General features: G+C 73.8%; 50 protein-coding genes and 2 pseudogenes (2 of these 52 only partly in view). 37 read left to right on the top strand and 15 right to left on the bottom strand.

Annotated features, from left to right (window positions below):
- Nucleotides 1-866, bottom strand: the 5' portion of a protein-coding gene (locus tag ACYVDO_RS04480; protein ID WP_460933138.1) for a GAF domain-containing sensor histidine kinase. It extends 784 nt beyond the left edge of the window; the window shows 866 of its 1,650 coding nt (coding positions 1-866); the start codon lies at nt 864-866; its stop codon lies beyond the left edge, outside the window.
- 31 nt (nt 867-897) lie between these two features.
- On the bottom strand, nt 898-1,527 hold the full coding sequence (locus ACYVDO_RS04475; RefSeq protein ID WP_460933136.1) for a CBS domain-containing protein: 630 nt from the start codon (nt 1,525-1,527) through the stop codon (nt 898-900).
- Nucleotides 1,528-1,706: 179 nt separating this feature from the next.
- Here ACYVDO_RS04475 and ACYVDO_RS04470 point away from each other — a divergent pair, with 179 nt between their 5' ends.
- The 9 genes and pseudogenes from ACYVDO_RS04470 (at nt 1,707) to ACYVDO_RS04430 (ending at nt 10,339) form a co-directional block, all read left to right on the top strand.
- Complete coding sequence (locus tag ACYVDO_RS04470; protein WP_460933134.1) at nt 1,707-2,135, top strand: OsmC family protein; 429 nt, start codon at nt 1,707-1,709, stop codon at nt 2,133-2,135.
- 426 nt (nt 2,136-2,561) lie between these two features.
- Complete coding sequence (locus ACYVDO_RS04465; protein ID WP_460933132.1) at nt 2,562-3,011, top strand: helix-turn-helix transcriptional regulator; 450 nt, start codon at nt 2,562-2,564, stop codon at nt 3,009-3,011.
- A gap of 63 nt (nt 3,012-3,074) precedes the next feature.
- Nucleotides 3,075-5,459 (top strand): ATP-binding cassette domain-containing protein, encoded by a 2,385-nt coding sequence (locus tag ACYVDO_RS04460; RefSeq protein WP_460933130.1) that lies wholly within the window; start codon nt 3,075-3,077, stop codon nt 5,457-5,459.
- A 114-nt stretch (nt 5,460-5,573) separates the two neighbouring features.
- A complete protein-coding gene (locus ACYVDO_RS04455; protein WP_460933128.1) occupies nt 5,574-6,335 on the top strand; it encodes an SDR family NAD(P)-dependent oxidoreductase in 762 nt (253 codons plus the stop codon).
- Nucleotides 6,336-6,482: 147 nt separating this feature from the next.
- Nucleotides 6,483-7,442, top strand: a pseudogene (locus ACYVDO_RS04450) (formylglycine-generating enzyme family protein); the annotation flags it as partial.
- Between the two features lie 124 nt (nt 7,443-7,566).
- Nucleotides 7,567-8,448, top strand: a complete 882-nt coding sequence (locus ACYVDO_RS04445; protein WP_460933126.1) for a universal stress protein — start codon at nt 7,567-7,569, stop codon at nt 8,446-8,448.
- Nucleotides 8,445-8,861 (top strand): universal stress protein, encoded by a 417-nt coding sequence (locus tag ACYVDO_RS04440; protein WP_460933421.1) that lies wholly within the window; start codon nt 8,445-8,447, stop codon nt 8,859-8,861. Before ACYVDO_RS04445 ends, ACYVDO_RS04440 begins: the two co-directional genes overlap by 4 nt.
- Nucleotides 8,858-9,817 (top strand): universal stress protein, encoded by a 960-nt coding sequence (locus ACYVDO_RS04435; RefSeq protein WP_460933124.1) that lies wholly within the window; start codon nt 8,858-8,860, stop codon nt 9,815-9,817. The genes ACYVDO_RS04440 and ACYVDO_RS04435 overlap by 4 nt, the downstream gene beginning before the upstream one ends.
- A 195-nt stretch (nt 9,818-10,012) precedes the next feature.
- Nucleotides 10,013-10,339, top strand: a complete 327-nt coding sequence (locus tag ACYVDO_RS04430; protein WP_460933122.1) for a hypothetical protein — start codon at nt 10,013-10,015, stop codon at nt 10,337-10,339.
- A gap of 235 nt (nt 10,340-10,574) precedes the next feature.
- Here ACYVDO_RS04430 and ACYVDO_RS04425 read toward each other — a convergent pair whose 3' ends face one another.
- Nucleotides 10,575-11,462, bottom strand: a complete 888-nt coding sequence (locus ACYVDO_RS04425) for a universal stress protein (RefSeq protein ID WP_460933120.1) — start codon at nt 11,460-11,462, stop codon at nt 10,575-10,577.
- Nucleotides 11,463-11,579: 117 nt separating this feature from the next.
- Between ACYVDO_RS04425 and ppdK the strand changes: the two genes are divergently transcribed.
- Nucleotides 11,580-14,297, top strand: coding sequence for a pyruvate, phosphate dikinase (gene ppdK, locus ACYVDO_RS04420; protein ID WP_460933118.1), 2,718 nt, complete (start codon nt 11,580-11,582; stop codon nt 14,295-14,297).
- Between the two features lie 113 nt (nt 14,298-14,410).
- Here ppdK and ACYVDO_RS04415 read toward each other — a convergent pair whose 3' ends face one another.
- Nucleotides 14,411-15,940, bottom strand: a complete 1,530-nt coding sequence (locus ACYVDO_RS04415) for a bifunctional aminoglycoside phosphotransferase/ATP-binding protein (protein WP_460933116.1) — start codon at nt 15,938-15,940, stop codon at nt 14,411-14,413.
- Between the two features lie 201 nt (nt 15,941-16,141).
- On the opposite strand from ACYVDO_RS04415, the gene ACYVDO_RS04410 reads away from it, so the two are divergent.
- From ACYVDO_RS04410 to ACYVDO_RS04360, 11 genes are all read left to right on the top strand, one after another.
- Nucleotides 16,142-17,407, top strand: a complete 1,266-nt coding sequence (locus ACYVDO_RS04410) for an MFS transporter (RefSeq protein WP_460933114.1) — start codon at nt 16,142-16,144, stop codon at nt 17,405-17,407.
- Nucleotides 17,400-17,957: a hemerythrin domain-containing protein gene (locus tag ACYVDO_RS04405; RefSeq protein ID WP_460933112.1), complete on the top strand. Its 558-nt coding sequence runs from the start codon at nt 17,400-17,402 to the stop codon at nt 17,955-17,957. Before ACYVDO_RS04410 ends, ACYVDO_RS04405 begins: the two co-directional genes overlap by 8 nt.
- A gap of 23 nt (nt 17,958-17,980) precedes the next feature.
- A complete protein-coding gene (locus tag ACYVDO_RS04400) occupies nt 17,981-21,709 on the top strand; it encodes a nitrate reductase subunit alpha (RefSeq protein ID WP_460933110.1) in 3,729 nt (1,242 codons plus the stop codon).
- A gap of 58 nt (nt 21,710-21,767) precedes the next feature.
- The gene (gene narH / locus ACYVDO_RS04395; protein ID WP_460933108.1) at nt 21,768-23,453 is read left to right on the top strand and encodes a nitrate reductase subunit beta; all 1,686 of its coding nucleotides are present in this window, start codon (nt 21,768-21,770) and stop codon (nt 23,451-23,453) included.
- Nucleotides 23,453-24,169 carry a nitrate reductase molybdenum cofactor assembly chaperone gene (narJ, locus tag ACYVDO_RS04390; RefSeq protein WP_460933106.1) on the top strand — a complete coding sequence of 239 codons (717 nt, stop codon included), beginning with the start codon at nt 23,453-23,455 and terminating at the stop codon, nt 24,167-24,169. Before narH ends, narJ begins: the two co-directional genes overlap by 1 nt.
- Complete coding sequence (gene narI / locus ACYVDO_RS04385; protein WP_460933104.1) at nt 24,169-24,894, top strand: respiratory nitrate reductase subunit gamma; 726 nt, start codon at nt 24,169-24,171, stop codon at nt 24,892-24,894. Before narJ ends, narI begins: the two co-directional genes overlap by 1 nt.
- Nucleotides 24,891-25,244, top strand: a complete 354-nt coding sequence (locus ACYVDO_RS04380; RefSeq protein WP_460933102.1) for a cupin domain-containing protein — start codon at nt 24,891-24,893, stop codon at nt 25,242-25,244. The genes narI and ACYVDO_RS04380 overlap by 4 nt, the downstream gene beginning before the upstream one ends.
- A 141-nt stretch (nt 25,245-25,385) precedes the next feature.
- On the top strand, nt 25,386-26,432 hold the full coding sequence (locus tag ACYVDO_RS04375) for a zinc-dependent alcohol dehydrogenase family protein (RefSeq protein WP_460933100.1): 1,047 nt from the start codon (nt 25,386-25,388) through the stop codon (nt 26,430-26,432).
- A gap of 11 nt (nt 26,433-26,443) precedes the next feature.
- Nucleotides 26,444-27,736 carry a type III sulfide quinone reductase, selenoprotein subtype gene (sqr, locus tag ACYVDO_RS04370; protein ID WP_460933098.1) on the top strand — a complete coding sequence of 431 codons (1,293 nt, stop codon included), beginning with the start codon at nt 26,444-26,446 and terminating at the stop codon, nt 27,734-27,736.
- Between the two features lie 5 nt (nt 27,737-27,741).
- Entirely contained in the window at nt 27,742-28,056 is a 315-nt protein-coding gene (locus tag ACYVDO_RS04365; protein ID WP_460933096.1) for a TusE/DsrC/DsvC family sulfur relay protein, read from the top strand.
- Between the two features lie 48 nt (nt 28,057-28,104).
- A complete protein-coding gene (locus ACYVDO_RS04360) occupies nt 28,105-28,617 on the top strand; it encodes a DsrE/DsrF/DrsH-like family protein (RefSeq protein ID WP_460933094.1) in 513 nt (170 codons plus the stop codon).
- A gap of 75 nt (nt 28,618-28,692) precedes the next feature.
- Here ACYVDO_RS04360 and ACYVDO_RS04355 read toward each other — a convergent pair whose 3' ends face one another.
- Nucleotides 28,693-30,540 carry a GNAT family N-acetyltransferase gene (locus tag ACYVDO_RS04355; RefSeq protein WP_460933092.1) on the bottom strand — a complete coding sequence of 616 codons (1,848 nt, stop codon included), beginning with the start codon at nt 30,538-30,540 and terminating at the stop codon, nt 28,693-28,695.
- Nucleotides 30,541-30,632: 92 nt separating this feature from the next.
- On the opposite strand from ACYVDO_RS04355, the pseudogene ACYVDO_RS04350 reads away from it, so the two are divergent.
- The 7 genes and pseudogenes from ACYVDO_RS04350 to ACYVDO_RS04320 form a co-directional block, all read left to right on the top strand.
- A pseudogene (locus tag ACYVDO_RS04350) lies at nt 30,633-31,745 on the top strand (MBL fold metallo-hydrolase); the annotation flags it as partial.
- A complete protein-coding gene (locus ACYVDO_RS04345; RefSeq protein ID WP_460933419.1) occupies nt 31,700-32,092 on the top strand; it encodes an MBL fold metallo-hydrolase RNA specificity domain-containing protein in 393 nt (130 codons plus the stop codon). The pseudogene ACYVDO_RS04350 and the gene ACYVDO_RS04345, both read left to right, overlap by 46 nt.
- 61 nt (nt 32,093-32,153) lie before the next feature.
- Nucleotides 32,154-32,450 (top strand): DUF1876 domain-containing protein, encoded by a 297-nt coding sequence (locus ACYVDO_RS04340; protein ID WP_460933417.1) that lies wholly within the window; start codon nt 32,154-32,156, stop codon nt 32,448-32,450.
- Between the two features lie 15 nt (nt 32,451-32,465).
- The gene (locus tag ACYVDO_RS04335) at nt 32,466-35,213 is read left to right on the top strand and encodes a cation-translocating P-type ATPase (protein WP_460933090.1); all 2,748 of its coding nucleotides are present in this window, start codon (nt 32,466-32,468) and stop codon (nt 35,211-35,213) included.
- Nucleotides 35,214-35,258: 45 nt separating this feature from the next.
- A complete protein-coding gene (locus ACYVDO_RS04330; protein ID WP_460933088.1) occupies nt 35,259-35,570 on the top strand; it encodes a 2TM domain-containing protein in 312 nt (103 codons plus the stop codon).
- A 78-nt stretch (nt 35,571-35,648) separates the two neighbouring features.
- Nucleotides 35,649-36,530 (top strand): universal stress protein, encoded by an 882-nt coding sequence (locus ACYVDO_RS04325; RefSeq protein ID WP_460933086.1) that lies wholly within the window; start codon nt 35,649-35,651, stop codon nt 36,528-36,530.
- Nucleotides 36,527-36,838, top strand: coding sequence for a dsRBD fold-containing protein (locus ACYVDO_RS04320; protein ID WP_460933084.1), 312 nt, complete (start codon nt 36,527-36,529; stop codon nt 36,836-36,838). Before ACYVDO_RS04325 ends, ACYVDO_RS04320 begins: the two co-directional genes overlap by 4 nt.
- 79 nt (nt 36,839-36,917) lie before the next feature.
- Here ACYVDO_RS04320 and ACYVDO_RS04315 read toward each other — a convergent pair whose 3' ends face one another.
- Together ACYVDO_RS04315 and ACYVDO_RS04310 are read right to left on the bottom strand one after the other, a co-directional pair.
- A complete protein-coding gene (locus ACYVDO_RS04315) occupies nt 36,918-37,919 on the bottom strand; it encodes a zinc-dependent alcohol dehydrogenase family protein (protein WP_460933082.1) in 1,002 nt (333 codons plus the stop codon).
- A 94-nt stretch (nt 37,920-38,013) separates the two neighbouring features.
- Nucleotides 38,014-38,151 (bottom strand): hypothetical protein, encoded by a 138-nt coding sequence (locus ACYVDO_RS04310; protein ID WP_460933080.1) that lies wholly within the window; start codon nt 38,149-38,151, stop codon nt 38,014-38,016.
- A gap of 241 nt (nt 38,152-38,392) precedes the next feature.
- Here ACYVDO_RS04310 and ACYVDO_RS04305 point away from each other — a divergent pair, with 241 nt between their 5' ends.
- Both ACYVDO_RS04305 and ACYVDO_RS04300 read left to right on the top strand, forming a co-directional pair.
- Nucleotides 38,393-38,782, top strand: a complete 390-nt coding sequence (locus ACYVDO_RS04305; RefSeq protein WP_460933078.1) for a hypothetical protein — start codon at nt 38,393-38,395, stop codon at nt 38,780-38,782.
- Between the two features lie 13 nt (nt 38,783-38,795).
- On the top strand, nt 38,796-39,302 hold the full coding sequence (locus ACYVDO_RS04300) for a GyrI-like domain-containing protein (protein ID WP_460933076.1): 507 nt from the start codon (nt 38,796-38,798) through the stop codon (nt 39,300-39,302).
- Nucleotides 39,303-39,374: 72 nt separating this feature from the next.
- On the opposite strand, the gene ACYVDO_RS04295 is transcribed toward ACYVDO_RS04300, so the two are convergent.
- From ACYVDO_RS04295 to ACYVDO_RS04285, 3 genes are all read right to left on the bottom strand, one after another.
- Nucleotides 39,375-41,915: a cation-translocating P-type ATPase gene (locus ACYVDO_RS04295; RefSeq protein ID WP_460933074.1), complete on the bottom strand. Its 2,541-nt coding sequence runs from the start codon at nt 41,913-41,915 to the stop codon at nt 39,375-39,377.
- A gap of 8 nt (nt 41,916-41,923) precedes the next feature.
- A complete protein-coding gene (locus ACYVDO_RS04290; RefSeq protein ID WP_460933072.1) occupies nt 41,924-42,361 on the bottom strand; it encodes an Hsp20/alpha crystallin family protein in 438 nt (145 codons plus the stop codon).
- A gap of 140 nt (nt 42,362-42,501) precedes the next feature.
- The gene (locus ACYVDO_RS04285) at nt 42,502-43,644 is read right to left on the bottom strand and encodes a class I fructose-bisphosphate aldolase (RefSeq protein ID WP_460933070.1); all 1,143 of its coding nucleotides are present in this window, start codon (nt 43,642-43,644) and stop codon (nt 42,502-42,504) included.
- 457 nt (nt 43,645-44,101) lie between these two features.
- Here ACYVDO_RS04285 and ACYVDO_RS04280 point away from each other — a divergent pair, with 457 nt between their 5' ends.
- Both ACYVDO_RS04280 and ACYVDO_RS04275 read left to right on the top strand, forming a co-directional pair.
- Nucleotides 44,102-44,410, top strand: a complete 309-nt coding sequence (locus tag ACYVDO_RS04280) for a hypothetical protein (RefSeq protein WP_460933068.1) — start codon at nt 44,102-44,104, stop codon at nt 44,408-44,410.
- A gap of 157 nt (nt 44,411-44,567) precedes the next feature.
- Nucleotides 44,568-45,464, top strand: coding sequence for a universal stress protein (locus ACYVDO_RS04275; protein WP_460933066.1), 897 nt, complete (start codon nt 44,568-44,570; stop codon nt 45,462-45,464).
- Nucleotides 45,465-45,499: 35 nt separating this feature from the next.
- On the opposite strand, the gene ACYVDO_RS04270 is transcribed toward ACYVDO_RS04275, so the two are convergent.
- Both ACYVDO_RS04270 and ACYVDO_RS04265 read right to left on the bottom strand, forming a co-directional pair.
- Nucleotides 45,500-46,330, bottom strand: coding sequence for a slipin family protein (locus tag ACYVDO_RS04270; protein WP_460933064.1), 831 nt, complete (start codon nt 46,328-46,330; stop codon nt 45,500-45,502).
- Nucleotides 46,331-46,512: 182 nt separating this feature from the next.
- Nucleotides 46,513-47,019 carry a pyridoxamine 5'-phosphate oxidase family protein gene (locus tag ACYVDO_RS04265; protein ID WP_460933062.1) on the bottom strand — a complete coding sequence of 169 codons (507 nt, stop codon included), beginning with the start codon at nt 47,017-47,019 and terminating at the stop codon, nt 46,513-46,515.
- 170 nt (nt 47,020-47,189) lie between these two features.
- Here ACYVDO_RS04265 and helR point away from each other — a divergent pair, with 170 nt between their 5' ends.
- The 5 genes from helR to ACYVDO_RS04240 all read left to right on the top strand — a co-directional run bounded on the left by helR (nt 47,190) and on the right by ACYVDO_RS04240 (nt 54,707).
- A complete protein-coding gene (gene helR, locus ACYVDO_RS04260; RefSeq protein ID WP_460933060.1) occupies nt 47,190-49,409 on the top strand; it encodes an RNA polymerase recycling motor ATPase HelR in 2,220 nt (739 codons plus the stop codon).
- A 228-nt stretch (nt 49,410-49,637) separates the two neighbouring features.
- Nucleotides 49,638-52,382 (top strand): magnesium-translocating P-type ATPase, encoded by a 2,745-nt coding sequence (gene mgtA, locus ACYVDO_RS04255; RefSeq protein ID WP_460933058.1) that lies wholly within the window; start codon nt 49,638-49,640, stop codon nt 52,380-52,382.
- A 95-nt stretch (nt 52,383-52,477) separates the two neighbouring features.
- Nucleotides 52,478-53,560, top strand: a complete 1,083-nt coding sequence (locus tag ACYVDO_RS04250; protein WP_460933056.1) for a DUF3800 domain-containing protein — start codon at nt 52,478-52,480, stop codon at nt 53,558-53,560.
- A 178-nt stretch (nt 53,561-53,738) separates the two neighbouring features.
- Nucleotides 53,739-54,368, top strand: coding sequence for a flavodoxin family protein (locus ACYVDO_RS04245; RefSeq protein WP_460933054.1), 630 nt, complete (start codon nt 53,739-53,741; stop codon nt 54,366-54,368).
- A gap of 21 nt (nt 54,369-54,389) precedes the next feature.
- Nucleotides 54,390-54,707 (top strand): WhiB family transcriptional regulator, encoded by a 318-nt coding sequence (locus ACYVDO_RS04240; protein ID WP_460933052.1) that lies wholly within the window; start codon nt 54,390-54,392, stop codon nt 54,705-54,707.
- A 105-nt stretch (nt 54,708-54,812) separates the two neighbouring features.
- Here the strand turns inward: ACYVDO_RS04240 and ACYVDO_RS04235 are convergent, their stop codons facing one another.
- The 3 genes in view from ACYVDO_RS04235 to ACYVDO_RS04225 are tightly spaced (each overlapping or abutting the next) and all read right to left on the bottom strand, a layout consistent with a single transcriptional unit that may run on beyond the window.
- Nucleotides 54,813-55,652: a carbohydrate ABC transporter permease gene (locus tag ACYVDO_RS04235; RefSeq protein ID WP_460933050.1), complete on the bottom strand. Its 840-nt coding sequence runs from the start codon at nt 55,650-55,652 to the stop codon at nt 54,813-54,815.
- Complete coding sequence (locus ACYVDO_RS04230; RefSeq protein ID WP_460933048.1) at nt 55,649-56,653, bottom strand: carbohydrate ABC transporter permease; 1,005 nt, start codon at nt 56,651-56,653, stop codon at nt 55,649-55,651. Before ACYVDO_RS04230 ends, ACYVDO_RS04235 begins: the two co-directional genes overlap by 4 nt.
- A protein-coding gene (locus ACYVDO_RS04225; RefSeq protein WP_460933046.1) for an ABC transporter substrate-binding protein crosses the window boundary here: on the bottom strand, nt 56,646-56,991 show its end. 1,025 nt of this gene lie beyond the right edge of the window; the window shows 346 of its 1,371 coding nt (coding positions 1,026-1,371); its start codon lies beyond the right edge, outside the window; it ends in the stop codon at nt 56,646-56,648. The genes ACYVDO_RS04230 and ACYVDO_RS04225 overlap by 8 nt, the downstream gene beginning before the upstream one ends.

Here is a 56,991-nt window from a genome sequence, read left to right as displayed (position 1 = left end):
GACGGGGAGGCCAGCTCGGCGAGCCAGTCCTGGTCGTGGACGACCGTCCCGACCTGGGGCGCGCCCTCACCCGCGGCTGCTGCGACCACGAGGTCGCTGCCCCGGGGAACGGCGATCGCGCAGCTCGTGGCGTCGGTGAGCTCGAGGACGTGGTGGACCGCGTTGGCGAGCACGTCGCCCTGCGCCCGCCCCTGGAGCAGCGCCGAGACGAGGTCACGGGTCGCCTCACCCCACCGTTGCTGGGTGACGCTGCGGTTGTAGAGCCGGGCGTTGTCGATGGCGACGCCGGCCGCGGCCGCGAGGGCGGTGAGGATCACCTCGTCGTCGGCGGTGAACTCGGTGCCCGAGAGCTTGTCGGTCATGTACAGGTTGCCGAACACCTCGTTGCGGATCCGGATCGGCGTGCCGAGGAAGCTCGTCATGAGCGGGTGGTTCTCCGGGAAGCCGTAGGACTCCGGGTGCTCGTGGATGTCGGCGACCCGCTGCGGGTGCGGGCTGTGGATGAGCAGCCCGAGCAGCCCCCGCCCGTGCGGCAGCGGGCCGATGCGCTCCCGCTCCTCCTCGCTCACCCCGTAGGTCACGAACTCCACGAGCTGGTCGCCCTCCGGCCCGAGCACGCCCAGGGCCCCGTAGCGCGCCCCCACCAGGTGGCAGGCGGACTCCACGATCCTGCGCAGGACCGTCGGCAGCTCGAGGTCGGAACTCACCGCCACCACGGCGTCGAGCAGGGCGGAGAGCCGTTCCTGGGCGGCGCGGGCACTGCCCGCCCGGTCGCGGAGCTCGTCCAGCAGGTCGTCCAGCTCCAGCGCCGAGAGCCGGAGCATGCTGCCCGGTCCCGTCGCGTCAGGCGTCTCGTCGGCTGCCACGGGCCCCATCGTAGGAGGCCAGCGGGGCGGGTCAGGCCTCACTCCGCGCATCGCGTGGCGTGGAGTCGACGACCACGGAGCGCACCCCTGGAGCCGTGGAGGCGATCGCCGACGCCACCCGCGCCGCGCTGTCGGAAGCAAGGCCCGAGAGCGTGACCACCCCTCGCCGCACCTCGACGGTGCAGCCCTCCCCCGCGACGGCCGCGATGTCGTGGACCACCTGGGTCCAGATCTCTGCGTCCGCACGCCCGAGCACCCGGATCACGTCGCTGCGGCTGACGATCCCGCACAGCGCCCCGTGGTCGTCGACCACGGGGATGCTCTTCCACCCGGTGTCGGCCATGCAGGCCGCGACCTCCGAGACGTCGGCGCCGCGGTGCACCGTCACCGGGTCGGGGGTCATGACGGCGTCCACGTAGCGCGGCCAGGCGGCGTCCTGCGCGGTCGTGGCGGCCAGCGGCCGCAGGTGCGCGCGTGAGTCGGCGCCCAGGTGCAGGCGCAGCACGTCGGCCTCGCTGAGGATGCCCACGACGAGGCCACTGCGGTCGACGACGGGCAACGCCGAGACGCGCCGGTCGGCGAGCAGCCGCACCGCCGCGTCCAGCGGGCACTCGGTGTCGACGGCGACGACGTCGCTGGTCATCAGTTCGCTGACGAGCACAACCCCTCCTCGGGCCACCGGACGGGCGTCCGGACGGCACGACCATGGTCCTCCCGGAGGTGTCCGGGGCGCAGGGCCCAAGGTCCCCTGCCCGTTGCGGGGGGCCATGGACCGCCTAGATTGGACGCTGGCCGCGGGACCGCCCGCGTCCGCTCGACGTACCAGCGAAGGAGCAGAGCATGGCCACCACCCGCACCGCCGCCGCCCACTGGGAGGGTTCCCTCATGGAGGGCTCCGGCGAGGTCACCCTCCAGTCCTCCGGCGTCGGGACGTATGCCGTGTCCTGGCCCTCCCGCGCGGAGGAGGCGAACGGCAAGACCAGCCCGGAGGAGCTCATCGCCGCCGCACACTCGACCTGCTACTCGATGGCGTTGTCGCACGCCCTCGCCCAGGCCGGCACCCCGCCGACCACCATCGACACGACCGCCGCGGTGACGTTCCAGCCCGGCACCGGGATCACGGGCATCGCGCTGTCCGTCGTGGGCGCCGTCCCCGGCATCAGCGCCGAGGACTTCGAGAAGGCGGCCCAGGACGCCAAGGAGAACTGCCCCGTCAGTGCCGCCCTCAAAGCGGTGCCGATCACGCTGGAGACCTCCTTCTCCGCCTGACCGCACCGTCCTCCGCCTGACCCGCGGCGTCCCGGCCGGTCACGGCCGCTCGAGGGGCCGCCCGACGCCATGTCGGCGGCCCCTCTCGCGCACCGTCACGCAGCCTGCGTGCGGTACGTCCGTACGACGCGGCCATGCGCCGCGTGGTCCGTCTCGCCCCGCGGCGCTGCTGGCGGCCGCCGTCTCGCTCACGGCCTGCACCGGCGCCCACGCCTCGTCCAGCGGGGGCGCACCTGCGCCGGGCACCACGGCATACCCACGCCTGTCCCCACTCTGCCCGCCACCCGCCGCGCCACCGGCGGTGACGGTCGCCCAGCTCACCGGGCCGTGTCCGGGACTGGACCTGCCGCTGCGGCAGGCCGGACGCCTCGGAGCGGAAGCGGACATCTCCACTGTCACGGTCGCGGGTCGTGCGACGATGCCGGGGTGACGCTCGCACCGTCCGCGGCCCAGCGCCTGCGCGACCTGGCACGCCTGCGCAGGGTCCGGGTCCGCATCGACCGCGACTTCGCCCAGCCGCTCAGCGTGGGTGCCCTGGCACGGGAGGCGCACCTGTCGACGGGGCACCTGGGCCGGCAGTTCAAGGCCGTCTACGGCGAGTCGCCCCATGCCTACCTGATGACGCGCCGCGTCGAGCGTGCCATGACGCTGCTGCGCGGGGGCGACCTCACCGTCACCGAGGTCTGCGCGGCAGTCGGGTGCTCCTCGCTGGGCACCTTCAGCACGCGGTTCTCCGAGCTGGTGGGTATGCCGCCGAGCACCTACCGCGCTCTGGCGGCCCGCGGCCGGGACGAAGTGCCTTCGTGCATCGCCAAGCAGGCCACCCGACCGGTCAGGAAACGAGAGGCGCGCAGGCCCCTTCCCGACCTAGCGTGACCTCCATGGACCGCCGCAGCTCCCACGCCCCCGCCCCGACCGACCCCGCCGGACGGCGCTGACGTGGCCGCCCGCACCAGCGACCCTGTCGCCCGCCCCACCGACCCGGCCGACCGCCACGACCTGATCCGGGTGCACGGAGCCCGGGAGAACAACCTCAAGGACGTCGACGTCGAGCTGCCCAAGCGGCGGCTGACGGTGTTCACGGGGGTGTCGGGGTCGGGGAAGAGCTCCCTCGTCTTCGGCACGATCGCGGCCGAGTCCCAGCGCCTCATCAACGAGACCTACAGCGCCTTCGTGCAGGGATTCATGCCCACCCTGTCCCGCCCCGACGTCGACCGCCTCGAGGGGCTGACGACGGCGATCATCGTGGACCAGGAGCGGATGGGGGCCAACCCGCGGTCCACCGTCGGCACGGCGACCGACGCCAACGCCATGCTGCGGATCCTCTTCTCCCGCCTCGCGGAGCCGCACATCGGCCCGCCCACGGCCTTCGCGTTCAACGTCCCGACCCGGACGGCCAGCGGGGTGATGCGGACCGACAGGGGCCACGGCGAGAAGACCGTCGTCCGGGATGTCGTCTACCAGGGCGGCATGTGCCCGCGGTGCGAGGGCATGGGCTCGGTCAGCGACTTCGACCTCACCGCGATCTACGACGCGGACAAGTCCCTCTCGGAGGGCGCCCTGCTGGTGCCCGGCTACAGCATGGACGGCTGGTACGGGCGGGTCTTCTCGGGGGCCGGGCTGCCGATGGACAAGCCGATCGGGAAGTACACCGACAGGCAGCTGCACAAGCTGCTGTACGGCCAGCCCGAGAAGATCCGGGTCGAGGGCGTCAACCTGACCTACGAGGGCGTCCTGACCAAGGTGCAGAAGTCGATGCTGTCGAAGGACGTCGAGGCCATGCAGCCGCACGTCCGCAGGTTCGTCGAGCGTGCCGTGACCTTCACGACCTGTCCCGACTGCGAGGGCACCAGGCTGTCGCGGGAGGCGCGCTCCGCGCGGATCAGGGGTAGGAACATCGCCGAGCTGTGCTCGATGCAGATCACCGACCTCGCAGACTGGCTGCGCGACCTGCACGAGCCGACGGTCGCACCGCTGCTCGCCGGGCTGCAGGACCTGCTCGACGCCTTCGCCGAGATCGGCCTCGGATACCTCTCGCTCGACCGCCCGGCCGGCACCCTGTCCGGCGGTGAGGCGCAGCGCACCAAGATGATCCGGCACCTCGGCTCCTCCCTGACGGACGTCACCTACGTCTTCGACGAGCCCACGATCGGCCTGCACCCGCACGACATCGAGCGGATGAACACGCTGCTGCTCCAGCTGCGCGACAAGGGCAACACCGTGCTGGTCGTCGAGCACAAGCCGGAGACCATCGCCATCGCCGACCACGCGGTCGACCTCGGTCCGGGGGCGGGGACCGCCGGCGGGAGCGTCTGCTTCGAGGGCACGGTGGAGGGGCTGCGCGCCTCCGACACCGTCACCGGCCGGCACCTCGACGACCGCGCCTCGCTCAAGGCGTCCGTCCGCACGGCGACCGGCGCGCTCGAGGTCCGGGGGGCCTCGACGCACAACCTGCAGGACGTGTCGGTCGACATCCCGCTCGGGGTCCTCTGCGTCCTGACGGGGGTCGCCGGCTCGGGCAAGAGCTCGCTCGTCCAGGGGTCGGTGGGCGGCCGGGAGGGCGTGGTCGTGGTCGACCAGGGCGCCATCAAGGGCTCGCGGCGCAGCAACCCGGCCACCTACACCGGGCTGCTGGAGCCGGTCCGCAAGGCGTTCGCCAAGGCCAACGGGGTCAAGCCGGCCCTGTTCAGCTCGAACTCCGAGGGCGCCTGCCCGGCCTGCAACGGAGCGGGCGTCATCTTCACCGACCTCGGCGTCATGGCGACGGTCGAGTCGGTGTGCGAGGAGTGCGAGGGCCGCCGCTTCCAGGCAGCCGTGCTCGAGTACACGCTCGGCGGCCGCAGCATCGCCGAGGTGCTGGCCATGTCGGTCACCGAGGCCGAGGCCTTCTTCGCCGAAGGTGCCGCCCGCACCCCGGCCGCCCACGCGGTGCTCGACCGGCTCACCGACGTCGGGCTGGGCTACCTCACGCTGGGCCAGCCCCTCACCACCTTGTCCGGGGGCGAGCGCCAGCGCCTCAAGCTGGCCACCCAGATGGGCGAGAAGGGCGAGGTCTACGTCCTCGACGAGCCGACCACCGGCCTGCACCTCGCGGACGTCGAGCAGTTGCTCGGCCTGCTGGACCGGCTGGTCGACTCCGGGCGGTCCGTCATCGTCATCGAGCACCACCAGGCCGTCATGGCCCACGCCGACTGGATCATCGACCTGGGCCCCGGAGCCGGGCACGACGGCGGCCGCGTGGTCTTCGAGGGGACTCCGGCCGAGCTCGTCGCCTCCGGCGGCACCCTCACCGGCAAGCACCTCGCGGCCTACGTCGGCGCCTGACCACACCACCTCGTCACCGGCCGGCGGGACCTCCGTCCCTGTCCGCGGCGGAGACGGGGCGCGCAGGCTGGAGCCCTCGACGAGGAAGGCCCTCGACGTGGAAGGGCAACGGACATGAACAGCTATGGCCTGGGCGGCAGGGTCGCCGTCGTCACCGGGGGCGCGTCGGGCATCGGCCGGGCCTGCGCCCACGTCCTCGCGCGGTCGGGGGCCGACGTCTCGGTCTGGGACCGCGACCGGGCCGCCGTCGACGTGGTGCTCAAGGAGCTCGACGCCTACGACTACCGCAGCCACGGCGCCGTCGTCGACGTGGGGGACGCTGCAGCGGTGGACGCGGCGATGGACGAGGTGCGCGACACCCTCGGCCACGTGGACATCGCGGTGTGCAACGCCGGGATCGGCGGAGCGGCCCTCAGCAGCGGCGACTACACCGACGAGGCCTGGCACGAGGTGATCCGGGTCAACCTCGATGGCGTGTTCTACACCCAGCGGGCCGCGATCCGGGCGATGAAGGCCTCGGGCCGCGGCGGCTCGATCATCAACATGGCCTCGATCCTGGGGGCCGTCGGCTTCCCGACGGCCAGCGCGTACACGGCCGCGAAGCACGGTGTCGTGGGCCTGACCCAGGCCGCGGCGTGGGAGCACGCGGCCGACCACATCCGAGTCAACGCCGTGGGTCCCGGGTTCATCCGGACCCCGCTCGTCGAGACCCACCTCGACGAGGCCGCGCTCGAGGCCCTGGCCGCCCAGCACGCGCTGCAGCGGATCGGCGAGCCCGAGGAGGTCGCCGAGCTGGTGGCCTGGCTCGCCAGCGACGGTGCCTCCTTCGCGACGGGTACCTACTACCCGATCGACGGCGGGTTCCTCGCCCGCTGAGTCGCCGGGCCGGTGTCACGCACTGGCGCCGGTCCCCGGCGGTGCCCGGGCCACGCGTGCGGCTCCTCGACTGGACGACCGGACCCGGCCACCGGGATCGGGCCACCGCGCCTCGGCGACCGGGACCCGGCCGGGTACGGTTCGGTCGTGAGCACCGAACCCTCGTGCTGTGCACCGCGCCGAGAGGGCCACGACCGCCCCTCGGCGGCTCCCGCGGCGGTGCCGGGCGCCCTTGGGGCACACCAGGTCCCGCAGGTCCGCGTGCCGGGCGGGCGCCTCCTCATGGGCGACGCCCAGGGCGACGGCAAGCCGGGCGACGGCGAGACCCCGGTCCACCCGGTGCTGCTGTCGGCGTTCGAGATCGACGCCACGACCGTGACGAACGCCGACTTCGCGCGCTTCGTCGACTCGACGGGGTACCGCACGGAGGCCGAGACGTTCGGCCTGTCGGCGGTCTTCCACCTCGCCGTGCGGGCTCGCACCGAGGACGTCACGGGTCCCGCCACCGGCGCCCCCTGGTGGCTCGGGGTGCGCGGTGCGGACTGGCGTCACCCCGGCGGCCCCCTCTCGGACCTCGACGGCCTGGACGACCACCCGGTGGTGCACGTGAGCTGGAACGACGCGCAGGCGTATGCCGCGTGGGCCGGCCGCCGGCTCCCCACCGAGGCACAGTGGGAGCACGCCTCGCGCGGCGGTCTCGAGAGCAGGCGCTACCCCTGGGGCGACGAGGTGCCGGCCGAGGACGAGGACGGCTGGCCGTGCAACATCTGGCAGGGCGCCTTCCCCCTGACCAACACCCTGCGCGACGGCTACCTCACGACCGCGCCGGCGAAGTCGTTCCGCCCCAACCGGTTCGGGCTGTGGCAGACCGTCGGGAACGTCTGGGAGTGGTGCGCGGACTGGTTCAACCCGCGGACCTACGAGCTGGCCCTGCGCCGGGGCGAGGAGACCGACCCGGCCGGCCCGGCATACGGCATGGCCCGGGTGATGCGCGGCGGGTCCTACCTGTGCCACGACTCCTACTGCAACCGCTACCGCAACGCGGCCCGCACCTCGAACACGGCCGACTCCTCCAGCGGCAACATCGGCTTCCGGACCGTCGCCGCTGCCGGCGCCGCCTGGCCGCCCGCGGCGGTCCCGAACCGGGCGGAAACGGCGGACGTGCCAGGGACCTTCGCCCCTCCCCCTCGACCTCCCGGTCCCGGAGGCTGGGGGCAGGAAGGGAGCCCCCATGACCACCCAGGCCAGGCACCAGCGCACCCCCGTCGTCGTCGGCGTCGACGCCGACGACCCCATCCAGGCCGTCCTCGACACCGCCGCCGACCTCGCCACCGCGCTCGGCCACCCGCTGCACGTCGTCAACGCGACCGGCGTGGGCATCGTCCCGTGGACCCCGGAGATGGTCGGCCGGCAGGAGGCGCGCACCGAGTCGGTGCGCGCCGGGCTCGAGACCCGCTGCCGCACCGCCGTCACCGCCGAGACGGTCTACGCCAGCCCGGCGAAGGCACTCGTCGACGCGAGCCACGGGGCGGCCCTCGTGGTGCTCGGCGCCGGACGCCTCGGCGCCGTGCCCGCGGCCGTGCTCGGCGCGACGACGCACCAGGTCGCGGCCCACGCGGCGTGCCCCGTGCTCGTCGTCCCCCACGACGTCCTCCTGAGGCACGACGGTCCGGTCGTCGTCGGCGTGGACGCGGACCCGCACAGCGAGCCCGCCGTGGAGTACGCCTTCGCCGAGGCGTCGCGCCGTGGGGTCGACCTGGTGGCCGTGCACTCGTGGTGGTGGGAGGCCCCCGACGCGATGATGTCGGGCCGCGAGTGGGAGGACGACTTCGGCGCGGTCGCCGACACGCAGCACCGGCAGCTGGCCGAGATGCTGGCCGGCTGGCAGGAGAAGTACCCGGACGTGCAGCTCCGCACCGAGGTCGTCCGGGGGCAGGCCGTCCCGACCCTGCGCGACGAGGCGCGGGACGCGCAGCTCCTGGTGGTGGGCAGCCGCGGCCGAGGCGGCTTCCGCGGGCTGCTGCTCGGCTCGGTGAGCACCCGCCTGCTCCACCAGAGCCCGTGCCCCGTGGTCGTCGTGCCCTCCTTCCCACGGCGAAGGGAGCTGTCATGACGTCGACGGCGCAGGCCCACGGGGCCCCGCCCGCTGCTGCCCACGGTGCGGAGGTCGTGGTCGCCCTGGCCAACGACGAGTCCGCACGGCGGGTGGCGCAGGCGGGGGTACGCCTCGCCCACCAGCTGGGCGCGCCGGTCCGGTTCGTGCACGTCCTCCCGGAGCGGCTGGACCCCGACGAGCGGTCCGACGCCGAGCAGCCGACGTTCTCCGCCGCCATGGCCGCCTTGCGCCGTTCGGGCCGGGACGCGCGAGCCACCTTCGAGTCGACCACCGGGGACCCGGTGGACCTGTTGGTTGCCCGGTGCGCCGGGGCCCGGCTGCTCGTCATCGGGAAAGACGCCGAGGAGGGCGTGGTGGGCGCGAGCTGCCGCAGGCGCGTGCGCTGCCCGGTCCACGAGGTGACGTCGTGAACGGCGGCGTGCACGACCCGGCTGCCGTCGTGGTCGGGCTGGACCTGTCGGCCACCAGCGAGCTCGCGGTCGACTGGGGCGCGACGGAGGCCGCGCTGCGCGGCTGCCCGCTCGAGCTGGTCCACGTCGTGCCGCCGACGCCCCTGCCCGCCGTGGTGGTGTCCGACACCGACGACCACCACCCCGTCTACGGCGACACCCCGCCGCTGACCCTGCCGCACTCCCGGTGCGAGGCAGTGGGCGCACGGGTGCGCAGCACCCACCCCGGCCTCGACGTGCGGGTGCGCGTGGTGCCCGGTGCGGACCCCGCCACCACCCTCCTGGAGGAGTCGCGCAGCTGCGCCGTGCTCGCCCTGGGCGCCAGAGGGCTGGGGACGCTGCGCGGGATGCTCCTCGGCTCGGTCTCCCGGGCCGTGACCGAGCGTGCCCACGGGCCGGTCGTGGTCGTGCGGCACGCTGCGTCGACGACGCTCCCCGACCAGCGCATCGTCGTGGGGGTCGACGGCAGCCAGGTGTCGTCCCCGGCCCTGCGCTTCGCCTTCGAGGAGGCCCGCCGCCGCGGCACGGGGCTCACGGCGGTGCACGCCTGGCAGCCGGACGTCCGAACCCCGTCGGCGGAGTGGTGGCCCGAGGACCCGATCCGCAGCGAGGTCGACGAGCGCGTCGTGGCGTCGGAGTCGCTGGCCGGCTTCCGCGAGGAGTTCCCCGAGGTCGACGTGCGCGTGCACGTGGCCCAGCAGGACGCCGCTGCGGAGCTGGTGCGGCTCAGCACCGGCGCAGGGCTGCTCGTCGTCGGCTCCCGCGGCCGCGGTGCCGTGGCGACCGCCGTGCTCGGCTCGGTGTCGGCCACCGTGCTGCGCAAGGCGCACTGCCCCGTGGCCGTCGTCCACCCTGACAGGGAGAACGCGCCGTCAGCCGGCCCCCAGAACACCCGGGCGAGCAGCGGTCAGGGCTGACATCCGACGCGCGCGATTCCCCGAGTCAGCCAGTGTCACGGTCCCCCCGACAGTGCCGGAGGCTCGGCCGGGTGAACCGGCCGCACTCGCCTGACTTCTGCCGCGTCCTGAGTGTGGGAGTCTTCCGTCCCCGGGCGGCATCACACGAAGGTGGCGATGGTGAGGACGCGGACACTGCACACGTTGACTGGCCTCGTGCTTGGCTCAGCCGCGCTCTCAGGATGCGCGCCCTCACCACCCCGAAGCGTCGAGGTGCTCCACGCAGCGGTCCAGGTCGCCAACCCCAAGGCCCTGAAGCTCTCTCTCGACGCCTGCCACAACGAACCCTACGACGTTCACGTGTCGGAGTCCGTCAACGAGGTCGTCATCACCGTCACGACCACGACGCCAACCGAAGGCCCGGCGTCCCCATCGTGCAGTGACCTCACTGCGGTCGAGCTCCAGGCACCGCTGGCTGCACGCCGGCTCATCGACGCCAGCACCAGGCGATCAGTGCCCGTCGACGCCCCGCCGGCCCTCTGAGGGCTCGACGAGGGCTCGACCTCACCCGCTGACCCACGCCGATCCGACCTCGCGTCCGGCAGCGGCAAGGGCAGCACTGTTGACCCCTGTGGCGTCGAGTACCGAGGTCTGGCCGGCCTGTCGAGTGGAGACGAGGTGCCCCCGTTCCACCCACGTACGAATGGTGGCTGGCACAACGCCACAGGGCCCCCCGCTCGTGCCGCACGCCCGTCAGCCGGCTGAGGCCCAGGTTCCGTCAGCCGGCTGAGGCGTGTGTGGTCCGCGGGGCCGCCGCGACGGAGGGCGGCACCACGAGGACGTCGCAAGGTGGGTCGTCGAGGACGCTGCGCGCCACCGAACCGCGCACCAGCCCGGCCAGGGTGCCGCCGCCGCGCGTGCCCACGACGAGCAGGTCGCACTCGCGCGGCTCGCCGTGCAGCAGCTCCTCAGGCGGCTCGCGGACGACCTCGACCTCGCAGGCGACCTCGGCGCACGCGGAGTCGGTCCGGATCGCGTCCCAGACCGCGTGCTGGACCTCCGCGACGTCGCCCCGGCCCGGGACGCTGGTCAGCACGCGCAGCACCACGCCACGCACGGCCGCCTCCTCGGCGGCCAGCGTCAGCTGGTGCGGCGGGTCCACCGACGGCCGGTAGCCCACGAGCACCCGTGGCGCGGGGGTGCCACCGGCGGAGGCCCGCAACGACCGCGGCGACCGGCTGCCGGCCGTCACGAGGACCGGTCGCGGGATCAGCCGGGTCAGGGCCTCGCTGACCGTGCCCAGCGAGAAGGCCGACTGTCCGCCAGCGCCGTGACCGCCCACCACGAGTCGGGACGCCCTGGCCCCCACCGAGCGCAGCACCGGGTCCTCGAGGTCGGTCAGGACGACCACCTCGACGGGCACCATGGCGTCGGTCTCGTGGGCCAGCTCCACGGCCCGGGTCGCGGTGGCGACACCGCGGCTGCGGGCGGCGTCCTGCGCCGACCGGTGGTCGAGCAACCGGGCGTCCACCGGCAGCGACACGGCCAGGACGACGAGCGGCTCGCCGTGCAGGGCCGCGAGCCGGGTCGCCGCGCGGACGGCGGCGTGGGACTCCCACGACCCGTCGGTCCCGACGACCACCGCCGGCTGCTGCATGCCTGTCATGTCCCACCGCTGTCGTTCGTAGGAATGCCTTCAGCGCCAAGGCTGCTCGCGGGCGGCCGCGGGCGTCAGGGCCCAAGGTCCCTGTCGGGACGAGATGGACGCCGGGACGATCGCGGCATGACCACACCCCTGCTCGTCCCCTTCACCCACGGCGAACGCGGCATGGCCGACCTGCTCGGCGGCAAGGGCGCCAACCTGGCCGAGATGACCAGGCTGGGACTGCCCGTCCCGCACGGCTTCACCATCACCACCGAGGCGTGCCGGGCCTACCTGCGCGACGGTCGCAGTCCGGAGGAGCTGGACGGGCTGGTGCGGGCCGCGGTCGTGGCCCTGGAGCGCTCGACCGGCCGTGTCTTCGGCGAGGGCGACCAGGCACTGCTGGTCTCGGTGCGCTCCGGCGCCCGCTTCTCGATGCCGGGCATGATGGAGACGGTCCTCGACGTCGGACTCACCGACGCGCTCGCGGAGCGGCTGGCCCAGCGCCAGGACCCGCGCTTCGTCTGGGACTGCTACCGGCGCCTCGTGGAGATGTACGGCCGCACGGTGCTGGGGGCGCCGGCGGGTGCGTTCGACGAGACGCGCGCGGAGGTTCTCGCGGCCCACGGGGTCTCGTCCGCGGCCGAGCTCGACGCGAGCGGCCTGCGAGCGCTGGTCCGCCGCCACCGCCGGGCGCTAGTGGCGCACACGGGTCAGGACCTCCCGCAGGACCCGTGGCTGCAGCTGACGAGCTCGATCGACGCGGTCTTCAGCTCGTGGAACAGCCCCCGCGCGCGCCTCTACCGCAGCCATGAGGGCATCCCCGACGACCTGGGGACGGCGGTCACGGTGATGCAGATGGTCTACGGCAACACCGGCCCGCACTCCGGCTCCGGCGTCTGCTTCAGCCGCAATCCCGCCACCGGCGACCCCGCGCCCTACGGCGACTACCTCTCCGACGCCCAAGGCGAGGACGTCGTCAACGGCAGCCGGGCGACGGTACCCCTGGCCCGGCTCGCCGACCTCGAGCCGACCGCGCACCGCGAGCTGCTGTCGCACCTGTCGACGCTGGAGAAGCACTACCGCGACCTGTGCGACGTCGAGTTCACCGTCGAGGACAGCCGGCTCTGGATGCTGCAGACGCGCGTCGGCAAGCGCAGCCCAGCTGCCGCGTTCGTCATGGCGGCGGACATGGCCGAGGAGGGCCTGATCACCGAGGACGAGGCGCTGGTCCGGGTCGACGGCCACCAGCTCGAGTCGCTGCTGCACGCCCGTTTCGACGTGCCCGAGGGCACCGCGCCGCTGGTCTCCGGCCTCCCGGCGAGCCCGGGTGCGGGCGCGGGCGCGGCCGTCTTCGACTCCGCCACCGCCGTCGCGCGCCGCGCCGCCGGCGAGGACGTCGTGCTCTTCCGCACCGAGACCAGCGCGGAGGACCTGCCCGGCATCCTGGCCGCCGTCGCGATCGTCACCGCCCGGGGTGGCCTGGCCTCGCACGCGGCCGTCGTCGCGCGCGGCTTCGGGCGCACCTGCGTCACCGGCGTCTCCGGGCTGGTCGTCGACGAGGCGGCACGCGAGGGCCGGACCTCCGACGGCCACGTGGTCCGGGAGGGCGACCTCGTCTCCGTCGACGGCACGGCCGGGGCGGTGTATGCCGGCGCGCTGGCCGTGCGCCCCAGCCCGGTGGCGGGCGGGCTGGCGTCCGGTCAGGCCGAGGAGGTTGGCCCGGCCACCACCTCCCACGACGGGCGGGTGCTCGAGGCCGTGCGTCGCCTGCTCGCGCAGGCGGACCGCCGAGGCGGGGTGGCCGTACGCGTCAACGCCGAGACGGCACCGGAGGCGGCCCAGGCCCGGTCCGCCGGTGCGACCGGGATCGGCCTGTGCCGCACCGAGCACATGCTCCTCGGGGAACGGCGCGCCCTCGTCGAGCGAGTGGTGCTCGGCACCCAGGTCGAGGAGGCCCTCGCCGAGATCGAGGCCGTGGCGCTCGCCGACTTCACCGACCTCCTGCGTGCCATGGACGGCCTGCCCGTCGTGGTGCGCCTGCTCGACCCGCCGCTGCACGAGTTCCTCCCGGACCCGGAGGACCTGGCCGTCGAGGTCGCCCGGTCGGAGGCCGCCGGCCGGCCCGTCCCCGAGGCCCTGCGCACCAGGCTGGAGGCGACCCGCCGCTGGAGCGAGGCGAACCCCATGCTCGGCCTGCGCGGCGTCCGGCTGCTCACGGTCCACCCGGAGCTGGTCGACGCCCACGTCCGCGCCCTCGTGACGGCGGCCGTCCGGCTCGCCGACGAGGGCCTCGACCCCAGGCCCGAGGTGATGGTTCCGCTCGTGAGCGACGTCGCCGAGCTGGCGGCGGCGCGCGAGCACATCCTCGAGGTGGCCGAGCGGACGGCGCACGACCTCGGCTCGTCGCGGCCGGCCCCACGGGTGGGCGTCATGATCGAGCTCCCCCGTGCCGCCCTGACTGCGGGCGACCTCGCCGGCCTGGCGGAGTTCTTCTCCCTCGGCACCAACGACCTCACCCAGACGACCTGGGGGATGTCGCGCGACGACGCGCAGGCGAGCTTCCTGACCAGCTACGCGACGAGCGGCCTGCTGCCCGAGGACCCGTTCGTCCACCTCGACGAGCTTGGCGTCGGCGAGCTGGTCCGCACCGCCGCGCAGCGGGGCAGGGCAGCGCGCCCGGGCCTCGAGCTGGGTGTCTGCGGCGAGCACGCCGGCGACCCGGCCTCGATCGCCTTCCTCGCGTCCTGTGGCGTCGACTACGTGTCCTGCTCGCCGCCCCGGGTCCCCGTCGCCCGGCTGGAGGTGGGACGCGCGGCCGTCCTCCAGCAGGGCGTCACGGCCAGCGACAGCCGCTGACCGATCCTTGCGCCCGAATCTTCGCCCAACATTCGCATCGCTGGTGAACCTTCACCCGCACAGCGAATGTTGGGCGAAGATTCGGCGGGGGGCCGGGGGGCCGGGGGCCGGGGTCAGGGGAGCAGGTCCTGCATCGCGCGCTCCAGGGTCTCGGCCTTGGAGGTCTCCCCTGTCGGCACGACCAGCGCCTCGGGCCACGGGTCGGCCCGGGCGGCGACGAGGCGCCCGATCGCGAGGTCGGCGTCGCTGTGCAGGTCCGGCACGTCCGCGCGCCGGCGCAGCCGCGCCTCGACGACCTCACGCGGCGCCGTGCACACGAGCTCGACGACGGGCGTCGAGGTGGCGGCGCCCACCCGGCGGAACAGCTCGCGGTGGGCCGCAGCGGAGAAGGAGGCGTCGACGACCACGGTCTCCCCGAGCCCGAGCAGCACGCCGGCGCGGTCCACCAGCGAGGCGTACGTCCGGGTGGTCGCCTCGCGCGTGTAGATGCCCTCCTCGAACGCCGCCGGGACGTGCGCCGTGGTCTCCAGCCCCATGAGCGCCTTGCGCTCGGGGTCGGTCGCCAGCAGCACGCCGCCGAGCCGGTCGGCCAGCCCCGACGACAGGGTCGACTTCCCCGAGCCCGGCCCGCCCCCGACGAGGACGAGCCGCACGCGCCCGGCCTCGAGGTGGCGCAGGCCGAGGTCGCACAGCTGTCGCGCCTCCTCGGCGTCCGGCCCGGTGGGCTGCCCGTGCGCGGCGGCGCGGATCGCCGCGACCTTGGCGCGCATCACCGCTCGGTATGCCGTGTAGTGGTGCCGCAGGGCCGGCGGCTGGCGCGTGCCCGAGAACTCCTCGTAGTCGTGCAGGAGCTGATCGGCCGCGCCGGGGTCACCCAGCCGCTCGAGGTCGGCGGCCAGGCAGGCCACGTCGTCCAGGACGTCCATCCACCGCAGCTCGTCGGCGAAGTCGAGGCAGTCCAGCGCGCGTGGCCCGTCGTCGAGGCAGAAGACGTCGTCGGCCAGCAGGTCGCCGTGCCCGTCACGCACCAGGCCGGCCTCCATCCGGCTCCGCAGCAGCGGTTCCCGACCGGCGACGAGCTCCAGCGCCAGCTCCTCGACCCGGTCGAGCAGGTCCGCAGGCACCGTCGCGACGGGGTGCTCGCGCAGCCCGCGGACGTTGTCCTGCCACCGCCGCCGCAGGGCCGCCGCCGAGCCGCACGCCGCGATGGCGGCCCCCGTCCGGGCGGTGGCGTGGAAGGCCGCGAGGTCCCTGGCCAGCTGCCGCAGCGGCCCCCTGACGTCGATCCCGGCGCGCACCAGGGTGGCCAGCCGCCGGTCCTCCGGCATGCGCCGCATCACCAGGAGGTGGTCGCACACGGTGCCGTCGGGGTCTCGGACCTCGAGGGTGCCGAGGTAGACGTCGGGGGCCGTGCGACGGTTGAGGAGCAGCTCCCGGTGCACCGCGGCGGCCCGCGACGCGAGCGTCGTGAAGTCGAGGAACCCGAGGTCGACCGGCTTCTTGACCTTGTACGCCCGGTCGCCCAGGAGCACCACGACGGCCGAGTGCGTCTCGCGCAGGTCCTCACCCCAGCTCCCCGCGCCCTGTCCGGACCGGGATCCCCGGGCCGGCCCCGCCGCGCCCACGGGCCACTGCGTCGCCACGGCGCACCTCCCTCACTGCCGGCCGCGTCCAGCGGGCTGTCACCGACTTCCGGCACCCCCAGCCTTTCGCGAGCAGGCGTGCGGATGTCGGGCCCAAGGTCCCTGTTCGACCGCGACCAGACCCGGCACCCTTCCGGTGGGCGCGGCAGCGCCCCTCCGCATGTCTCCTCGCGGAAGCCCCCCGACTCTGGTAGGACAGCGATGAGAGATCTTCCCGGCAGCCCCGCACTCGACGGCAGGACTCAGGAGGTGCACACCGCCGTGACGCCGAACCCGAACCTCGGGCCTCGGATGCTTGCGCTCGCCACCGTCGGCTTCGCGGTGAACTTCTGGGCCTGGGCGCTCCTCAGCCCGCTCGGGCCGCGGTTCAAGGAGGTGCTCGCCCTCAGCTCGGGTCAGCAGGCTCTCCTCGTCGCCGTGCCGGTCATCGTCGGCTCGGTCGGCCGGATCCCCGTCGGCGCGCTGACGGACCGGCACGGGGGGCGGGTCATGTTCCCCCTCGTGTCCCTGGCCACCATCGTGCCGATCCTCTACCTGGGCCTGGTCGGGCAGCACTCGTACGCCGGCCTGCTCGTGGGCGGCTTCTTCCTCGGCATCGGCGGCACGGCGTTCGCGATCGGCGTGCCGTTCGTCAACGCGTGGTTCCCGCCCGAGCGCAGGGGTTTCGCGATCGGCGCTTTCGGTGCGGGCATGGGCGGCACCGCGATCAGCGCGCTCACCACGGTCAAGCTGGTCAAGGGAGTCGGCGAGAGCGCCCCGTTCCTCATCACCGCCGCGGTGCTGGCCGTGTATGCCGTGGTGGCCTGGCTCCTGCTGCGCGACGCCCCCGGTCGCGTGGTGCCCACGACCAGCGTCACCACCCGCCTGGCGGCCGCCGCCCGGCTGCCCATCGCCTGGCAGGCCTGCATCCTCTACGCCGTCGCCTTCGGTGGCTACGTCGCCTTCTCGGTCTACCTGCCCGCCTACCTCAAGACCGCCTACGGGCTCGAGCAGGCGGACGCGGCCAACCGGATGGCCGGCTTCGTCCTGGTCGCCGTGGTGATGCGACCGGTCGGGGGCTGGCTGGCCGACCGGGTCGGCCCCGTCCCGGTGCTGGCCGGCGTGTTCGGCGTCGTCGTCGCGGGTGCCGCCGTCCAGGCCGCCACCCCGGAGCTCCTCCCCCTGGGGACCACGGCGTTCCTGGTCATGGCGGCGGCGCTCGGCGCCGGCAGCGGTGCCACCTTCGCCCTCGTCGCGAGATCGGCACCGGCAGCGCAGGTGGGGTCAGTGACCGGCCTGGTCGGCGCGGCCGGAGGCCTGGGCGGCTTCGTGCCCCCGCTGGTCATGAGCAGCGTCTACAGCCGCACCGGCTCCTACGGCTGGGGCCTGCTCCTCCTGGCCCTCGTGGCGGCGGGCTGCCTGCTGCTCACCCTCACCGTGGTGCGCGGCACCGCCAGGACGCAGGGGGTGCGGACCGCCGGTGTGTGAGTACTGCGGCTGCCAGGACATCGCCGCCATCGCCGAGCTCACCCGGGAGCACGACGCCGTCGTGGCCGAGATCTCCCGGGTCCGCGGGTGCGTCCGGGACGACGACGTCGCGGGGGCCGCCGAGGCCGCGCGGCGGATCAGCCGGGTGCTGGCGCCGCACACGGCCGTCGAGGAGCACGGCCTGTTCCCCCACCTCGCGCACGAGTTCCCCGACCACGTGGCCGTCCTCGAGCGCGAGCACCGGGAGATCGAGGCGGTCCTCGTGCAGGCGGCGGACGGGACGCCCCGGGACCCGGGCTGGCCGGCGCAGCTGCTCGCCGCCATGGAACGGCTGAGGGACCACATCCTCAAGGAGCAGGACGGCCTCTTCCCCGCCTCGCTGTCGATCCTCGACCAGGACGCCTGGGCGTCCGTCGACGCGGCGCGGGTCGCCGCGGGCAGCGCCCTCCCCGCACCGGACCACCCCGAGGACCCGGGCCACCACCACGACGACCCCGAGCACGAGCACGACCAGGACCACAGCCACCCTCCCGTCCACCAGCACGCCTGACGAGCCCAGCAGGAGGCCCGCCCGTGACCACCACGAACGACCCGACCCCCGCCGGGCTCGACGGCCCCCTCGCCGAGGCGCTCGTGGGCACCCGGAGGTTCTTCACGCGGTCGGAGGTGTCGGCCGACCGCCGCTCGATCCACGCCAAGGGCGGCCGGGCCGGGGACTCCTTCTACCGGGACCGCTGGAGCCACGACAAGGTCGTCCGGTCCACCCACGGGGTCAACTGCACCGGCTCGTGCTCGTGGAAGGTGTACGTCAAGGACGGCATCATCACCTGGGAGGCGCAGCAGACCGACTACCCCTCGACCGGGCCCGACCGCCCCGAGTACGAGCCCCGCGGCTGCCCCCGCGGAGCGGCCTTCTCCTGGTACACCTACTCCCCCACCCGGGTCCGCTACCCCTACGTCCGCGGCGTCCTCCTGGAGATGTACCGCGAGGCCAAGGCCCGCCTCGGCGACCCGGTCCTCGCGTGGGCCGACATCGTCGGGGACCCCGAGAAGGCCAGGCGCTACAAGGCCGCCCGCGGCAAGGGCGGCCTGGTCCGGGCCTCCTGGGGTGAGGCGGCGGAGATCGTCGCGGCCGCGAACGTGCACACCATCAAGCAGTGGGGCCCCGACCGCGTCGCCGGCTTCTCGCCGATCCCCGCGATGTCGATGGTGTCGCACGCCTCCGGGGCGCGGTTCGTGTCGCTCATCGGCGGCTCGATGCTGTCCTTCTACGACTGGTACGCCGACCTGCCCGTCGCGTCGCCCCAGATCTGGGGCGACCAGACCGACGTCCCCGAGTCCGGCGACTGGTGGGACGCCGGCTACCTCGTCATGTGGGGCTCGAACGTCCCGGTGACCCGCACCCCCGACGCCCACTGGATGGCCGAGGCGCGGTACCGCGGCCAGAAGGTCGTCGTCGTCTCGCCCGACTACGCCGACAACGTCAAGTTCGCCGACGAGTGGCTCCCGGCCGCCCCCGGCACCGACGGCGCGCTCGCCATGGCGATGGGGCACGTCGTCCTCAAGGAGTTCTTCGTCGACCGCAAGGTGGAGTACTTCGAGGACTACACCCGCAAGTACACCGACCTGCCGTTCCTCGTGTGCCTCGAGGAGTATGCCGGCCGGTCGGCCGGCGGCGCGGACGGCACCGGGGCTGACGACACCGGCGGCGACGGCCCGGCATACCGGCCGGGGAAGTTCCTCACCGCGGCCGACCTCGGCGGCGCGCAGGCGGCGGCGGAGAACGCGGCGTTCCGCACCGTCGTCGTGGACTCGCTGACGGGGCAGCCGGTCGTGCCCAACGGCACGCTCGGCGACCGGTTCGGCGAGCAGGGCGAGGGCCGATGGAACCTCGACCTCGGCGACGTCGTGCCTGCGCTGAGCCTGCACGAGGCCGCGGAGGGCACCGCCCTGGTCGACCTGCCCCGCTTCGACCTCCCCCGGGGCGGCTCGGAGGTGGTGCGCCGCGGCGTCCCCGTCCGGCGCGTCGGGGGCCGGCTCGTGACCACGGTCTTCGACCTGCTGCTGGCGCAGTACGGCGTGGGGCGCGACGGGCTGCCCGGGACGTGGCCGTCGGGGTACGACGACCCGGAGGGGCACTACACGCCGGCCTGGCAGGAGGCGGTCACGGGCGTCCCGGCGCAGGCGGTCGCCCGGATCGCCCGCGAGTTCGCCCAGAACGCCGCCGACACCGGCGGCCGCTCGATGATCATCGTCGGGGCGGGGACCAACCACTGGTTCCACTCCGACGAGACCTACCGCTGCATGCTGCTCCTCACGACGATCACCGGCTGCCAGGGCCGCAACGGCGGTGGCTGGGCGCACTACGTGGGGCAGGAGAAGGCCAGGCCGATCACCGGGTGGGCGCAGATGGCGTTCGCGCTCGACTGGGTGCGGCCGCCTCGCCAGATGATCCAGACCGCCTACTGGTACCTGCACACCGACCAGTACCACTACGACCACTACGACGCCGGCTCGCTGGCCGGGGCCACGGGCACCGGCACGCTCGACGGCAGGAGCACGCACGAGCTGCTCGCACTCTCGGCCCGGCTGGGCTGGATGCCGTCGTACCCCACCTTCGACCGCAACCCCCTCGACCTCGTCGACGACGCGGAGGCCGCCGGGAAGGCGCCCGCCGACCACGTGGTCGAGGGCCTCACCGACGGGAGCCTGCGCTTCGCCTGCGAGGACCCGGACGCCCCGGAGAACTGGCCACGGGTGCTCATGATGTGGCGCGCCAACCTGCTCGGGTCCTCGGCCAAGGGCAACGAGTACTTCCTGCGCCACCTGCTCGGCACCGACAGCTCGGTCTCGGCCCGGCCCGACCGCGACGACCTGCCCGAGGGCAAGCTCGACCTGCTCTGCACGCTCGACTTCCGGATGACGAGCTCGACGATCTTCAGCGACGTCGTCCTGCCGGCGGCCACGTGGTACGAGAAGCACGACATCAACACGACGGACATGCACCCGTTCATCCACTCGTTCAACCCGGCGATCAGCCCGCCGTGGCAGACGAGGACGGACTGGGACATCTTCCTGGCCATCGCCGAGGCGTTCCAGCCGCTGGGCGCCAAGCACCTCGGCGTGCGCAGGGACCTGGTGGCCGCGCCGCTGCTGCACGACACCCCCGACGCGATGGCCACGCCCCACGGCCGGGTGCGCGACTGGCGAGCGGGCGAGTGCGACCCGGTGCCGGGGGTGACGATGCCCAAGCTCGTCGTCGTCGAGCGCGACTACGGCGCCGTCCACGACCAGATGGTCTCGCTCGGGCCGCTCATGGAGCGCCTCGGCACCGTGCAGAAGGGCGTCGCCTACGACGTCAAGCGCGAGGTCGAGTACCTCCGGCACAAGAACGGTGCGATCCGAGGTGGCGCCGGTGACGGCCGGCCCTCGCTCAAGGACGCGCGGCACGTCGCCGAGACGATCATGGCGCTGTCCGGCACGACCAACGGGCACCTCGCCACGCAAGGCTTCAAGACCCTGGAGAAGCGGACCGGCCGGCTGCTGCACGACCTCGCCGCCGAGCACGAGGGCAAGCAGATCACCTTCGCCGACACCCAGGCCGCCCCCGTGCCGGTCATCACGAGCCCCGAGTGGTCCGGGTCGGAGACCGGGGGACGGCGCTACTCCCCCTTCACCATCAACGTCGAACGGCTCAAGCCCTGGCACACGCTCACCGGCCGCCAGCACTTCTACCTCGACCACGACTGGATGCAGGAGCTCGGCGAGGGGCTGCCGGTCTACAAGCCGCCGCTGGACATGACGCAGGTGTTCGGCGAGCCGGAGATCGGCAGCACGAGCGAGCTCGGCGTCACCGTCCGCTACCTCACGCCGCACAACAAGTGGTCGATCCACAGCGAGTACCAGGACAACCTGTTCATGCTCTCGCTCTCCCGGGGCGGCCAGGCGATCTGGATCTCCGACCAGGACGCCGCCAAGGTCGGCATCCGCGACAACGACTGGGTCGAGGCGGTGAACCGCAACGGCGTCGTCAACGCCCGGGCGATCGTGAGCCACCGGATGCCCGAGGGCACGGTCTACATGCACCACGCGCAGGACCGCCTCATCGACGTCCCGCTGACGGAGAAGACCGGGCGGCGCGGCGGGATCCACAACTCGCTGACCCGGATCCTGGTCAAGCCGAGCCACCTCATCGGCGGCTACGCCCAGCTGTCCTTCGCGTTCAACTACCTCGGCCCGACCGGGAACCAGCGCGACGAGGTGACGGTCATCCGCCGTCGCTCCCAGGAGGTCGAGTACTGATGGCCGCCGACGGAGCACCGATCGAGCACCACGCCGCCCGGACGAGGAGTGAGAGCCGATGAGGGTCATGGCACAGATGGCCATGGTGATGAACCTCGACAAGTGCATCGGGTGCCACACCTGCTCGGTGACGTGCAAGCAGGCGTGGACCAACCGCGCCGGCACGGAGTACGTCTGGTTCAACAACGTCGAGACGCGACCGGGCCTGGGCTACCCGCGCACCTACGAGGACCAGGAGCGGTGGCAGGGCGGCTGGGCGCTGACGAAGAGTGGCCGGCTGACGCTGCGGTCCGGCAGCCGGTGGAAGAAGCTCGCGAGCATCTTCTCCAACCCCAAGCTGCCCTCGATCGAGGACTACTACGAGCCGTGGACCTACGACTACGAGACGCTGCTCAGCGCACCGGCGCAGAAGCACTTCCCGGTCGCCCGGCCCATCTCCCTCATCACCGGCAAGCCGGTCAACGTCTCCTGGTCGGCGAACTGGGACGACAACCTCGGGGGCAGCGGCGAGAACGCCGCCCGCGACGTCATGCTCAAGGGCATCAGCGACAAGGTGAAGCTCGAGTTCGAGCAGACCTTCATGTTCTACCTGCCGCGGATCTGCGAGCACTGCCTCAACCCGTCGTGCGCCGCGTCGTGCCCGAGCGGGGCGATCTACAAGCGTGCCGAGGACGGCATCGTCCTCGTCGACCAGGACCGGTGCCGCGGCTGGCGGATGTGCGTGTCCGGGTGCCCCTACAAGAAGGTCTACTTCAACCACCGCACCGGCAAGGCCGAGAAGTGCACCTTCTGCTACCCGCGCATCGAGGTCGGCATCCCGACCGTGTGCTCGGAGACCTGCGTCGGCCGGCTGCGCTACATCGGGCTCGTCCTCTACGACGCGGACAAGGTGCTCGAGGCCGCGTCGGTCGAGGACGACCAGGACCTGTATGCCGCGCAGCGGGCCGTGTTCCTCGACCCCCACGACCCGCAGGTGCAGCGCGAGGCCGAGCTGGCCGGCATACCCCATGACTGGGTGCAGGCCGCGCAGCGGTCCCCGGTGTACGCCCTCATCTCGCGCTACGAGGTGGCGCTGCCGCTGCACCCGGAGTACCGCACGATGCCGATGGTCTGGTACATCCCGCCGCTGTCGCCCGTCGTGGACGTCGTGCGCGACACCGGCCACGACGCCGAGGACCGCGGCAACCTGTTCGCGGCCATCGACACGCTGCGGATCCCGGTGGAGTACCTCGCCAACCTCTTCACGGCCGGTGACACCGCGCCGGTCGACACGGTGCTGCGCAGGCTCGCGGCGATGCGGTCGTACATGCGGGACATCAACCTCGGGCGCGACCCCGACGAGTCGATCCCCGAGGCCGTCGGCATGGACGGCGAGACGATGTACGACATGTTCCGGCTGCTGGCGCTGGCCAAGTACGACGAGCGCTACGTCATCCCGACCGCGCACGCCGAGCAGGCGCACGCGCTCGAGGAGCTGGCCACCGAGTGCTCCCTGGACTACGAGGGCGGCCCCGGGATGATGGGCGAGTCCGGCCCGTTCGGCGAGGGGTCGGGCGAGCTCACGCCGGTCGCGGTCGAGAACTTCCAGATGCTGCGCCAGCGGCAGACGGCCGACGACCTCAGCGGCGAGGACGCCCCGGAGTCACGCGGCCGGATGCGCGGTCGGGTCAACCTGCTCAACTGGGACGGCAAGGGCTCGCCGCGCGGGCTGTTCCCGAAGAAGCCGCCGGAGGACGACCAGTGATGCCCGGCCGGCTGCGCCGGGCGCGCGGGGCGGCGGGGCGCCTCGACGACCGGACCCTGGCCACCGCGTGGCAGGTGGTCTCCCTGCTGCTCGACTACCCGACCGAGGAGCTGCTGGCCCGCCGCCCGCTGCTCCAGGCCGCGGTCTCCGGCCTGCCCGACCCCGTGGCCCTCCCGCTCCAGCGGTTCCTCGACCACCTCTCCGGCAGGCCGCTCGGTGAGCTGCAGCGGGAGTACGTCGAGACCTTCGACGTGACCCGCCGGTGCTGCCTGTACCTCACGTACTTCGCCCACGGCGACACGCGCAAGCGCGGCCTGGCCCTGGTGCAGTTCAAGCAGGCGTACCGGCGCGGGGGCCTCGAGCTCGACACCGACGAGCTGCCCGACCACCTGTGCGTGGTGCTCGAGTTCGGGGCCAGCACCGATGTCGACGTCGCCTGGCGGCTGCTCGACGACCACCGCGCCGGGATCGAGGTCCTGCGGATCGCGTTGGCGGACAAGGGGTCCGCGTGGCACGACGTGGTCAAGGCGCTGGTGGGCACGCTGCCCGTGCTGCGCGGCGACGACGAGGAGCAGCTGGCCGCGCTGATCGCCGCCGGGCCGCCGTCGGAGGACGTCGGGCTCGACACCCAGCCGTACGCGCTCGACCCCCGCCTCAACCCCCGCCCCACCGAGCCCACCCAGCTCGGCCCGACCATCCCGGTAGGAGCGCCCTGATGGACATCGTGCTGTGGGTCATCGTCCCGTACGTCTGCCTGGCGGTCTTCGTCGTGGGGCACTACTGGCGGTGGACGTACGACAAGTTCGGCTGGACCACCCGCAGCAGCCAGCTGTACGAGAACCGGCTGCTGCGCTGGGGCAGCCCGCTGTTCCACTTCGGCCTCCTCGGCGTCGTCGGCGGCCACGTCATCGGCCTCGTGGTCCCCAAGAGCTGGACCGAGGCCGTCGGGGTGCACGAGGGGCTCTACCACTTCCTCGCCATCAGCCTCGGGGGTCTCGCGGGGTTGGCCACGCTGGCCGGGCTGGTCATCCTCGTCTACCGCCGCCGGACGGTGGGCCCGGTCTTCATGGCCACGACGAAGATGGACAAGCTCATGTACGTCTTCCTCGGTGGGGTGATCGTCCTCGGGATGTGGAACACCGTGGCCAGCAGCATCTTCGGGCACTACGACTACCGCGAGGGCGTCTCGCCCTACTGGCGCAGCATCTTCCTCTTCCAGCCGGACGCCTCCCTCATCGCCGACGCGCCCCTCGGGTTCCAGCTGCACGCGCTCGTCGCGTTCGTGCTCTTCGGGCTCTGGCCGTTCACCCGCCTCGTGCACGTCTTCAGCGCCCCGGTCGGCTACCTCACCCGGCCGTACATCGTGTACCGGAGCCGGGACGAGCCGCGCGAGGGCACCCGGGCCCCGGCCCGCGGCTGGGAGAAGGCGACGCGGCCATGACGAGCACACCGCACCCGGCCGACCACGAGCCCCTGCACCTGGAGCGGGCCGGCACCGAGCTGCTCCAGCAGGCGCAGACCCAGCCCAACGGCCACGCGTCGCGGCTCGTCGTGGGTGGGCCGGCGCAGCGTGCCGTGCTGATGGCGCTGACCGCGGGCGCCGAGCTCGGCGAGCACACCTCCCCACCGGCCGCGACCTTCCACGTCGTCACCGGCAGCGCGCGCCTGTATGCCGTCGGCGGCGCGTCGTGGACCGTGCGGGCCGGCGAGGTGGTCGCCATCCCGCCCGAGCGCCACGGCGCCGAGGCGCTCGAGGACTGCGTCATCCTGCTCACCGTCGCGCTCGGCTGAGCAGCCGGGCCCCGGGGCGGCGCTCGCCGTCCCGCGGGCGTGGGCTGGGCCACACGGGACCTAGGTCTCTCCTGCCCCGAAGCGGCACACGGTGGAGTGGTCGTGGGACCTGCACGGTGCAGGCCGCGAGAGGAGTCCACCATGCACGCCGTCGTCTACCACGGACCGGGCCGCAAGTCGTGGGAGGAGGTCCCCACCCCCTCGATCCAGGACGACACGGACGCGGTCGTCAAGGTCGACGCCGTCACCATCTGCGGCACGGACCTGCACATCCTCAAGGGCGACGTCCCGGCGGTGACCGACGGGCGCATCCTGGGGCACGAGGCGGTCGGCACCGTCGAGTCGGTGGGCTCGGGCGTCAAGAACCTCTCCCCCGGCGACCGGGTGCTCGTCTCCTGCATCACCTCGTGCGGCTCGTGCCGCTACTGCCGCGAGGGTCACTACGGCCAGTGCCTCGGCGGCGGCGGCTGGATCCTCGGCCACCTCATCGACGGCACGCAGGCGGAGTACGTCCGGGTGCCGTTCGCCGACACCTCGACGTTCGCCATCCCGGCCGGGGTGACGGACGAGGAGGTCCTCATGCTGGCCGACATCGGCCCCACCGGCTACGAGGTCGGCGTCCTCAACGGCCACGTGCGCCCCGGTGACGTCGTCGCCGTGGTCGGCGCGGGCCCCATCGGGCTCTCCTCCATCATGGGCGCCAAGCTGTTCAGCCCGGCACACGTCGTGGCGATCGACGTCGCCGCCTCGCGGCTCGACGCGGCCAAGCGGGTCGGTGCCGACGTGGTCGTCGACGCCTCCCGGGACGACGCCCTCGAGGTGGTCCGGGGCCTGACGGACGGCCTGGGCGCCGATGTCGCGATCGAGGCGGTGGGCATCCCGGGCACGTTCGAGCAGTGCGCCGCGCTGGTGCGCCCCGGCGGCACCGTCGCCAACGTGGGCGTCCACGGCAAGCCGGCGACCCTGCACCTCGAGGACCTGTGGATCAAGAACGTGACCATCACGACGGGGCTGGTGGACACGTACTCCACGCCCACGCTGCTGCGCCTGCTCGCCAGCCGCCAGCTCGACCTCGGGCAGCTCGTGACCCACCACTTCCACCTCGACGAGTTCATGGACGCCTACGAGGTGTTCGCGAACGCGGCGGACACCCAGGCCCTCAAGGTCGTCCTCACGGCCAGGTCCTGAAGGAGCGGGCGATGGCCGTGAAGCGCCTCGTGGTGCTCGGCGGTGGGACCGCCGGCACGATGGTCGTCAACAAGCTGCGCCGCAAGCTCGGCCGCCGGGACTGGGCGATCACCGTCGTCGACCGCGACGACGACCACCTCTACCAGCCCGGCTTCCTCTTCCTGCCCTTCGGCACGTATGCCCCGGAGCAGGTCGTGCGCAAGCGGCACCGGTTCATCGGTGACGGGGTCGACCTCGTGCTGGGCGAGGTCGACCGGGTCGACCCGGACGACCGCGTCGTCCACCTCCAGGACGGCCGCGCGCTCGGGTACGACTACCTCGTCATCGCCACCGGGACCTCCCCCCGGCCGGACCAGACGCCGGGGATGCTCGGGCCGCAGTGGCGCAGGAGCATCTTCGACTTCTACTCCCTCGACGGCGCGACCGCGCTGGCCGACGCCTTGCGCAGGTTCGACCACGGCCGGCTGGTCGTGCACGTCACGGAGATGCCGATCAAGTGCCCGGTGGCGCCGCTGGAGTTCACCTTCCTCGCGGACGCCCACCTGCGCGAGCGTGGGATCCGCGACCGGGTGGAGCTCGTCTTCGTGACGCCGCTGTCCGGCGCGTTCACCCAGCCCATCGCGTCGGCGCAGCTGGGGTCGATGCTGCAGGAGCGCAAGATCCTCGTCGAGCCGGACTTCATGGTGGAGCGGGTCGACGAACAGGCCAAGGCCCTGGTCTCCTACGACGAGCGTGAGGTCCCGTTCGACCTGCTGGTGACGATCCCGCTCAACATGGGGGCCGACTACGTGGCCCGGTCGGGACTGGGCGACGAGCTCAACTACGTCCCGGTCGACCGGCACACGCTGCTCTCGACGAGGTACGACACGATCTTCGCCGTCGGCGACGCCTCGGACATCCCTGCCTCCAAGGCCGGGTCGGTGGCGCACTTCTCGGTCGACCTGTTCGTCGACAACTTCCTCGCCCACGTCTCGGGCCGGCCGATGACGCGGTCCTTCGACGGGCACGCGAACTGCTTCGTCGAGTCCGGCGACGGCAAGGGCCTGCTCATCGACTTCAACTACGACACCCAGCCGCTGCCGGGCAAGTTCCCCGTGCCGGTGGTCGGGCCGCTGAGCCTGCTCAAGGAGACCCGGGCCAACCACCTGGGGAAGCTGGCGTTCCGCTGGGTCTACTGGAACGTCCTGCTCCCCGGGCGGCCGCTCCCGCTCCCCGACCGCATGTCGATGGCGGGCAAGCAGGTCCCCGCCGAGACCGTCTCCGCATCGACCGGAGCCCTGTCAGCCCCCAGAGAGAAGGAGTGAGTCCGATGCCCGTCACGACGATCGCCGGCCACACGGTGCAGGTCGACCCCGAGGGCTTCCTCACCGAGTACGCCGAGTGGGACGAGGACCTCGCCAAGGCCCTCGCCACCCAGGTCGGCATCGACCTCACCGACGAGCACTGGCGTGCCATCCGCTTCCTGCGCCAGGACTACGCCGACCAGGGCGAGACCGCCACGCTGCGCCGCATCAGCGTCGTCGGCGGCATACCGGTCAAGGAGCTGTTCGCGCTCTTCCCGCAGAAGCCGGCCAAGAAGCTGGCCTACATCGCCGGGCTGCCCAAGCCGCACGGGTGCGTCTGAGCGCACCGCCCCACCCCCGACCACCCCTGCACGACAAGGAGACCCACGATGACCACCGACACCCTCCCGACGATCGTCCCCGACTTCGGGAGCGAGACCTCGCAGGGGCGCAAGCTCGCCATCATCTGCTCCAAGGGAAGCCTCGACATGGCCTACCCCGGGCTCATCCTGGCCAACGCCGCCCTCGGCGAGGGGGTGGAGACGCACCTGTTCTTCACCTTCTGGGGCTTTGACATCATCACGAAGAAGACGATGGGTGACCTCAAGTTCACGCCGCTCGGCAACCCGGCCACCCACATGCCCCAGGGGCTCGGGGGCCTGCCCGGCATCACGCACATGGCGACCTCGCGGCTGCGCAAGGCGATCGCCGACCTCGAGGTGCCGGACGTGCCGGAGTTCCTCGAACAGATCGTCGCCTCGGGCGGCCACCTGTGGGCCTGCCGGATGTCGGCCGACATGAACCACCTCACCGAGGCGGACCTCACCGACGACGTCGAGGGCATCATCAGCGCGAGCGACTTCATCGAGAAGACCGACGGCGCCCAGCTGCTCTTCATCTGAGCGGTCGGAACCCGAGCGATCGGACCCGACGAGCGCCGGGTCACCGGCTCGGAGGCGAGGGCCGGACGAGCCGGGTCACCGGCGCGTCCGGCCGCCGCGCCTGACGACGGCACCGGCATCGCCGTGCTCGAGGCGGTCGAGGCGCCCGGCCAGGCTCGCCACCGCGAGGGCGCGCAGCGCCATGGCGTCGTCGCCGAAGGTCGGCACGTCGCTGCGCCAGGAGTTGCCGTGGCCCGCTGCGGCACGACCGTTCACGAGGACCAGGGCCACGCCGGGGTGGGCCTCCCGCACCAGGCCCACCGCACGGTCCAGCTCGCGGTGCCTCAGCCGCCGGGTGGCGGTCATCGCGACGAGGACCGCGTCCACCCCCGGCTCCTCCGCCAGGGTGTCGAGCACCTCGGTGAAGCGGCCTGCGGCGACGTCGCGCTCGAGCGCCACGACCGCACCGCGCACCCGCGTACCACGCACGAGCGTCTTCACCCGGTGCTCGCCGTACTGCGTCAGGTCCGGCGGGAGCAGGCCCAGCGCCGGCAGGCGCCGGTTGACCCCGGCGTGCGCGCTCCAGGGGTCGTTGGTGACGACCGCCACCCGCGCCGCGGGCGAGCCGCGCCCGGCCTCCACGAGCCGTCCGGTGGAGACGAGGTCGTGGACGGTGCCGGCGGGCACGAACCACGGCGACCCGTTCGCCGGTCCCGGGCCGAGCCGCGCGACGACGGGCGCGCCGTGCGGAGCCCGGTGGGCGAGCGCACGGGCCAGGTCACGCCCGCTCGTGGTGTCCGAGGTGACGAGGACGACGCCCACCCCGGGCTCGCCCGCCAGCCAGGCCGCGGCCTCCGGCACCCGCACGCCCGCGGCGGCGCCGAGGTCGAGGGCGGCGGCCACCCCCACGTGTCGCCTCGCCAGGCGCTCCACCAGCTCCGTCCCCCGTCCGCGGTCCCCCACAACGGCCACCGCGCCGGTCCGCAGGTGCGCGCCCGCCGCCCCCACGCTGACCCGACCGGGCTCGCGCGACCCGACGACGAGGTGGGCACCGGGGCCCAGCACCCGGGCACCGGCGGCCTCGGCCACCCGCAGCGCGTCGAGCACCGTGGTCGTGACCTCCTGCGTCGGGCGCCCCGCCTCGAGGACCACCGCCCGCGCCCCGGCGCCGACCACGTCCCGGACGACCCGTGCCGGGTCCGACACCGCACCGACCACCGCCAGGTCGACCAGCGCCGGCAGCTCGGTGCGCTCCGCACGGTCCAGCGGCATGGTCAGGTGGCGGACGGGAGCGCTGCTGCGCACGCGCAGGCTGCCCGGGCTGCCGGCCCACCGCTCGGGTGCGGCCTCCTCGACGAGGACGACCGACTCCGGGTGGAACAGGGGCTCGAGGTACTCGTGCCAGGCGGTGCCGGTGCGGGTGTCCATCGCCCGTCGCAGGTCCTCGACGCGGTCGAGCTCGATCCGGACCTCTGCCACCCCCTCGTCGGCACGGACCCCGACGTCGGGGCCGAGGTGGCGCAGGACGTCGAGCATCTGCCCGTTCGTGCTGAGGACCTGGCCCGTGAGGGTGTGCAGCCCCCGCGCGAGGGAGCGGTCGACCAGCTCCTCCAGCACGAGCGTGCCCACGCCGTGGCCCTGGACACGGTCCGCGACGGCCACCGCGAACTCCGCGCTCCCGGGTTCCAGGGGGTGCGTGGAGCCGACGGCCACCACCGTGTCGCCCATGGTGGCGACGAGGGCGTCGAGGGTGCGCGTGGGATCGGTCAGCCGCGCGACGTACTCCTCCGACAGCGGCGAGGCCGACAGGAACCGCTGGTAGCTCGAACGGGGGGAGAGGTCGTCGAGCAGGCGCTGGACCCGGCCCAGGTCCTGCGCACGGGGCGTCCGGAGCACCACCGGCGCACCGTCCCGCGTCATCGTCCGCCCGGGCACCTCGCTCACCCACCTCCGCTCGCCTCGCCCCACTCTGGCGTGCCGGGGGTGGCGGTGCCCGGGCCCAAGGTCCCTGTGGCCCGGCCGCCGCCGGCACCACGATGGGAGCACCCGCAGTCCTCGGGCGCCGCCGCCAAGGACACCCGTCGGGACCAACCCGGCAGCTGCCCGGAGGGAGCCACCCCGTGTCCGTCATCCTCAGCTTCGCCGGGGCGGCCGGCACCGTCACCGGGAGCAAGTTCCTCGTGGAGCACCAGGGCTCCCGACTGCTCGTCGACGCGGGGCTGTACCAGGGCGAGCGCGTGTGGCGCCGGCTCAACTGGGAGCCCAGCATCGGGCACCCCGAGACCCTCGACGACGTGGTCCTCACCCACACCCACCTGGACCACTGCGGCTACCTGCCCGCCCTGGTCCGCCAGGGCTTCGCCGGCCCCGTGTGGGCCAGCGCCGGCACCGCGGGCCTGCTGCCCATCGTCCTGCGGGACAGTGCGCACCTGCTCGAGGAGGAGGCGGCCTACGCCCAGGCGGCGGGGTACTCCAAGCACGACCCGCCCCTGCCCCTGTACACCGCCGCCGATGTGGACCGCGCGCTCGAGCACCTGCGCTGCGTCCCCTGGGCGGCGACCCAGGAGACCGTCTCGGGCGCCGTGGTGACCCTGCACCGCGCCGGGCACGTGCTCGGGTCGGCCTCGGTGCACGTCGGCCTCGGTGGCCGGTCGGTGCTGTTCTCCGGCGACCTGGGCCGTCCCGCCCACCCGCTGCTGCTGCCCCGCGAGGACCCGCCGGCTGCGGACGTCGTGGTGCTGGAGTCGACCTACGGTGACCGGGTCCACCCGCACTCGGCCGGGTCGGACCAGCACGAGCCGCTGGCCGCGGCGATCCGGCGGACGATCGCGCGCGGCGGCTCGGTCCTCGTCCCGGCCTTCGCCGTGGACCGGACCGAGCTCGTCCTGCTCGCCCTGGCCCGGCTGCGGGCCGAGGGCCGGATCCCTGCCGTGCCCGTCCACGTGGACAGCCCCATGGCCCTCGCCGCCCTCGACGTCTACCAGCGGCCCGACCTCGCGCCGGAGATGCGGCCCGACGCGCTGGCCGAGCTGCTCGCGATGGCCGACGTGCACGAGGCGAGGACGGCCGAGGAGTCGCGGCGGCTCAACACCCCCGGCACCCCGTGCATCATCGTCTCCGCCTCCGGGATGGCCACCGGGGGGCGGGTCGTCCACCACCTGGCCAGCCTGCTGCCGCACGACCGCAACACGGTCGTGCTGACCGGGACCAGGCCGTCGGCACCCGCGGCCGGTCCCTGCAGGAGGGCGCGCGGGAGCTCAAGGTGCTCGGCCGCTACGTCCGGGTGCGGGCCGAGGTCGTCCTCGACGACACCTTCTCCGTCCACGCCGACGCCGACGAGCTGGTCTCCTGGCTCGACCGGCTGCCCCGCACCCCCGAGGTCGTGCACCTCGTGCACGGGGAGCCGGAGTCCCGCCAGGCCCTGGCCCGCCGGATCCGTGAGCACCTCGACTGCGCCGTGGCGCTGCCGCGCCTCGGTGAGCGGGTCGTCCTGTGACGCCCCGGCCGACCCCCGCCGCGCGACCCCCGCACGGTGCCGACCAGCGAAGGAGAGTCCCATGACCGGTCCGTCGTCCACCCCACCGCGCATCCGCCAGTGGCAGGTGCAGCTCACCCTGTTCGAGCACGGCGGGACCACGCACGCCCGTGCCGTCCTGCGGGGCGACTCACCGACCCCCGTCGAGGCCGTCGGCGACAGCACCCGCGGCCCCTCCGACAGCGACGTCCCCGAGATCGGCGAGGAGGTGGCCGTGGCCCGGGCCCTGCGCCGGCTCGCCGACCGGCTCCTGGACACCGCCGCCGGCGACATCGAGGCGGTCACGGGCGAGCACGACGTGTCCCTGCGCCCGCTCTGAGCCGCCGGGGGCGCCATGACCAGCACGGAGGCCGCCGGCACCGTGACGGCCCGTGGCGAACCGGACCCGCGCGAGTCGGCGGAGCGCCTCCTGCGCGACCTGCGCACCAGCCGGCGCGGGCTCGCCGGGCGGGAGGCGGCGCGGCGGCTGGCCGCCAGGGGCGAGAACGTCCTCGTGCGCGGCGGCCGGCGGCTGTGGCTGCGCGAGCTGCTCCGCCAGCTCACCCACCCGCTCGCCGCCCTGCTGTGGCTGGCCGCCCTGCTCGCCCTCGTCAGCGGCACGCTCGCCCTGGCGCTGGCGATCGTGGTCGTCGTCCTGCTCAACGCGCTGTTCGCGTTCGTCCAGGAACGCCACGCGGTCCGCGCCGTCGAGGCGCTCGAGGCGTACCTGCCGCAGCAGGCACGCGTGCGCCGGGACGACGTGCTGGTGACCCTCGAGGCGCGCCTGCTCGTGCCGGGGGACGTCGTCGTCGTGGGCGAGGGCGAGCGGGTCTCGGCCGACGCGCGCATCCTCGACGGGGCCGTCGAGGTGGACCTGTCCACCCTGACCGGGGAGTCGCTCCCGGTGGCGCGCGGCGTCGCGGGCCGGGTCGACGCCCCGCTGCTCGAGGCCACTGACCTGCTGTTCAGCGGCACCTCGTGCGTCGGTGGCGAGGCCGAGGCCGTCGTCTACGCCACCGGCATGCACACCGAGCTGGGCCGGATCGCCGCTCTGGCCCAGCGGACCGAGCCCGAGCCGAGCCCGCTCGAGCAGCAGGTCAACCACGTGGCCCGGCTGATCGCGCTGGTCGCCGTCGGGATCGGGCTGGCGTTCATCCCGGTGGGCACCCTCGTGGCCGGGATGACGGTGCCGGAGACGGTCCAGTTCGCGATCGGGCTGCTCGTGGCCAACGTGCCCGAGGGGCTGCTGCCCACCATCACCCTCGCGCTCGCGCTGGGGGTGCGGCTGCTCGCCCGCAGCGGAGCCCTGGTCAAGCGGATCTCCGCGGTGGAGACCCTCGGCTCCACCAGCGTCATCTGCACCGACAAGACCGGCACCCTGACCCTGAACCGGATGCGGGTCGTGCGCTGCTGGACGCCGGACGCGACCCTGCTCGTCGGCCCGGAGCCCACTCCCCTGCGCGGCGCCCGACGCCTGGTCAGGGCGGCGGCCGGCTGCACGAGCGCCACGTGGGACCCGGCGGAGCCCGGGCAGGAGCACGGGGACCCGACGGAGGTGGCGCTGCTGCGGGCCGCGCCCCTGGCCGGGCTGCCGGTGCCCGACCACTCCGACCGGCTCCAGGTCTTCCACTTCGACCCGGCCCTCAAGCGCATGTCGGCCGTCCACCACGACGGTGCCGGCCGGGTGGTGCTCACCAAGGGCGCGCCGGAGTCGCTGCTCGGGCTGTGCCGGTCGCTGGGCGCCGACGACGGCACGGAGGTAGGCCTGGACGGCGAGCGGCGTGACCTCGTCCTCGGGCTCGTGGACGGCTGGGCGCGGGAGGGCCTGCGGGTCCTCGGGGTGGCGACCCGCCGCGTGGCCGCGGACGAGCCCGAACGGCTCGCGCGGGAGGAGGCCGAGCGGGACCTCACGCTCCTCGGCCTGGTGGCCATGGTCGACCCGGCCCGCACCGAGGTGGCACCGGCCGTCCGGGCCTGCCACAGCGCCGGCATCCGGCTGGTCATCGTGACCGGCGACCACGGCCTCACCGCACGGGGGATCGCCCAGCAGGTGGGGATCGGCGACGCCGGCACCAGGGTCGTCAACGGCCGCGAGCTCGACGCCATGGGCGACGCCGAGCTCGACGAGCTCCTCGACACCCACGAGGAGCTGATCTTCGCCCGCAGCTCCCCCGAGGCCAAGCTGCGGATCGCGGACGCCCTGCGCGCCCTGGGGCACGTCGTCGCCATGACCGGGGACGGCGTGAACGACGCCCCCGCCCTGCGACGCGCCGACATCGGCGTGGCGATGGGCCGCTCGGGCACCGACGTCGCCCGCGAGGCGGCGACCATGGTCCTCACCGACGACAACTTCGCCACCATCGTCGGCGCTGTCCGCTCCGGTCGCCAGGTCTACGACAACGTGCGCAAGTTCATCGTCTACATCTTCGCCCACGCCACACCCGAGGTGGTCCCCTTCCTGGCCTACGCACTGTCCGGCGGCCGGATCCCGTTGCCGCTCACCGTGATGCAGATCCTCGCCATCGACCTCGGGACGGAGACGCTCCCCGCCCTCGCGCTCGGCCGCGAGCCGGCCGAGCCCGGCATCATGGAGGCGCCTCCACGCCGGCGGGGACAGGGCGTGGTCGACGGGACCATGCTGGGGCGGGCCTGGGGCCTGCTGGGCGGGGTGTCCGCGGTCCTGGTGCTCACGGCATACCTGCTCACGCTGGCCGCCGGCGGGTGGACCCCGGGCGCCGACGTGGCGACCGGTCCCCTCCACCACACGTGGCGGCAGGCCACGACGATGTCGTTCCTCGCGATCGTCGCGTGCCAGGTGGGGACCGCGGTGGCGGCACGGACCCAGCGGGCCTCGTTGCGCCGCATCGGCCTCACCACCAACCCGCTGCTCGCGTGGGGGGTGACGTTCGAGCTCGCGTTCGCCGCGGCCGTGGTCTTCCTGCCGGCCGCCCAGCGCCTCTTCGGCACCGCCGCTCCCGAGCCCTGGCAGCTGGCGACGCTGCTGCCCATGCCGCTGCTCGTGTGGGGCGTCGACGAGGCGTGGCGCTGGCGGCGGCGCGTTCGCGCCGTGCCCGTCGCGGCAGGACCAAGGGCCCGTCCCTGACGCCGCGACCGCGCCGATGCTGGACGTGGAAGGGAGATGGTCGGGATGTCGGACCACGTGCGGACACCGACGGGCGAGCAGACGACCCAGGACCAGGAGCTGCGCGAACGTGCCCTGAAACGGCTGAAGGACAAGCGGGGGCTGATGGCGCACGTCCTCTCGTACGTGCTGTTCAACGGCCTGCTGGTGACGATCTGGTACGTCACCGGGCGGGGGTTCTTCTGGCCGGTGTTCATCCTCTTCGGCTGGGGGATCGGCCTGGTGTTCAACGCCTGGGACGTGCTGTGGCCCGAGCCGGGTCCGGAGCGGGTCGAGGCCGAGATGGACCGCCTGCGCAGGCGCGGACACCCGGGCTGACCGTTGGCGGACGACCAGCGAGACGCCGCGAGGGACCGTCCACCGCGGCTGCCAGACCCGTGATGCGGCAGGAGAGAGATGACCACACCGAACCCCCACCCCGTCGTCGTCGGTGTCGACGGCGCGACGTACACCCGGGACGCCCTGGACTGGGCCCTCGAGGAGGCGCTCCGCGAGCGGTGCGGCATCCTGCTCGTGCACGGCCGGTCGGTGCCCGTCCAGGGACCGCACATCGAGCCCCTGCTGGAGGCGTCCGACACGGTGGCGCAACGCATCCTGCACGCCGCCGAGCAACGGATCCACGGCGTCTCCCCCGGCACCACGGTCACCACGGCCACGGGCATCGGCAGCCCCGGCGTCCTGCTGGTCGAGGCCTCCCGGGACGCCCGGTGCGTCGTCGTGGGGGCCCGGGGGCGGGGCGCGGTGGCCTGCGCCTTCCTGGGCTCCACGTCCATCGACGTCGCCGCCCGGGCGCACTGCCCGGTCGTCGTCGCGCGCGAGCTGCCCGCGACCAGCTCCGCACCCTCGGGAGTGGTCGTCGGCACCGACGGCTCGGAGCTCAGCAGTGCCGCCGTGGGTGAGGCGTTCCGCGAGGCGGACGCGCGGGGTGCTGCGCTGACCGTCGTGCACACCTGGTCGATCGAGCTCGCCGACACGGCGATGACGATCGTGGAGTCCGACGACGCACGCACCCGCATCGCCGACGCGGAGGGCGTGCTCGCGGACCAGTCCGTGGCGAGCTGGGCCGACAAGTTCCCGGACGTCCCGGTCCGGACGATGGTCCGCAGGGGGCACGCCGTCGAGGCGCTCGCCGAGGCCTCCCGGGACGCCGAGCTGGTCGTGGTCGGCAGCCGCGGCCGGGGCGGCTTCCGCGGGCTGCTGCTCGGCTCGGTCAGCCAGGGCGTGCTGCACCACGCACACTGCCCCGTGATGGTGGTCCGGCCCGAGGACGAGCCGTGAGCACGCCGGACCGGCGCGCGGACGAGCAGCCGCCGGCGACGATGCACTACTGGCTGGTCCGGGTGGCGATCTCCGAGCGCGCCGACCGCACCTGGGCCCGCGCCGTGCTGCGCACCGCCCCGGGCCGCGAGATCGACGCGACCGGGCGCGCCACGTGCCGGGCGGGTGACCTGCCCGACCGGGAGATCGGTGACGAGGTGGCCGTGGCGCGAGCCCTGCGCGCGCTGGCCGACCGGCTGCTCGAGAGCGCCTCGGCGGACATCACGCAGGTCACGGGTGAGCACGAGGTGACGCTGCGCCACCACTGACCCCCCTCCCCGGGCGCCGCCGACCGGCGCCCACCCGTCGACCGCCGCCCGTCGGCCCCGCCCACCCGTGGGCCTGCGCTCAGGACGACCAGCCGGTCAGCACCCCGACCCCGGTCATCCGACCCTCGGCCAGGTCGTCGAGAGCGACGTCGGCCTGCTCGAACGGGTAGGCCGTGACGCTCGCGGTCACCGACAGCCTCCTCGCCAGGCGCAGCAGGTCCTCGCCGTCGGCCCGGGTGTTGGCCGTGACGCTGGTGAGGCGCTTCTCCAGGAAGAGGTGGCGCTGGTAGTCCAGGACCGGCACGTCGGTGACGTGGATCCCGGCCAGAACCAGGCTGCCACCGCGGTCCAGCGCCTCGAGCGCCACCGGCACGAGGTCGCCCACGGGCGCGAACACGATGGCCGCGTCGAGCGGTGCCGGTGGCGCGTCGTAGGCGTCACCGACGGAGGTGGCGCCCAGCTCGGACGCGAGCTGTCGCGCCTGCGCACCGCGGGTCAGGACGTGCACCTCGGCCCCCTGGGCGATGGCGAGCTGGGCGGTGAGGTGCGCGCTGGCACCGAAGCCGTACACGCCCAGCCGGCCACCCGGCGGCAGCTGCGTGCGGCGCAGGGCCCGGTAGCCGATGATGCCGGCGCACAGCAGTGGCGCGACCTGCTCGGCGGGCAGCTCCTGCGGCACCCGGTAGGCGAAGGCGGAGGGCGCGACGGTGTACTCGGCATACCCGCCGTCGTGATCCCACCCCGTGAACTCCGCTCGGGGACAGAGGTTCTCGGCGCCGCGGCGACACCAGCGGCACTCCCCGCAGGTGTGCCGCAGCCACGCCACCCCGACCCGGTCGCCCACCTCGAACCGCGCGCTGTCCCGGGCGTCGACGACGGTCCCCACGACCTCGTGGCCGGGCACCACCCGGTCGCGGTGTGGCGGCAGGTCGCCGTCCGACACGTGGAGGTCGGTGCGGCACACGCCGCAGGCCTCGACGCGCACGAGCACCTCCCCGGGACCCGGCTGCGGCACCGGGCGGTCGCCCAGCCGGATCCGCCCCCGCCCCCCGCCGTCGCCCGTGACCTCCCAGGCCCTCATCGTCGCGCCCTCCCGTGCCCTCCGGGCCGCGGCTGCGGCCAGGCGGTCCCACTCCAGCACGGCGGGCGGGCCGGCGCCAGACCCGGGCGGCCCGTCAGTGGTCGTCGAGGTCGGCCCAGTCCAGGGGCTCGCCGCCCAGCCGCGTCCAGGACCCCCCGAGCAGGATCTCGAGCAGCTCCTCCATCTCGGCGTGGCTGAGCCGCCGAGCGTCCGCTCCCCACTCCTCCGCCATGCGGTGTCGCCCGCCCGGGGCCAGGTCCCGGCGCGGTTCCCGCGCCCCTCCCAACGTCGGGCCCGGGCCGCACCCCGGCAACCGGGGAGGGCGCCGCACGGCGCGTCGAACCGTGATACCAGCCGAACGGCCGAGGCCTGCCCCGGGCCCACCCGGGACCAAGGACCCTGAGCTCCGCCGCTCGTGCGGGGTTGACTCGGGAGCAGGTGCGGAGCGTCCGCACCGGACGGAGGGGGCAGGTATGCCGGAGACGTCGAGTGCACCGCGGGTCCAGCAGGGGGAGCCGGAGACGGACGGGTTGACCTACCTGTCGCTGCGGGAGCTGCTGCAGCGACTGGCCGCGTGCGAGGAGGCGCTGCGCACGCCCGCGGGCGCGAGCGGCGTGGACCCGCTGTCCGTCGTCGGGGGTCCGGCGGCCCGGCGAGCGCGGTCCCAGGGCGACGGGTCCCGGTGGCGGGACCCGGCCGACCCGGCGGACCCGGCCGACACGGGAGGGGACGGGAAGGTGGACGCGCTGCGCGCGCAGGCCGCGATCTCACGGGAGCTGGAGCGCCGACGGCACCTGCGCCACCCCCGCCAGAACGGCGTCGAGCGGCGCCGGTCCGCCGCGTGGCCACCCCCACCGTGGTGACAGGAGAGGACCGATGGGCCAGGACACGACAACGGCCGGCTACCGGATCGAGCCGGTGACCCTGCACGACGAGACCACCCTGGTGGTGCGCGGCACGGTCGACGAGGGGAACGCCGGCGCCTTCGTCGGCGCCGCGCTCTCCCGGGTCGCCCGGGTGGCGGGCGCCGACGGGATGCACATCGCGGGGGCACCCTTCGCGCGCGTGCACCAGGGCGAGGAGGGCGTCCTCGAGGTCGAGGCGGGCTTCCCGGTGACCGGTGTGGCCCTGGGGCAGGGCGACGTGAAGGTCTCCCACCTGCCCGGAGGGCCGGCCCTGCGCACGACCCACCGCGGCGACTACGGCGGTGTCGCCCGTGCGGTCGAGGCCCTGCACGCCTACGCCGCCGAGCACCGGCTGACGCCCACCGGCGACGCCTGGGAGGTCTACCTCGACACCCCGGACGTGCCCCAGCCGCGCACCGTCGTGGTGCTGCCCACCCGGGCCGCCGGCGACGCCGCGCTGGCGGCCTCCGCGGGCTGAGCCCGCGCGAGGCACCCCCACCAGGGGCGCCCCACCAGGGCGCCCCACCACGGGCGCCCCACCACGGGCGCCTCACCAGGTGCGGGGCCGCACGACGCGGGCCACGGCGTACGACGCCAGCGCCACGACGCCGACCGCGACCCAGGACGCGGACGTGAGGGCCCGGGTGTCGAGCAGCTCGCGCAGGGGCGGGAGCAGGACCGACGCGAGCAGGAGCGCGCCCGCCGCCAGCAGCCCGACCGCGAGCGTCCCGAGCTCGTCGCGCCACCGCACGACCCAGTCGCCGCGACCGGTCGCGCCGGCCCGTGCGGCCCAGGCCACGGCCAGCTGTCCGGTACCCACGCAGAGCAGCGCGACCGAGCGACCCTGCTGTCCCCCGATGACCAGGGACGCCACCAGGCTCGCCGCTCCCAGCCACACGGCGAGCAGCACGACCCGCCACCAGAGCCCTGCCCCGAGGACCGCCTGGCCGGGCGAGCGTGGGAGCCGGTCCATCGTCCCGGGATCCTCCGGCTGCGTGCCCAGGCCCGCTCCGGCGAACGAGTGGGTGAGCAGGTTGACCCAGAGGATCTGGGCGGGCAGCAGCGGCACGGGCACACCCACCAGGGGGCCTGCCAGCATGAGCACCAGCTCCGAGCCGCCCCCCGACAGCCCGTAGAGCAGGAACCGGCGGATGTTCGCGAACACGCGCCGTCCCTCCCGGACGGCCACCACCACGGTCTCCAGGTGGTCGTCGGTGAGGACGAGGTCCCCCGCCTGACGCGCGACGTCCGTGCCCCGGCCGCCCATGGCGACCCCGATGTCGGCCCGCCGCAGCGCCGGGGCGTCGTTGACCCCGTCCCCCGTCATGGCGACGACCTGGCCGTCGGCCTGCCACAGCTCGACGAGCCTGCTCTTGTCCTCCGGCCTGGCCCGCGCGACCACGGCCGCCCCGGCGTCGGCCTCCCGCACCGTGGCGCCGTCCATGACGACGACGTCGCCCGTGGCACCCGGGTCCCGCAGCCCCACCGCGGTGGCGACTGCGGTGGCGGTCCCGGGGTGGTCCCCCGTGACGAGCACGAGGCGTATGCCGGCGGCGCGGCACTGCTCCACGGTGCGGCGCGAGGCCTCGCGCACCGTGTCCGCCAACCCGACCAGGCCCACGACCCGCGCGGGCTGCTCCCCCACCGCCGCGGTCACGGCCAGCACGCGCGTGCCCGACCCGGCCCACTCCTCGGCCACCTGCAGCGCCTGGCCGACCTGTCCGGAGCCGTCCACGGACGGGTCCCGCAGGACGACCTCGGGGGCCCCCTTGCGTACGGTCAGCAGCTGGCCCTGCGGTCCCCGGTGCCGGGTCGTCATGTGCTTGCGGGCACTGTCGAACGGCGTCTCCCCGACGCGCTCCCAGTCCAGCGCCGCGCGGGTGCGTCCCCGTCCACGCGCCCAGGTGAGCAGGGCGGTGTCGACCGGGCTCCCGACGGGATCGCCGGTCGCCGGGTCGACGGCGGCGTCGTTGCACAGGACCACCAGGTCGACGAGGGCGTCGGGCCCGTCGAACGCGTCCACCGCGTCGAGGACGTCGAGCGGTTCACCGGCCGGGACCCACGTCTCGGTGACGCTGAGCCGTCCCTCGGTGAGGGTGCCGGTCTTGTCGGTGGCGAGCAGCGTCACCGCGCCCAGCGTCTCGACGGCGTCGAGGGACCGCGCCACCGCCTCGTGGCGCGCCATCCTTCGTGCGGCCAGGGCGAGCGTGACGGTGACGACCAGCGGCAGCGACTCGGGCACCGCGGCCACGACGAGCGCCACCGCGGCCAGCACGACGAGCCGCAGCGGCTCGCCGGCCAGCACCCCGATGACGAGGTAGACGGCGCTGAGGCCGACGGCGACGGCGGCGAGCTGGCGGGACAGCCCGGCCATCCGCCGCTGCAGCGGTGAGGAGGGTGCCGCCCCGGCGGTGAGGGCGGCGATCCGCCCGACCGTGCTCCGCGCGCCGGTCGCGACCACCCGGGCGGTCCCGCGGCCGTGCACGACGACCGTCCCGGACCTGAGCAGGGCCGGTTCCGGCGTCTCGTCGTACACCTCCAGCGGTCCGGGGTCGGGACCCGGCTGCTTGCCGACGTCCAGCGACTCACCGGTGACCACGGCCTCGTCCACGCGGACGCCGACGCCCTCCACGAGGGCGGCGTCTGCCGGGACGAGGTCGCCGGCGCGGAGCCGGACCAGGTCCCCGGGCACGACCTCGGCGGCCGGCACCACCCGCTCGGCACCGTCCCGCACCACGGACGCGTGCAGCGGGACCAGGGAGCGCAGCGCCTCCACGTCGGCGGCGGCGTGCAGCTGCTCGCGGACACCGATCGCGGTGTTGACCAGGACGACCAGGACGATGACGACCGTGTCGGTGACGTCGCGGCTGAGGGTCGTGAGCACCATCGCGGCGAGCAGCACCATGACCAGCGGCTCGCGCAGGGACGCCAGGACAAGCCGCCACACCGACGGGGGCCGCGGCCGGGGCACCTCGTTCGGCCCGCCCTGCTCGAGCCGGTCGCGGGCCTCGCCCTCCGTCAGCCCGCGGGCAGTCGGAGGGGGCGCCTCGCCGGCGCCCCATCCGACTCCTCCGGCGGACGGCTGCTGCACCGAGGGCGCTAGCTCGCGGGCTTGTCGGCGCGCTGGACCGGGATCGACACCGGCTCGTGGTCGGGGTGGTGGGTCGGGACCCGCACCTCGAGCACGCCGTCGGCGTAGGTGGCCGTGACCTCCTTGGGGTCGACGTCGTGGGGCAGCCGGATGCTGCGTGTGAACGCCCCGTAGTGGAACTCGTGGTGGCTCTTGTCCTTCTGCTCCTCGCGCCGCTCACCCCGGATCGTCAGGACGTCCTCGTCGATGTCGAGCGACACGTCCTTGTCCGGGTCGATGCCCGGCATCTCGGCGCGCAGCACGTAGGTGTCGTCCTCGGTGTAGTCCTCGACCCGGACGTACGGCGCCAGGCCCAGTCCTCGCACCCCCACCGGAGAGCCCTGGTCCAGCCAGTCCAGGAGCTCGGACATCATCGAGCCGGTCGAACGGCGGGCAAGTGTGGTCATGGCAGACCTTCCTTCCCGGCACGCGGGTCGTGCCGTCGTCCCCACCGTCGTCCCCGTCCCCGTGGCCGGGCAGGGGCCAAGGTCCCCCGAGGGGGGCTGCGGAACAGGATTGCCGGTCTGCGCCGGACGGAACGGCCCGGTCAGGCCACGGGAACGGGCGCGAGGTGGATGTCCATGACGTTGCCGAGCAGGTGCACCGCCTCGTCGTGCGGACGCTGGAAGGAGTTGCGGCCCATGATCGTGCCGAACCCGCCGCCCAGCGCCGTCTGCCGGTTCTCCTCCAGCACGGCAGCCGTCTCCTTTGCCGCGCCCCCGGAGAAGATGACGATGCGGTGCCCGTCGAAGGCCGACTGCACCACGTGCCTGACCCGGTCGGCCAGGGTCCCCAGCGGCACCTCGGCCCGCTCGAGCGCCGTGCGCGCCGCGTCGGACTCGATGTGCTCCGTGGGCGGCTTCACCTTGACGATGTGGGCACCGAGCTGGCAGGCGAGGTGCGCGGCGTACGCCACGACGTCCACGGCGGTGCGCCCCTCCTGCGACACCCCGCTCCCGCGCGGGTAGGACCAGATGACGAGCGGCAGCCCGGCGGCCTCGGCGTCCCGGGCCAGCGCCCGGACCTGCTGGTACATCTCGTTCCGGTGCGCCGAACCGGGGTAGATGGTGAAGCCCACGGCGGCGCAGCGCAGCGCCAGCGCCTCCTCGACGCCGGCGACCACCGCGGGCTCGGGGTCGGCGCCCACGTAGAGGCCGTCGGCGTTGTTGCACTTGAGGATGAGGGGCAGGTCCTCGGCATACGTCGGCGCGACGAGCCGGGCCGCCCCGAGCGGCAGCGCGTGCGCGCTGCACCCGGCGTCGAGCGCGAGCCGGGCGTGGTACCGGGGGTCGTAGCCGGCCGGGTTGGCGGCGAAGCTGCGCCCCGGACCGTGCTCGAAGCCCTGGTCCACCGGGAGGACCACGAGCTTGCCCGAACCACCCGTGCGCCCCTGCATGAGGATGCGCCGCAGGTGGGCCAGGGTGGCGTGGTCGTCGGAGGGGTACCAGGACAGGATCTCCTCGACTCGGTGCGACATGGTGGGCGACTCCTCGGGTCGGTCGGCTACGGGTGGGGCGGCTACAGGTCGGGCGGCGACGTCGAGGACGAGGTGGAGCTGCTGCTGGGGGACGGCGAGGTGCCGGACGAGGAGCTGCCCGTCGAGGTGCTGCTCGACGTGCTGGACGAGCTCGACGTCGGGCTCGTCCCGGACGGCGCGGTCGAGCCGGCTTCCCCGCCCGAGCCGCTGCACCCCGTCAGCGTCCCGGCGACCAGCACGAACGCCCCCCAGGTGCGGACCCGCGTCCCGCCGTCCATCGCCCGCTCCCTCCTGGCCGCCTCGAGCATCCGCCGGGGAACCGGCCCAGGGCAGGGCCGTTGGTCCCGTGGCCCGGCACGGGTCCCGCCCGGAACTCGGCCGGCAGCCCGGGGCGGAGCGCGTCCCATGACGCTGGTCCCGGGACCGGTCCGCGGGGTTGCTGCGCCCAGCCGGAGACCACGCCACGCGCCCCTGTGCGCACGGTTGGGGGACTGGATGTCCATGGTTCATCGGGGCCATGGACACGGCTGCACACCGGGGCGTATACAGGGAAAAGCAGTCAACCGAGACAGGTCTCGAACCCGCCCGGACCCCGCGGCAAGGCCACCAGCTCGCGCTGGGCTCGAGAACGGGACACAGGCGGCGCAGGGACGCCGGTTGGGACGGGTTCATGATTTCCTCGCCGGACGAGTTTCACATCACCATCAGCCACTCCCCCGCCTCGGACGGCTGGGGGTTCGTCGGCAGCGTCAAGATCGCCGACCACGAGTGCTACCGCACGCTGCGCGTGTTCCCCACTCCGAGCGAAGCCCTGCTGGCCACCCAGGTCGTCCTGGGCGAGGTCCTCGGAGCACTGCTCGCCGGTCAGGAGTGGCGCAGCCTGAGCGACGAGGTCGGCCGCACGCCGACCAGGGCAGACCTGCGGCTCGGGCTGACCAACGCGTTCGCCGAGGGGAACTGCGAGGGCCGCCGAGCCTGACGACGCAAGGGTCCGGCCGGTGCGCAGTCGCGCGGGTTCCGCTGCCGCACAGGGTCGTCGGCGCAGCTCGGGACCTTCGGCCCTGGTGCCGGGTCCAGCTCGCCGAGCAGGCTGCGCCTCAGGCTGCAGGGCCAGACCGACCGGTGGTGAGTGAGGTATGGCGATCGGCGACGCTGCTGTCGTGGTGGGGTGCGACGGGTCGTGGTCCTCCGCGGTGGCCACCAGGGCCGCGTCGCTGGAGGCCGGCCGGCGGGGCGAGGACCTCGTCGTCGTGCGGGTGTCCGAGCCGGGGTCCGTCCGGGACGGCGGTCACCCGCCCGGGCGTGGTGCCGAGCGCGACCACGAGCTGGTCCTACGGGCCGCGACCGAGGCCGAGGAGGCCGACCCGACCGTGCGGGTGGAGACCGTCGTGGCCCAGACCCTCGAGGACCCGTTGCTGTCCGAGCTGGCCGACCGGTCCACCCTGCTCGTGCTGGGGCACCGTCAGGCGGGGCGCCGGCCGTTCCGGCCCGGGTCGACCAGCGACGTGCTCGCCCGCCGCTTCGGCCGTCCCGTGCTGGTGCCGGGCCGGGACGACCCCCGGCCCATCAGGCCCATGGCCTACGATCCGGGATCGGCGGTCCTGCGCCCGCCACGGGTGACCGTCGGCTTCCGGCCGGGCGTGGACTCACCCCGACTGCTCATGGTGGCGGCCGACGCCGCCCTGCGCCGGGGTCTCGCGCTGCGGGTCGTGTCCTGCGTGCCGTCGGTGGGGCGGGACGTCCACGGTGTCCAGCAGTCGGTGTCGGCGTCCGTGCGCGCCGAGCCGTGGAACGCCGTCGACGCCTGCGACGTCCGGGTCGTGCGCGGCGCCCCCGAGACCCACCTGCTCAGCGACCTCGAACCCTCGGACCTGCTCGTCGTGGGTGCCGGGCCGGACGTCCGCCGCGGCGGCCTGGCCCGCGGGTCGGTGCTCCACCGGGTCCTGGACGACCCGCCCTGCGACGTCCTCGTGGTGCAGCCGCTGCTGGCGGACCCGCTGCGGCTGGCCGCCACCACCGCCCACGCCAGCTGAACCGGACGGTTGAACCGGAGGGTTGAACCGGACGGTCAGGGCGCCGAGGAACCCGCGGGGCTGCGGCCCCCGTCCCCGACTGAGCGCGCCTGGCGCTCGAGGGCGGCCCGGCCCTCGCGGTCCAGGAAGGAGCTCAGCTCCTCGATCGTGCTCATGAGCGGCGCGGGGAACACCACGGTCGTGTTCTTGTCGACGCCGATCTCGATCAGGCTCTGCAGGTTGCGCAGCTGGAGGGCCAGCGGGTGCGCCATCATGACGTCCGAGGCCTGGCCGAGCGCCGTGGCCGCGAGCGACTCGCCCTCCGCGTTGATGATCTTGGCCCTCTTCTCGCGCTCGGCCTCCGCCTGCTTGGCCATCGCGCGCTTCATGGTCTCGGGCAGCTGGATGTCCTTGAGCTCCACCAGGGTCACCTCCACGCCCCACTCGGTGGTGGTGACGTCGAGGATCTGGCGGATGTCGAGGTTGATCCGGTCGGTCTCCGAGAGCGTCTCGTCGAGGGTGTGCTGCCCGACCACCTTGCGCAGCGTGGTCTGCGCGATCTGGTCGATCGCGGCATACACGTTCTCGATCGCCACCACCGACTTCACCGCGTCCACGACCCGGAAGTACGCGACGGCCGAGACGTCGACGCTGACGTTGTCGCGCGTGATGATGCCCTGGGACTGGATCGGCATCGTCACGATGCGCAGCGACACCCGCCGCAGCACGTCGATGACGGGGACGATCACGCGCAGCCCGGGCTGGCGGACGCCGATGACCCGGCCCAGCCGGAAGAGCACCCCGAGCTCGTACTGCTTGACGATCCGCAGCGAGAGGACGAGCAGGAGGACGACGAGGACCCCGATCACGGACAGCACCACAACCATGCGTCCACCATGCGTCCGGGGGCGCGGCCCGGGAGCGGGCCCTAGGTCCCGATCCTTCCCGTATGCCGCGGACGCGCGCCACCCGGCGACATGCGCAAAACAACGGTTGCGCGGCATACCTCGCGTTGATGTCCCGCGGGAAGGCGCGCAACCGTTGTTTTGCGCATGAGGTTAGGCCCCCGTCAGGGGAGGTCGACCCGCTCGTTGTCGCCCTCGTAGCGCCGGCCGGTCGCCTTGGCCTTGACGAGGTTGAGCACCTGCACGACCTTCCCGCCCGGGCTGTCCCAGTACTCCGCGCTCGTGGGGTCGACCTCGATGACGATGTTGTTCGGGTTGTCGGGGCCGCCCTCGAGCCAGGCGTCGGTGAACGTGTCCCAGTACTCCGCGAGCAGGTCGGGGTCGCCCACGACGCGCGCCGTCCCGGACAGCGACACCCAGGTGCCCGTGCCCGAGTAGGCGACGTTCACCTGCGGGTTGGCCTCGATCTGCTCCACCTTGTGCGAGGCCCGCTCGGAGACGAAGCGCACCGTGCCGTCGAAGTCGACGTCCTGGGTGGCCATCGGGTGGCTCATCAGCCGGCCGTCCGGGGCCACGGTGGTCAGCATCGCGATCCGCACGCCGCGCATGAGCTCGGCGACCTTCTCGGCGCCGCCGTCGTCGGCGGGGCGGTCGGTGTCGTGGTCGGTCACGGGGGGCTCCTTCGGTGGCGGACGTGCTGTCCCCACCTGCCTACCCGGCCGGCACCGGTGGCGCACCCCAAGGAGCGATCCGGTGCGGCCGACCACGGCTGCGCTGCGCTGGCGCGTCCCTCCAGTTTCAACGTATAGCCGACGGGGGGCCTTGCGGCAAGGGCCCCCTCATGACCCACACTTCCGGGTCGGACCAGCACCAGACCCTGGAGGAGCCTGTGCCCAGACCGACCACCAGCGCGTTCGACCTGCCGGATCGCCTTGCCGCCAAAGCGGATCCGGAGCTCATCGCCGCGGACGAGCGCCACTTCGCCGCCATCGGCCGGATCCTCGAGGCCTCCATCGCCGAGCTGTCCGATCGGCTCGCCATCGTGCAGCGCACACCGGTGCGGGCCGGGCAGGAGGCGCTGGAGCGCGACTTGGAGTCCCACCGGCTGGCGGCCCGGCTGCGCGCCCTGCGACGTTTCGGCCTCGACCTGTGCCTCGGCCACATGGTCGCCGACGGCGACCCCGAGCCCGTCTACGTCGGGCGCCTGGGACTCGTCGACGAGGACGGCCGCCAGCTCCTGCACGACTGGCGCTCCCCGGCGGCGGAGCCGTTCTTCGGCGCCACCCACGCCAACCCGATGGGCCTGCTGAGCCGGCGACGGTACCGCTGGACCGCGGGTCGGGTCAGCGACTACTGGGACGAGGTCTTCACGGCAGACGGGTTCACCGGCCACGCCGCCGCGCTCGACGACCAGTCCGCCTTCATCGCCAGCCTCGGCTCGAGCCGGTCCGCCCGCATGCGCGACGTCCTCGGCACCATCCAGGCCGACCAGGACGCGATCATCCGCGCCGGCTCGCGCGGCGCCCTCGTCGTCGACGGAGGCCCCGGGACGGGCAAGACGGTCGTCGCGCTGCACCGCACGGCATACCTCACCTACTCCGACCCGCGGCTGGGGCACCGGCGCGGCGGAGTGCTCTTCGTCGGCCCGCACCAGCCGTACCTCGCCTACGTCGAGGACGTCCTGCCCAGCCTCGGCGAGGAGGGGGTGCGGACCTGCACCCTGCGCGACCTGGTCCCCGAGGGTGCGACGGCCGCGGCGGAGACCGACCCGGAGGTGGCACGGCTCAAGTCCTCGGCGCGGCTGGTGTCCGCCGTCGAGGTGGCGGTGCGGTTCTACGAGGAGGCACCGACGGGGGCGGTCGACGTGTCGACGCCGTGGGGCGAGGTGCGGCTCGATGCCGAGGACTGGGCGACCGTCCTCGACGCCCCGGCACCGGGCACGCCGCACAACGAGGCCCGCGACGACCTCTGGGACGAGCTGGCGACCGTGGTGGCCGAGCGGCTCGACACCGACGACGTCGACGGGCGGCTGCTCTCGAGGTCCCTGCAGTCGGACGAGGCGTTGCGCGCGGTGGTGGAACGGGCCTGGCCCCTGGTCGAGCCCACCGACCTGGTCGGCGACCTCTGGACCGTGCCGGCGTTCCTGCGCCTGTGCGCCCCCTGGCTGGACCGCGACGAGGTCGCTGCGCTGCAGCGGCCCGAACCGGATGCCTGGACCGACGCCGACCTGCCGTTCCTCGACGCGGCACGCCGCCGCCTGGGCGACCCCGGCGCCTCCCGAGCGCGGCGGCGGCGCGAGGCGGTGCAGGCGGCGGAGCGGGAGGAGATGTCGCGCGTGGTCGACGACCTCATCGCCAGCGACGACTCCGAGATGCACGTCATGTCGATGCTGCGCGGGCAGGACCTGCAGGCGGCTCTCGTCGACGAGGCGAGCGCCGGCGCCGACGCCGACGCCGACGCCGACGCCGATATGCTGGCGGGCCCGTTCGCCCACGTCGTGGTCGACGAGGCCCAGGAGCTCACCGACGCGCAGTGGTCGATGCTGCTGGGGCGCTGCCCCTCGCGCAGCCTCACCGTGGTGGGCGACCGCGCGCAGGCCCGGCACGGCTTCCACGAGTCGTGGGAGGAGCGCCTGGGGCGGGTCGGTCTCGCCCGCGTCAGGCTCGCCCACCTCGGCGTCAACTACCGCACCCCACAGGAGGTCATGGCCGAGGCGGAGCCGGTCATCCGGGCCGCGCTGCCGGACGCCAACGTCCCGACCTCGGTCCGGGCGAGCGGGAGACCCGTCGTGCACCGTCACGTCGACGACCTGTCCGCCGTGGTGGACGCCTGGCTCGAGGAGCACGCCGAGGGCGAGGGGGTCGCGTGCGTCATCGGCGCCCCGGCGTACCCCGGGACGTCGCGCGTGCGGTCGCTCACACCACAGCTGGCGAAGGGACTCGAGTTCGACCTCGTCGTCCTGGTCGAGCCGGAGTCCCTCGGCGACGGCATCGAGGGCGCCGTCGACCGGTACGTCGCCATGACGCGGGCCACCCAGCAGCTGGTCGTCCTGTCCGGCTGACCCCAGGCCCGCGCGGCACCCCGCCCGTGGCGTCGTGTGCCGTCTCGCCCGGTTCGCCAGGGGCTTGGAGCGGCTGCCGCGGCTCGCCGGAGCCGCCCGGGGCTGGGGCGGCTCGCCGGAGCCGCCCGGGGCTGGCGTGGGACCTTCGGCCCTGCGGAACCCGTCCTTCCGCGGCTTCACTGGCCGTATGCGGTCCGCGCCACGCCGCCCCGTCCGGGCGGTGCCGGGATGACGACCGTGCGGCCGGGGCCCCACCTCACCCGTTCGCCCCGGTCGCGCGGCGCGGCCCCGCCGTCGCGCTCCCCCGTCGCCGTCGCGGCGGCCCAGGACGCCTCCGACGTCGCCGCGCGCCTGTCCGTCGCACCCGACCGTGGCCTGTCCGAGCCGGAGGCCGCCGCCCGGCGGGCCAGGTCCGGCCCGAACGCGATCGTCACCCACCGGGCCAGCCTGCTGGCGGTGCTGTGGCGGCAGGTCCGGTCGCCGCTGCTGGTCCTGCTCGTCATCGCGGCCGGGGTGTCCTTCGCCGTGGGCCAGCGGCCGGATGCCGTGATCATCGGGACCATCGTGGCGCTGTCGGTGTGCCTCGGGTTCGGCAACGAGTACCGCGCCCAACGTGCCGCCGCAGCCCTGCACAGCCAGGTGCGCCACCGCGCCGAGGTGCTGCGCGACGGCACCTGGCGGCGCGTCGACGTCCTGGACCTGGTGCCGGGGGACGTCGTCGCGCTTCGCCCGGGCGATGTCGTGCCCTGCGACCTGCGGCTGGCCCAGGCCCACGAGCTGGAGTGCGACGAGTCCATCCTCACCGGGGAGTCGCTCCCGGTGGACAAGGGCACCGCGCCGGTCGCCGCGGACTCGGCCGTGGGCGACCTCACGAGCGCCGCCCTCATGGGGACCGTCGTCCACGCCGGGTCAGGCGTCGGGCTCGCCGTCGCCACCGGGATGTCCACCGAGTTCGGGACCGTCGCGGCCGGGCTGGAGTCCCGTGAGCTGGAGACCCGGTTCCAGACCGGGCTGCGGCAGTTCTCCATGCTCCTGGTCTGGGTCGGCGGCGCGCTCACCGCGTCGATCTTCGTGGTCAACGTCGCCCTGGACCGGCCGCTGCTCGACGCGCTGCTCTTCTCCCTCGCCATCGCGGTCGGGATCACGCCGCAGCTGCTGCCCGCCGTGGTGTCCACCAGCCTGGCCGCAGGCTCGCGCCACATGACCCGGCACAAGGTGCTGGTCAAGCGACTCGTCTGCATCGAGGACCTCGGCGACGTGGACGTGCTCTTCACGGACAAGACCGGCACGCTGACCGACGGGCGCGTGGGCTTCGCTCGGGCCATCCCCACCGTCCCCGGGCGCGCCGTCGAGCTCCTGCGGTGGGGGCTGCTGTGCAGCGAGGACCCGCAGGGACCGGCAGGGGCGGTGGGCGGCAACGCCCTCGACGCAGCGCTCTGGGCGGCGCCGGAGGCGCCCCGCGCCGCGGGGTGGCTCGCCCGGTGGCGGCGCACGTCCTCGGTGCCCTTCAGCCACGAGACGAGGACGTCGTCGGTGAGCTGCGAGAGCCCCGTCGACGGCGTCGTCGAGGTGGTCAAGGGGGCGCCCGAGGCCGTGCTCGAGCGGTGCGGACCGGTCCCGACCCGCGTCGCCCACGCGCTGGACGCGGAGTTCGCCGCCGGCAACCGGGTCATCGCCGTGGCCCGGCGCACGCCACCGGAGGGAGAGTTCCACCTCGAGGGTCTGCTGGTCTTCCTCGACCCGCCGAAGCGCGGCATCGACCGGTCGCTCGCCCGGCTCGAGGGGCTCGGCGTCGACGTCAAGCTCGTCACCGGCGACAACGCCGCGGTGGCCGCGAAGGTGTGTGCCGACCTCGGACTCTCGCACCCCGGCGAGCAGGACGTGCTCGACGGGTCCGAGCTCGACCGGATGGACGACGCCACGCTCACCGCGCGGATGGCCGGCACGGTCGTGTTCGCCCGGGTCAGCCCGGAGCAGAAGGCGCGGATCGTGCGGGCCCAGCGGGCCACGCGCAGCGGCGTCGCCTTCCTCGGCGACGGCGTCAACGACGCCCTGGCCCTGCACGCCGCGGACGTGGGCATCTCGGTCGACTCGGCCACCGACGTCGCCAAGGACGCCGCCGACGTGATCCTCCTGGAGAAGGACCTCGACGTCCTCGCCGACGGCGTCGTGGAGGGCCGCCGGATCTTCGCCAACACCATCAAGTACGTGATGATGGGGACCTCGAGCAACTTCGGGAACATGTTCTCCGCGGCGGGCGCCTCGGCGTTCCTGCCCTTCCTGCCGATGCTGCCCTCGCAGATCCTGCTCAACAACCTGCTCTACGACACCAGCCAGCTGGCGATCCCGACCGACGGCGTCGACGAGGAGCAGCTGCGCCGCCCGTCGCACTGGGACATGCGCCTCATCCGCCGGTTCATGGTCGTGTTCGGGCCGCTCAGCTCGGTGTTCGACTTCATGACCTTCTGGGTGATGCTGCACATGTTCCACGCGGACCCGGCACTGTTCCGCTCCGGCTGGTTCGTGGAGTCCCTGGCGACCCAGACACTGATCATCTTCGCCATCCGGACCCGCCGCATCCCGTTCTTCCGCAGCGCGCCGAGCCTGCCGCTCGCGGCCGCCGCGTGCGGCGTCGTGCTGACGGGCGCGGTGCTCCCCGCGACCCCGCTGGCGCACACCCTCGGCTTCCAGCCGCTGCCCGGCCTGTTCTACGCCACGCTGCTGGTGATGGTGGCGGCCTACCTGCTGCTCGTCGAGGTGGGCAAGAAGCTCTTCTTCGCCGTCCTCGAGGGGCCGCCCCGCGTGGAGCGGCACCCGTCCCGTCGCGTCCGTCCGCGCCGCGTGCACCGTCGGGCGTCCCGGTTCAGCACCGGCGCACGCCTCGAGCACGGCCCCCTCGAGCACGGCGGCCCTCTTGAGCAGGGCGGCGGGTCGCGGCAGCAGCGCAGTCCTTCGCCGACCGGCGGGCCCTGACGCCTCGCCGGTCGGCCCGTGACCACGCAGCCTCGGGCTGGACGCGCCACTAAGTCGGTGGTGCTCGACGCCACGGCGGGGTGAGCATGGTCCGCATGCCCGCCCGCCACAGGACCCCGCCGCAGGGCGGCCTGCCGGTGGCCGGCGAGGTGGGCACCGAGGTCGTGCGGATCGCCTGCGACGAGTCGGGCTTCTCCGGCAGCAACGTGCTCGACCCCACCACGCCGCTGTTCACGCACGCGAGCGTCGACCTGGACGTGGTCGAGGCGGCGGAGCTCGTCGCGGAGCTGCGGGTCGGCCTCCGGTGGGCGAGGTCCGAGCTGAAGTCCGGGCCTCTCCTGCGCGGCGCCGGGCCGGCGCAGGCGCGGGGTCGCCTGCTGTCCGCGCTGCTCGCCGGCGGCACCACCCGGGCGCACGTCCTCGTCGTCGACAAGGAGCTCTTCCTCGCCACCCGCGTCGTCGACCTCCTCCTGCGGGAGCCCTCGTATGCCGCCGGCTCGCCGCTGACGGCGGAGGCCCGCCTGGTGGCGCGCGACCTGAACCGCGCAGCGCGTCCCCACCCTGCGCCGTGGTCGGCCTTCCTCGAGGCGTTCGTCGCGCTCGTCCGCACCAAACGCCGCACCGAGTCCGAGACCCGGCTGGTGGAGCGCTTCCTCGCCGCTCGGGACGTGCTCGGTGCGGCCGTCGAGGGGCGGTCCTCCTCGACCATCGCCGCGCTCACGGAGCCACGGGTCCGCGGCCTGCTCGCCCGGCTCGCCGCGGGCGATCCCCGCGTGCCACCGCCGCTCGAGCCGCTGGTGCCCGCACTCGCCACGACGGTACTGCACTGGAGCCGCGGGCGGCGACAGGTCCTGGTCACGCACGACGAGCAGAGCGCGCTGACGGCCTCGCGCCTCCGGCAGCTGCAGGCCGCCCTGCCCCAGGTGTCCCGGGGACCGGACGACCCGCGCCCCGTCCCCGTCCTGGCGGGGGTGGTGAGCGTGGACTCCCGGGACGACCCGCGCGTCCAGGTGGCCGACCTGCTCGCCGGTGTCGCCCGCCGCGCGACCGGTGACGCGGCCGAGCAGGTGCTCGGGCCCCTCCTCTCGGACGCCTCGCTCTGGGACCCGGGCCCCCGGGTCGCCGGGCCGTCCACGTCCCGCTCGGGGTGGGGGAACGGGGCGCGCGGCTCGCGGTGAGGGAGCCGGCTCGCGGCTCGCGGTGAGGGAGCCGGCTCGCGGCTCGCGGTGAGCCGGCGTCGCGGTCGCATCGGTGCGTGGAACAGCGCGCCGACCCCTCTGGGCCGTGGTCCGGTCGCGCGCCGCCCCACCGCCGGGGCGCCGTTTGGGCGGCGGGGACGCCGGGTACGGGAGCCACATGCCTGATCCGACGCGCACCCGGCCCCTCACGGCCCTGGCCCTGACGTGCTCGCTCAAGCCCTCCCCGGCCGAGTCCAGCACGGACCTGCTGACCCGCCAGCTGCTCGAGGAGCTGGCGAAGCACGGCGTCCAGGGTGAGCTGGTGCGGGCGGTGGACCACGACATCCGCCCCGGCGTGGAGGCCGACATGGGCGACGGGGACGCCTGGCCGCAGCTGCGCGAACGCATGCTGGCGGCCGACATCCTCGTCCTCGGGACCCCCACATGGCTGGGCCAGCACTCGAGCATCGCTCAACGCGTGCTCGAGCGCCTCGACGCCGAGCTCTCCGACACCGACGCGGAGGGCCGCCTGCGCACCGTCGGCAAGGTGGCCGTGGCCGTGGTGGTCGGCAACGAGGACGGGGCCCATCACATCACGGGGATCCTCTACCAGTCCCTCGGCGACGTCGGCTTCACCATCCCGGCGCAGGGCGTGACCTTCTGGAACGGCGAGGCCATGACCGGCACCGACTACAAGGACCTCGACACGAAGCCCGACACCACGGCGGGCGCGACCAGGACGGCGGCGACCAACGCCGCCCACCTGGCCGCCCTCCTCCGTGACCACCGCTACCCGCCGGCCGCCTGAAACCCCCTCGGAGGCAACGACATGCGCAAGCCCGACCGACTGCCCGCCCCCCTCATCGAGTCCTACGAGTGGCAGGACCAGGCCCGGTGCCGCACCCTGCCGGTCGGCTCGTTCTTCGACGCCGAGCTCGCCCGCGGAGCCAACCGCCGGGAGCGGGAGGAGGCTGCCAAGCGCGTCTGCCGCGAGTGCCCGGTCATCCGCCAGTGCCGGGCGCACGCCCTGGCGGCGGAGGACTACGGGGTCTGGGGTGGCCTCACCGCCCAGGAGCGCGACGTCGTCCGCCAGCGCAGCAGCCGCCAGGTCCGCCGCGCGGTCCCGAGCACCCTGAAGGCGTCGTAGCGGGACACCGCGCTCACCGACCGGGCCGCGGGGTGCCCACCCGTCGTGACCGGCTCACCGGCCGCACGCAGAACTGACGCGCTCCGCCGACGCCTGCCGGGCCACCTACCCCTGCCGGGCCGACGTGGCCAGCCCGTCGAGGATGTACCGCTGCGCGAACGCGAACACGACGATCATCGGGATCGTGGCGATCAGGGTCGCGGCCATCGCGATCTCCCAGTGGTACTCCCCGCTGAGCGCGTAGGCGTCGATGATCTGCTTGAGCCCGCGCGGCATCGTGAAGTACGACGGCGTCTGCAGGTAGATGAGCGGGCGCATCAGGTCCGACCAGCTGGCCTTGAGCTCGAAGACGAAGACGATGACCAGGGCCGGCCGGCACAGCGGTAGGGCGATCCGGCGGAACAGCCCGAGGTACGAGCAGCCGTCCACCCGGGCCGCCTCGAACAGCTCGCGAGGCACACCGAGGAAGAACTGGCGCAGCAGGAAGATGTAGAACGCCGTCCCGAACAGGTTCTGCCCCCACAGCGGCACCTGCGTGTCGACGAAGCCGAGCTTGTTCCAGATCAGGTACACCGGGATCATCGTCACCGCACCGGGCAGCATCATGGTGGACAGCACCAGCCCGAAGAGCAGCCCGCGGCCGCGGAACCTGAAGTAGGCGAACCCGAACGCGACGAGCGCGCTCGACAGGGTGACCGTGGTGGCGGCCATGACCCCGACGACGACCGAGTTCGACAGCCAGCGCAGGACCGGCCCGGCGTCCCACACCTGCACGAAGTTCGACCACTGCACGTGCCGCGGGATGAGCCGGTTGTCGAAGACGTCGGACTTGGGCTTGAGCGAGGCGCTGACGAGCCACACCAGCGGATACACGAAGCAGGCCGTGGCGGCCAGCAGCAGGACGACGTATGCCGCGCGCAGCAGCGGGTGGACGCGGCCGGTCATCGGGTGTCCCCCTCGTAGTAGACGACCCGGTTGCCGACCCGCAGCTGCACGACGGTGATGAGCATGATGATGACGAAGAGCAGCCACGCCATGGCCGAGGCGAAGCCCATCTTGAAGAACTGGAACGCGTTCTGGAACAGGTAGACCATGTAGACGAGCGAGGCGTCCGAGGCGGTCGCCTTCTGCTGCGGGCCGTAGAACATCGTGTACGCCTGGTCGAACATCTGCAGCGCGGCGATGGTATTCGTGATGACGGTGAAGAAGACCGCTCCCGAGATCATCGGGAGCGTGACGTTGAAGAACCGCCGGATCGGCCCCGCCCCGTCGAGCAGGGCGGCCTCGTGCAGCTGCCGCGGCACGTTCTTCAGCGCCGCGAGGTAGATGACGATCGTGCCGCCCATCGACCACAGGCTCACGATCGCGAGCGACGGCTTGAGCCACGCAGGGTCGGTCGTCCAGTTCGGGCCGTCGATGCCGAACCAGCCGAGCACGGTGTTGACCAGGCCGGTCTGGCCGTTGAGCAGCAACAGGAACAGCGCCGCAGCAGCGACAGCCGGCGTCATCTCCGGCAGGTAGAACGCTGTGCGGAAGAAGCCGCTGGCCCGCCCCACGCCGGCGAGCAGCATCGCCAGCCCCATCGCCACGACCGTCCCGATCGGCACGAACAGCGCGGCATACACGAAGGTGTTGGTGAGCGACTCGCGGACGCGGGGGTCGGTGAGGAGCTGGCGGTAGTTGTCGGTGCCCACGGAGTGCGTCTGCCCCACGAGGGAGTAGTCGGTGAAGGACAGCACGAGGCTCACGAGCATCGGGCCGGCGGTGAAGACGAGGAAGCCGATGATCCACGGGGAGATGAACAGCAGCGCCGCCCGGGTCTCGCGGCCCCGGACCGTGCCGCCACCGCGTCGCCGCGGCGCCCTCGCCGGGTCCTTCCGCGGGGCGGCGGGGCGGTCCGGCGACGGCTCGTCGACGGTGGGGCGGGGTGCGACGACCTCAGCCACGGGAGGCCTTGTCGTAGGCCGCCTGCGCCTCCTTCTGGGCCTGGCCCAGGGCCTGCTGTCCCGACTGGCCGCCCAGCGCCCGGGCGACCGCGCTCTTCCAGGCCGCGTCGATCTCCGCCCCCGCCGGGGACGGGTTGAGCGCGCTGGCCTTGTCGAGTGCGGAGTAGAAGGCCTTGATGGCCTGGTCGAAGCCGGGCTGCGGCGCCGCCTCGAGGTACTTGGCGCGGATCTGCTCGTCCGCCTTGGTGTTCGCGGTGAACAGGCCGGTGAAGAAGCTCTTGTCCTGCTTGACCTTCTGCATGCGGGCGTCGGCCGCCTTCATCCAGGTGTCCGTCGAC

The sequence above is a fragment of the Phycicoccus ginsengisoli genome, assembly GCF_054779295.1.
Note: the sequence above shows the minus strand (reverse complement) of the source record. Positions and strands in the feature narration are given on the sequence as shown.

Bases quoted from the DNA above. Each gene is read 5' to 3' on its own strand.
- ACYVDO_RS04470 (WP_460933134.1), top strand. From the start codon at position 1,707: ATGGCCACCACCCGCACCGCCGCCGCCCACTGGGAGGGTTCCCTCATG.
- ACYVDO_RS04455 (WP_460933128.1), top strand. From the start codon at position 5,574: ATGAACAGCTATGGCCTGGGCGGCAGGGTCGCCGTCGTCACCGGGGGC.
- ACYVDO_RS04445 (WP_460933126.1), top strand. From the start codon at position 7,567: ATGACCACCCAGGCCAGGCACCAGCGCACCCCCGTCGTCGTCGGCGTC.
- ACYVDO_RS04440 (WP_460933421.1), top strand. From the start codon at position 8,445: ATGACGTCGACGGCGCAGGCCCACGGGGCCCCGCCCGCTGCTGCCCAC.
- ACYVDO_RS04425 (WP_460933120.1), bottom strand. From the start codon at position 11,462: ATGACAGGCATGCAGCAGCCGGCGGTGGTCGTCGGGACCGACGGGTCG.
- ppdK (WP_460933118.1), top strand. From the start codon at position 11,580: ATGACCACACCCCTGCTCGTCCCCTTCACCCACGGCGAACGCGGCATG.
- ACYVDO_RS04410 (WP_460933114.1), top strand. From the start codon at position 16,142: ATGAGAGATCTTCCCGGCAGCCCCGCACTCGACGGCAGGACTCAGGAG.
- narH (WP_460933108.1), top strand. From the start codon at position 21,768: ATGAGGGTCATGGCACAGATGGCCATGGTGATGAACCTCGACAAGTGC.
- narJ (WP_460933106.1), top strand. From the start codon at position 23,453: ATGCCCGGCCGGCTGCGCCGGGCGCGCGGGGCGGCGGGGCGCCTCGAC.
- narI (WP_460933104.1), top strand. From the start codon at position 24,169: ATGGACATCGTGCTGTGGGTCATCGTCCCGTACGTCTGCCTGGCGGTC.
- ACYVDO_RS04380 (WP_460933102.1), top strand. From the start codon at position 24,891: ATGACGAGCACACCGCACCCGGCCGACCACGAGCCCCTGCACCTGGAG.
- ACYVDO_RS04375 (WP_460933100.1), top strand. From the start codon at position 25,386: ATGCACGCCGTCGTCTACCACGGACCGGGCCGCAAGTCGTGGGAGGAG.
- sqr (WP_460933098.1), top strand. From the start codon at position 26,444: ATGGCCGTGAAGCGCCTCGTGGTGCTCGGCGGTGGGACCGCCGGCACG.
- ACYVDO_RS04365 (WP_460933096.1), top strand. From the start codon at position 27,742: ATGCCCGTCACGACGATCGCCGGCCACACGGTGCAGGTCGACCCCGAG.
- ACYVDO_RS04360 (WP_460933094.1), top strand. From the start codon at position 28,105: ATGACCACCGACACCCTCCCGACGATCGTCCCCGACTTCGGGAGCGAG.
- ACYVDO_RS04340 (WP_460933417.1), top strand. From the start codon at position 32,154: ATGACCGGTCCGTCGTCCACCCCACCGCGCATCCGCCAGTGGCAGGTG.
- ACYVDO_RS04335 (WP_460933090.1), top strand. From the start codon at position 32,466: ATGACCAGCACGGAGGCCGCCGGCACCGTGACGGCCCGTGGCGAACCG.
- ACYVDO_RS04330 (WP_460933088.1), top strand. From the start codon at position 35,259: ATGTCGGACCACGTGCGGACACCGACGGGCGAGCAGACGACCCAGGAC.
- ACYVDO_RS04325 (WP_460933086.1), top strand. From the start codon at position 35,649: ATGACCACACCGAACCCCCACCCCGTCGTCGTCGGTGTCGACGGCGCG.
- ACYVDO_RS04315 (WP_460933082.1), bottom strand. From the start codon at position 37,919: ATGAGGGCCTGGGAGGTCACGGGCGACGGCGGGGGGCGGGGGCGGATC.
- ACYVDO_RS04310 (WP_460933080.1), bottom strand. From the start codon at position 38,151: ATGGCGGAGGAGTGGGGAGCGGACGCTCGGCGGCTCAGCCACGCCGAG.
- ACYVDO_RS04305 (WP_460933078.1), top strand. From the start codon at position 38,393: ATGCCGGAGACGTCGAGTGCACCGCGGGTCCAGCAGGGGGAGCCGGAG.
- ACYVDO_RS04300 (WP_460933076.1), top strand. From the start codon at position 38,796: ATGGGCCAGGACACGACAACGGCCGGCTACCGGATCGAGCCGGTGACC.
- ACYVDO_RS04290 (WP_460933072.1), bottom strand. From the start codon at position 42,361: ATGACCACACTTGCCCGCCGTTCGACCGGCTCGATGATGTCCGAGCTC.
- ACYVDO_RS04280 (WP_460933068.1), top strand. From the start codon at position 44,102: ATGATTTCCTCGCCGGACGAGTTTCACATCACCATCAGCCACTCCCCC.
- ACYVDO_RS04275 (WP_460933066.1), top strand. From the start codon at position 44,568: ATGGCGATCGGCGACGCTGCTGTCGTGGTGGGGTGCGACGGGTCGTGG.
- ACYVDO_RS04270 (WP_460933064.1), bottom strand. From the start codon at position 46,330: ATGGTTGTGGTGCTGTCCGTGATCGGGGTCCTCGTCGTCCTCCTGCTC.
- helR (WP_460933060.1), top strand. From the start codon at position 47,190: ATGACCCACACTTCCGGGTCGGACCAGCACCAGACCCTGGAGGAGCCT.
- mgtA (WP_460933058.1), top strand. From the start codon at position 49,638: ATGACGACCGTGCGGCCGGGGCCCCACCTCACCCGTTCGCCCCGGTCG.
- ACYVDO_RS04250 (WP_460933056.1), top strand. From the start codon at position 52,478: ATGCCCGCCCGCCACAGGACCCCGCCGCAGGGCGGCCTGCCGGTGGCC.
- ACYVDO_RS04245 (WP_460933054.1), top strand. From the start codon at position 53,739: ATGCCTGATCCGACGCGCACCCGGCCCCTCACGGCCCTGGCCCTGACG.
- ACYVDO_RS04240 (WP_460933052.1), top strand. From the start codon at position 54,390: ATGCGCAAGCCCGACCGACTGCCCGCCCCCCTCATCGAGTCCTACGAG.
- ACYVDO_RS04235 (WP_460933050.1), bottom strand. From the start codon at position 55,652: ATGACCGGCCGCGTCCACCCGCTGCTGCGCGCGGCATACGTCGTCCTG.